Annotated in this window: 45 protein-coding genes and 1 riboswitch; of the genes, 19 read left to right on the top strand and 26 right to left on the bottom strand. The window is 68.2% G+C overall.

Annotated features, from left to right (window positions below; all coding sequences use genetic code 11):
• From ACTJLF_RS06450 to hppD, 5 genes are all read right to left on the bottom strand, one after another.
• The coding region (locus ACTJLF_RS06450) for an MBL fold metallo-hydrolase (RefSeq protein WP_440882706.1) at positions 1-906 on the bottom strand (906 nt) is incomplete at its 3' end.
• Between the two features lie 9 nt (positions 907-915).
• The gene (locus ACTJLF_RS06445) at positions 916-2,613 is read right to left on the bottom strand and encodes an AMP-binding protein (RefSeq protein ID WP_145761357.1); all 1,698 of its coding nucleotides are present in this window, start codon (positions 2,611-2,613) and stop codon (positions 916-918) included.
• 133 nt (positions 2,614-2,746) lie between these two features.
• On the bottom strand, positions 2,747-3,637 hold the full coding sequence (phhA, locus tag ACTJLF_RS06440; RefSeq protein WP_132753338.1) for a phenylalanine 4-monooxygenase: 891 nt from the start codon (positions 3,635-3,637) through the stop codon (positions 2,747-2,749).
• Between the two features lie 29 nt (positions 3,638-3,666).
• Positions 3,667-4,473 (bottom strand): transporter substrate-binding domain-containing protein, encoded by an 807-nt coding sequence (locus tag ACTJLF_RS06435; protein ID WP_440882705.1) that lies wholly within the window; start codon positions 4,471-4,473, stop codon positions 3,667-3,669.
• Positions 4,474-4,509: 36 nt separating this feature from the next.
• Positions 4,510-5,637 (bottom strand): 4-hydroxyphenylpyruvate dioxygenase, encoded by a 1,128-nt coding sequence (gene hppD / locus ACTJLF_RS06430; protein WP_019658473.1) that lies wholly within the window; start codon positions 5,635-5,637, stop codon positions 4,510-4,512.
• Positions 5,638-5,786: 149 nt separating this feature from the next.
• On the opposite strand from hppD, the gene ACTJLF_RS06425 reads away from it, so the two are divergent.
• The 4 genes from ACTJLF_RS06425 to lnt all read left to right on the top strand — a co-directional run bounded on the left by ACTJLF_RS06425 (position 5,787) and on the right by lnt (position 9,661).
• A complete protein-coding gene (locus ACTJLF_RS06425; protein WP_019658474.1) occupies positions 5,787-6,260 on the top strand; it encodes an Lrp/AsnC family transcriptional regulator in 474 nt (157 codons plus the stop codon).
• Between the two features lie 119 nt (positions 6,261-6,379).
• Positions 6,380-7,108, top strand: a complete 729-nt coding sequence (locus ACTJLF_RS06420; RefSeq protein WP_440882704.1) for an N-acetyltransferase family protein — start codon at positions 6,380-6,382, stop codon at positions 7,106-7,108.
• A gap of 109 nt (positions 7,109-7,217) precedes the next feature.
• Positions 7,218-8,096: an HlyC/CorC family transporter gene (locus ACTJLF_RS06415; RefSeq protein ID WP_019658476.1), complete on the top strand. Its 879-nt coding sequence runs from the start codon at positions 7,218-7,220 to the stop codon at positions 8,094-8,096.
• A complete protein-coding gene (lnt, locus tag ACTJLF_RS06410) occupies positions 8,096-9,661 on the top strand; it encodes an apolipoprotein N-acyltransferase (RefSeq protein ID WP_126186193.1) in 1,566 nt (521 codons plus the stop codon). The genes ACTJLF_RS06415 and lnt overlap by 1 nt, the downstream gene beginning before the upstream one ends.
• Positions 9,662-9,667: 6 nt before the next feature.
• On the opposite strand, the gene ACTJLF_RS06405 is transcribed toward lnt, so the two are convergent.
• The 7 genes from ACTJLF_RS06405 to ACTJLF_RS06375 form a co-directional block, all read right to left on the bottom strand.
• A complete protein-coding gene (locus tag ACTJLF_RS06405; protein WP_126186201.1) occupies positions 9,668-11,050 on the bottom strand; it encodes an FAD-binding oxidoreductase in 1,383 nt (460 codons plus the stop codon).
• A gap of 9 nt (positions 11,051-11,059) precedes the next feature.
• Entirely contained in the window at positions 11,060-11,869 is an 810-nt protein-coding gene (locus ACTJLF_RS06400) for an ABC transporter permease (RefSeq protein WP_019658479.1), read from the bottom strand.
• On the bottom strand, positions 11,866-12,702 hold the full coding sequence (locus ACTJLF_RS06395; RefSeq protein WP_019658480.1) for an ABC transporter ATP-binding protein: 837 nt from the start codon (positions 12,700-12,702) through the stop codon (positions 11,866-11,868). The genes ACTJLF_RS06400 and ACTJLF_RS06395 overlap by 4 nt, the downstream gene beginning before the upstream one ends.
• A gap of 64 nt (positions 12,703-12,766) precedes the next feature.
• Complete coding sequence (locus ACTJLF_RS06390; RefSeq protein WP_440882703.1) at positions 12,767-13,750, bottom strand: ABC transporter substrate-binding protein; 984 nt, start codon at positions 13,748-13,750, stop codon at positions 12,767-12,769.
• 88 nt (positions 13,751-13,838) lie between these two features.
• Positions 13,839-14,702: a creatininase family protein gene (locus tag ACTJLF_RS06385; RefSeq protein ID WP_019658482.1), complete on the bottom strand. Its 864-nt coding sequence runs from the start codon at positions 14,700-14,702 to the stop codon at positions 13,839-13,841.
• 24 nt (positions 14,703-14,726) lie between these two features.
• A complete protein-coding gene (locus ACTJLF_RS06380; protein WP_132753346.1) occupies positions 14,727-16,001 on the bottom strand; it encodes an amidohydrolase family protein in 1,275 nt (424 codons plus the stop codon).
• The gene (locus ACTJLF_RS06375; protein WP_126186190.1) at positions 15,998-16,585 is read right to left on the bottom strand and encodes an NAD(P)H-dependent oxidoreductase; all 588 of its coding nucleotides are present in this window, start codon (positions 16,583-16,585) and stop codon (positions 15,998-16,000) included. Before ACTJLF_RS06375 ends, ACTJLF_RS06380 begins: the two co-directional genes overlap by 4 nt.
• Positions 16,586-16,899: 314 nt before the next feature.
• Between ACTJLF_RS06375 and ACTJLF_RS06370 the strand changes: the two genes are divergently transcribed.
• From ACTJLF_RS06370 to ACTJLF_RS06345, 6 genes are all read left to right on the top strand, one after another.
• Entirely contained in the window at positions 16,900-17,403 is a 504-nt protein-coding gene (locus ACTJLF_RS06370) for a Csu type fimbrial protein (protein ID WP_019658485.1), read from the top strand.
• A gap of 14 nt (positions 17,404-17,417) precedes the next feature.
• Positions 17,418-18,149 carry a fimbrial biogenesis chaperone gene (locus tag ACTJLF_RS06365; RefSeq protein ID WP_132753350.1) on the top strand — a complete coding sequence of 244 codons (732 nt, stop codon included), beginning with the start codon at positions 17,418-17,420 and terminating at the stop codon, positions 18,147-18,149.
• Positions 18,100-20,511, top strand: a complete 2,412-nt coding sequence (locus tag ACTJLF_RS06360; protein WP_019658487.1) for a fimbria/pilus outer membrane usher protein — start codon at positions 18,100-18,102, stop codon at positions 20,509-20,511. Before ACTJLF_RS06365 ends, ACTJLF_RS06360 begins: the two co-directional genes overlap by 50 nt.
• Positions 20,508-21,539, top strand: coding sequence for a Csu type fimbrial protein (locus tag ACTJLF_RS06355; RefSeq protein ID WP_440882702.1), 1,032 nt, complete (start codon positions 20,508-20,510; stop codon positions 21,537-21,539). The genes ACTJLF_RS06360 and ACTJLF_RS06355 overlap by 4 nt, the downstream gene beginning before the upstream one ends.
• 186 nt (positions 21,540-21,725) lie before the next feature.
• On the top strand, positions 21,726-22,202 hold the full coding sequence (locus ACTJLF_RS06350; protein WP_440882701.1) for a hypothetical protein: 477 nt from the start codon (positions 21,726-21,728) through the stop codon (positions 22,200-22,202).
• Between the two features lie 148 nt (positions 22,203-22,350).
• Positions 22,351-22,665, top strand: coding sequence for a hypothetical protein (locus ACTJLF_RS06345; protein ID WP_145761364.1), 315 nt, complete (start codon positions 22,351-22,353; stop codon positions 22,663-22,665).
• A gap of 40 nt (positions 22,666-22,705) precedes the next feature.
• Here the strand turns inward: ACTJLF_RS06345 and ACTJLF_RS06340 are convergent, their stop codons facing one another.
• Together ACTJLF_RS06340 and ACTJLF_RS06335 are read right to left on the bottom strand one after the other, a co-directional pair.
• A complete protein-coding gene (locus tag ACTJLF_RS06340; RefSeq protein ID WP_440882700.1) occupies positions 22,706-24,319 on the bottom strand; it encodes a carboxypeptidase regulatory-like domain-containing protein in 1,614 nt (537 codons plus the stop codon).
• 181 nt (positions 24,320-24,500) lie between these two features.
• A complete protein-coding gene (locus ACTJLF_RS06335) occupies positions 24,501-25,178 on the bottom strand; it encodes a TetR family transcriptional regulator C-terminal domain-containing protein (protein WP_019658492.1) in 678 nt (225 codons plus the stop codon).
• A gap of 333 nt (positions 25,179-25,511) precedes the next feature.
• Here ACTJLF_RS06335 and ACTJLF_RS06330 point away from each other — a divergent pair, with 333 nt between their 5' ends.
• Entirely contained in the window at positions 25,512-26,582 is a 1,071-nt protein-coding gene (locus ACTJLF_RS06330; RefSeq protein ID WP_019658493.1) for an asparaginase, read from the top strand.
• A 29-nt stretch (positions 26,583-26,611) separates the two neighbouring features.
• Here the strand turns inward: ACTJLF_RS06330 and ACTJLF_RS06325 are convergent, their stop codons facing one another.
• From ACTJLF_RS06325 to ACTJLF_RS06315, 3 genes are read right to left on the bottom strand one after another with little or no spacing between them, the layout of a single operon-like run.
• On the bottom strand, positions 26,612-27,457 hold the full coding sequence (locus ACTJLF_RS06325; protein ID WP_020723440.1) for a phosphatase PAP2 family protein: 846 nt from the start codon (positions 27,455-27,457) through the stop codon (positions 26,612-26,614).
• 10 nt (positions 27,458-27,467) lie between these two features.
• The gene (locus ACTJLF_RS06320) at positions 27,468-28,289 is read right to left on the bottom strand and encodes a metallophosphoesterase family protein (RefSeq protein WP_126186182.1); all 822 of its coding nucleotides are present in this window, start codon (positions 28,287-28,289) and stop codon (positions 27,468-27,470) included.
• Positions 28,286-29,272: a diacylglycerol/lipid kinase family protein gene (locus ACTJLF_RS06315; protein WP_440882699.1), complete on the bottom strand. Its 987-nt coding sequence runs from the start codon at positions 29,270-29,272 to the stop codon at positions 28,286-28,288. Before ACTJLF_RS06315 ends, ACTJLF_RS06320 begins: the two co-directional genes overlap by 4 nt.
• A 230-nt stretch (positions 29,273-29,502) precedes the next feature.
• On the opposite strand from ACTJLF_RS06315, the gene glyQ reads away from it, so the two are divergent.
• From glyQ to ACTJLF_RS06290, 5 genes are read left to right on the top strand one after another with little or no spacing between them, the layout of a single operon-like run.
• Positions 29,503-30,411 carry a glycine--tRNA ligase subunit alpha gene (gene glyQ, locus ACTJLF_RS06310; RefSeq protein WP_126186199.1) on the top strand — a complete coding sequence of 303 codons (909 nt, stop codon included), beginning with the start codon at positions 29,503-29,505 and terminating at the stop codon, positions 30,409-30,411.
• Between the two features lie 15 nt (positions 30,412-30,426).
• Positions 30,427-32,559 (top strand): glycine--tRNA ligase subunit beta, encoded by a 2,133-nt coding sequence (glyS, locus tag ACTJLF_RS06305; protein ID WP_440882698.1) that lies wholly within the window; start codon positions 30,427-30,429, stop codon positions 32,557-32,559.
• 25 nt (positions 32,560-32,584) lie between these two features.
• Positions 32,585-33,178, top strand: a complete 594-nt coding sequence (gene gmhB, locus ACTJLF_RS06300; RefSeq protein WP_019658499.1) for a D-glycero-beta-D-manno-heptose 1,7-bisphosphate 7-phosphatase — start codon at positions 32,585-32,587, stop codon at positions 33,176-33,178.
• Positions 33,178-33,951: a lysophospholipid acyltransferase family protein gene (locus ACTJLF_RS06295; RefSeq protein ID WP_019658500.1), complete on the top strand. Its 774-nt coding sequence runs from the start codon at positions 33,178-33,180 to the stop codon at positions 33,949-33,951. Before gmhB ends, ACTJLF_RS06295 begins: the two co-directional genes overlap by 1 nt.
• 44 nt (positions 33,952-33,995) lie before the next feature.
• Positions 33,996-34,970 (top strand): M48 family metallopeptidase, encoded by a 975-nt coding sequence (locus tag ACTJLF_RS06290; protein WP_440882697.1) that lies wholly within the window; start codon positions 33,996-33,998, stop codon positions 34,968-34,970.
• Between the two features lie 37 nt (positions 34,971-35,007).
• On the opposite strand, the gene thiC is transcribed toward ACTJLF_RS06290, so the two are convergent.
• The 9 genes from thiC to ACTJLF_RS06245 all read right to left on the bottom strand — a co-directional run bounded on the left by thiC (position 35,008) and on the right by ACTJLF_RS06245 (position 45,520).
• Positions 35,008-36,891: a phosphomethylpyrimidine synthase ThiC gene (gene thiC, locus ACTJLF_RS06285; RefSeq protein ID WP_019658502.1), complete on the bottom strand. Its 1,884-nt coding sequence runs from the start codon at positions 36,889-36,891 to the stop codon at positions 35,008-35,010.
• A gap of 89 nt (positions 36,892-36,980) precedes the next feature.
• Positions 36,981-37,086, bottom strand: a riboswitch (TPP riboswitch).
• Between the two features lie 41 nt (positions 37,087-37,127).
• Positions 37,128-37,547 carry a YchJ family protein gene (locus ACTJLF_RS06280; RefSeq protein WP_440882696.1) on the bottom strand — a complete coding sequence of 140 codons (420 nt, stop codon included), beginning with the start codon at positions 37,545-37,547 and terminating at the stop codon, positions 37,128-37,130.
• Positions 37,548-37,683: 136 nt separating this feature from the next.
• Positions 37,684-38,523, bottom strand: coding sequence for a metallophosphoesterase (locus tag ACTJLF_RS06275; protein ID WP_440882695.1), 840 nt, complete (start codon positions 38,521-38,523; stop codon positions 37,684-37,686).
• Between the two features lies 1 nt (position 38,524).
• The gene (locus tag ACTJLF_RS06270; RefSeq protein WP_132753360.1) at positions 38,525-39,655 is read right to left on the bottom strand and encodes an acyl-CoA dehydrogenase family protein; all 1,131 of its coding nucleotides are present in this window, start codon (positions 39,653-39,655) and stop codon (positions 38,525-38,527) included.
• Positions 39,656-39,773: 118 nt separating this feature from the next.
• Positions 39,774-41,021, bottom strand: coding sequence for a glutamate carboxypeptidase (locus tag ACTJLF_RS06265; protein ID WP_126186177.1), 1,248 nt, complete (start codon positions 41,019-41,021; stop codon positions 39,774-39,776).
• Between the two features lie 91 nt (positions 41,022-41,112).
• Complete coding sequence (locus tag ACTJLF_RS06260) at positions 41,113-42,297, bottom strand: acetyl-CoA C-acyltransferase (protein ID WP_132753362.1); 1,185 nt, start codon at positions 42,295-42,297, stop codon at positions 41,113-41,115.
• A gap of 158 nt (positions 42,298-42,455) precedes the next feature.
• Positions 42,456-44,276 (bottom strand): bifunctional isocitrate dehydrogenase kinase/phosphatase, encoded by a 1,821-nt coding sequence (gene aceK / locus ACTJLF_RS06255; RefSeq protein ID WP_126186175.1) that lies wholly within the window; start codon positions 44,274-44,276, stop codon positions 42,456-42,458.
• 42 nt (positions 44,277-44,318) lie between these two features.
• On the bottom strand, positions 44,319-45,059 hold the full coding sequence (gene can / locus ACTJLF_RS06250; protein WP_126186174.1) for a carbonate dehydratase: 741 nt from the start codon (positions 45,057-45,059) through the stop codon (positions 44,319-44,321).
• A 26-nt stretch (positions 45,060-45,085) separates the two neighbouring features.
• The gene (locus ACTJLF_RS06245; protein WP_019658511.1) at positions 45,086-45,520 is read right to left on the bottom strand and encodes a MerR family transcriptional regulator; all 435 of its coding nucleotides are present in this window, start codon (positions 45,518-45,520) and stop codon (positions 45,086-45,088) included.
• 119 nt (positions 45,521-45,639) lie between these two features.
• Between ACTJLF_RS06245 and ACTJLF_RS06240 the strand changes: the two genes are divergently transcribed.
• Genes ACTJLF_RS06240 through ACTJLF_RS06230 form a run of 3 tightly spaced genes read left to right on the top strand, consistent with a single transcriptional unit; the run spans position 45,640 to position 48,950 of the window.
• Positions 45,640-46,710: an MBL fold metallo-hydrolase gene (locus ACTJLF_RS06240; protein WP_019658512.1), complete on the top strand. Its 1,071-nt coding sequence runs from the start codon at positions 45,640-45,642 to the stop codon at positions 46,708-46,710.
• 9 nt (positions 46,711-46,719) lie between these two features.
• Positions 46,720-48,033, top strand: a complete 1,314-nt coding sequence (locus tag ACTJLF_RS06235) for a leucine-rich repeat-containing protein kinase family protein (RefSeq protein WP_440882694.1) — start codon at positions 46,720-46,722, stop codon at positions 48,031-48,033.
• On the top strand, positions 48,030-48,950 hold the full coding sequence (locus ACTJLF_RS06230; RefSeq protein ID WP_184606983.1) for a pseudouridine synthase: 921 nt from the start codon (positions 48,030-48,032) through the stop codon (positions 48,948-48,950). The genes ACTJLF_RS06235 and ACTJLF_RS06230 overlap by 4 nt, the downstream gene beginning before the upstream one ends.
• Positions 48,951-48,985 lie beyond the last annotated feature (35 nt).

The following is a 48,985-nucleotide window of genomic DNA, read 5'->3' as shown; positions in this document are numbered from 1 at the left end:
CACTTCGGCACCTCCCGCAGCTACCAACTCCTCCAACATATCTCGGGCTAGCTGACCCAATTCGGATCCTCTGAAAAAACGACTCCGGATCAACTCAAGGTACGGCGTCGAAGCCAGCCAGGTCTTCCAAGCCGTCAGCGAAATCGACTGCACTTCCAGCAGCTTGAACTTCATCAAGACTTTGATGGCGTGCCGCGCATGCTTGACCGGGTCTCTGCTCAATCCATCAAGCCGTCGACGTGCAATGTCCAAGGCCCTTGCCACGTCGTCGAATACGGCCCCATGCCCCGGAATCACCCGCCGCGGCGCGAGCCCCGCGATCAGATCCAAGGTCGCGCCTATTTCTCCGAACGACGGCTCGCCCGCCAACTCGGGAAACGCGATGCCGAATCCGTTCTCCCAGAGCGCATCCGCTGAGATCAAAGTCCGAGACGTTTCCTCGAACAGAATGACCGAGTGAGGGTCGTGACCCGGCGCCGCATGCACCTGCCACGGCCTGTCACCGAGGACGCATTCGGAACCTGGAAGCAGCAGTGCCGTGAATCGAAATCGTGGACAGATCTGCCCCGTGGCCAGGAAGCTGAGCTTCTGCTCGTCCCAGCTCTCGACCAGCGCTGCCTCGCCCGGCGGAATCTCGGTGCGAACGGACGGATAGCGTCCTTGCAGCTCAGCATTTCCTCCGCAGTGGTCGCTATGCAGATGCGTGTTCAGGATGCGGTCGAGTGGCCGCTCTTGCAGCACTGACTCGACCAGCGCCAAGGTCTGCTCGGCGTGCGTCGCATAGCCTGTATCGACAAGCGCCGTCTCTGTGCTCCCCACGAACAACACATTGTTCGACGACAGCCATCCCCGCTCGAAGACGACGACGCCTGCCGGCAGCCCCGCACTCGCGGATGAATGGCTCATCTTCGCCGCTCAGGCGCCCGCACTCGTGCGGAGTTCGCGGCGCAGGATCTTCCCCACATTCGTCTTCGGCAGCGACTCCCGGAATTCGATGTGCTTCGGCCGCTTGTAGCCCGTGAGCTGCGAATGGCAATACTGCAGCACGGCCTCCTCGGTCAGCGTCGGATCCCTGCGGACCACGAACACCTTGATGGCCTCGCCCTGCTTCTCGTCGGGCACGCCCACCGCCGCGCACTCCACGACGCCGGGGCACAGCGAGATCACGTTCTCCAGTTCGTTCGGGAACACGTTGAAGCCGCTCACAAGGATCATGTCCTTCTTGCGGTCGACGATGCGGCTGTAGCCGTCTTCCTGCATCACCGCGATATCGCCGGTGCGCATGAAACCGTCGGCGGTGAAGGCCGCGGCAGTCTCGGCCGGCTGGTTGTAGTAACCCTTCATCACGTTCGGACCCTTGATGCAGAGCTCCCCCGCTTCGCCGACGGGCAACGAGTTTCCATCGTCATCCTTGATGGCGATCTCGATGCTGGGCAGCGGCAACCCGATCGTGCCGGTGAACTCGGTGTTCGACACCGGGTTGTTGGTGCCGATCGCGCATGTCTCGCTCATGCCCCAGCCTTCGATCATCGGACAGCCGGTGGCCTCGAACCACTTGCGCGCCGTGCCTTCCGAGGCGGCCATGCCGCCCGCCTGCGAGACGAAGAGCGTCGAGAAGTCGACCGACTTGAACTCCGGATGCATCAGTAGCGCATTGAACAGGGTGTTCACCGCGGGCAGCATGTGGAAGGGCCGCTTCTTCAGCACCGCGATGAACTTGTCGAAGTCGCGCGGGTTCGGAATCAGCGTCATGTGCGAGCCCTGGCGGATCACCAGCAGGCACAGTGTCAGCGCGAAGATGTGATAGAGCGGCAGCGCCGCGATGCTGTTGACCTTCGCGAGGTCGCCCGCCCGCGACAGCGCCGGCGTGAACCAGGCCTCGGCCTGCAGCGTGGCCGCGACGATGTTGCGATGGGTCAGCACCGCGCCCTTCGACAAACCGGTCGTGCCGCCGGTGTACTGCAGGAAGGCGATCGAATCGAGCGTGCTCCGGTCCGGGCCCAGCGTGCGACCGCGACCCTCGGCGATCGCCTGGCTGAAAGGGGTGACGCTGCGGCCGTCGCTCAGCGGCAGCTTGTAGGCCGGTACCAGCTTCGCGAGATGGCGCACGGCCATCGTGATCCAGGCACCGTACAAGCCTCCGAGCAGGTCGCCCATGGATGTCATGACCACATGCTTGACCGGCGTGCGCTCGATCACCTTCTCCAGCGTGGAGGCGAAGTTCTCGAGGATGACGATGGCCGTCGCTCCCGAATCCTTCAGCTGGTGCTCCAGCTCGCGCGCGGTGTACAGCGGATTGACGTTGACGCAGGTGTATCCCGCGCGCAGCACGCCGCACATCGTGACCGCGAACTGCGGAATGTTCGGCAGCATGATCGCAACCCGCGCCCCGGGCTCCAGCCCGCGCGACTGCAGCCAGGCGCCCAGCGCTTTCGACAGCGCGTCGAGCTCGCCGTACGACATCCAGCGCTCCATGCAGACCGAGAAGGGGCGGTCGGCATAACGGGCGAAGGCCTCGTCGAACATCTGGGGCAGTGAACGGTACTGCTCCGGATCGATCACGTGCGGCACGCCGGCCGGGTAGTTCTGTCGCGCGGATGATGTCGTCTGCATGCAAGCTCCTTTGGCGCGGATTGTGGAAGCCACTCTGCTTCCGCGACCAGCGGGCTTGTCCTAGGACAAGGGCGCGCGCTGTCGCGCGCGCGATAGCTGCGCACGACGACAGCTGCAAACAACCCTCGGGATCTCAGGCCTTGCCGGACTCGCCCGGCAGCAGCACCCCGGCCTCGATGTCCGGGGCCACCTTCAACGACTCGTAAAGCGGCGTGAAATCGGGTTCGGTGAGGTCGAACAGCTGCTTGAAGCTGTCGATCACGAAGTAGTTGGCCTGGTAGGTGTCGATCTTGTAGCGCGTGCGCATGGTGCGCAGCAGGTCCAGCGGCAGGCGGCGCGGCTCGTCGCTGAGCACCGCGTGCCTGAGCTCGCCCACCGAGCTGAGGATGCCGGCACCGTACGCGCGCAGGCCGTCCGGCTGGCGGATCAGGCCGAACTCCACCGTGTACCAGTAGAGGCGCGCGAGCTTTTCTCCGGCGCCGAGTTCGTGCGCCTTGATGCCGCCCTGGCCGTAGCGCTGCACGTAGTCGGCGAAGGTCGGGTCGAACAGCATCGGCACATGGCCGAAGAGGTCGTGGAACACGTCGGGCTCGACGATGTAGTCGAACTCCTCGGGCTTGCGGATCCAGTCGGTGACCGGAAACTTGCGGTTCGCGAGCAGCGTGAAGAAAGGCAGCTCCGGAATCAGCCCCGGCACGGCGACGATCTCCCAGCCCGTGGCGCGGTGCAGCCGCTCGTTGAGCTCGTCGAAGCGCGGGATGCGGTCCTTCACGCCCAGCGAGGGCAGCGCCTCGATGAAGGCGTCGCAGGCCAGCCCCGGCAGCTGCGCCACCTGCCGCTCGTAGAGGCGGCGGTAGGTGTCGTGGTCCGCCGGCGTGTAGCTGGCCCAGTCCTGCGGGCAGGTGTAGTCGGCCAGCACCGCGCCGCCGCGCGAGTAGTCGCCGCGGGGCGGGCGGTCGGAGGCGCCGTACACGGCTGGGGTGACGGCGGGGGTGACAACGGCGGCGGCTGCGGAGGAGTCCATGAAGAAGAGACCGGTCGTGAGTTGCTTGCTTACTTGAGCCAGCGGTCCATCGTCCGCTGGAAGTCGCCGCCGGCCTGCTGCAGGTGCAGCCACTGGTCGACGTACGACTTGAAGGCCACGTCGTCGCGCGGCAGCATCCAGGCCATTTCGCCGTATTGAAGCGGCTTGTCGGGGTTGACCGCGCACAGGCCCGGCTTGAGCTTCTGCTGCGTGATGGCCTCGGCCGCCTCGGTGACGAACACGTCGGCACGGTTGGCGAGGATCTCGTCGAAGATCGTCACGTTCTCGCCGTGCAGCGTGAGCTTGGCCTTCTTGAAGTTGGCACGGGCGAAGCGCTCGTTGCTGCCGCCCGGATTGAAGATGACGCGCACCGACGGCTGGTCGATGGCCGCCACGCTCTGGTACTTGGCCACGTCGGCGCAGCGCGCGATCGGCGTCTTGCCGTTGACCATGTAGGGCGCGCTGAAGAAGGCGCGCTTCTGCCGGTCGGTGGTGACCGACACGCCGCCCACGGCGATGTCGCACTTGCCGGCGGTCAGGTCGGGCAGCAGGTTGGCCCAGGTGGTCTTGATCCACTCGGGCTTCGCGCCGAGGCTGGCGCTGAAGCCGGCCATCAGGTCGACGTCGATGCCCTCGAAGGCGCCGTCGGGCTTCTGGAAGCTGAAGGGCTTGTAGTCGCCCGGCGTGCAGATGCGCAGCACCGCGGCCTTCTGCACGCTATCGAGGTGCGAGGCGCCGACCGCCGGCGCGGCCGCGGGCGCCATCGCGCAACCCGAAAGAAGGGCGGCAGCCGCCGCGATGAAAGTCAGACCGATCGAAGGCGTACAGCTGCGCATGCGTGCTCCAGAAGCAGGTAGATAAGGGAAGGGCCCTTATTTTGCGGCGCTAAGCACGCCGCGGCGCATCTGGTCGAGCTCGATGCTCTCGAACAGCGCCTTGAAGTTGCCGTTGCCGAAGCCGTCGTCACCCTTGCGCTGGATGAACTCGAAGAAGATCGGGCCGAGCTGGTTCTCGCTGAAGATCTGCAGCAGCAGAGCGTCCTTCTTGCCGTCGATCAGGATCTTGCGCTTGTGCAGCTCCTCGACGCTTTCGCCGTGGCCGGGAATGCGCTTGTCGACCAGCTCGTAGTAGGTGTCGATGGTGTCCAGCAGCTTCACGCCATTGGCGCGCAGCGCGTCGACCGTTTGGTACAGGTCGTCCGAGCCCATCGCGATGTGCTGGATGCCTTCGCCGTTGTACATGTCCAGGTACTCCTGGATCTGGCCGGCCTGCTCCTTGCCCTCTTCGTTGATCGGGATGCGGATCTTGCCGCAGGGGCTGGTCATGGCCTTGCTCTTCACGCCGGTGACCTGGCCTTCGATGTCGAAGTACTTCACCTCGCGGAAGTTGAACAGGCGCTCGTAGAACTCGGCCCATTCGTTCATGCGGCCACGGTGCACGTTGTGGGTGAGGTGGTCGATGTAGGTCAGGCCGTTGCCCACGGGCGCCAGCGCCTCTTCGGCGGACAGGCCCGGCAGCGCCTCGAAGTCCACGTCGAAGAAGCCGATGTTGCCGATGTCGCCCGGCTTCGCGCCGTTCTTGCCGCGCCAGCGGTCGACCAGGTAGATCAGGCTGTCGCCGATGCCCTTGATGGCCGGGATGTTCAGCTCGCCCGGGCCGGCCTTGTCGGCGAAGCCCCAGGCGCCCAGCGAGATGGCGCGTTCGTAGGCGAACTTGGCGTCCTGCACGCGGAACGCGATGGCGCACACGCTGGGGCCGTGCAGGCGCGCGAAGCGCTGCGCGAACGAATCGGGCTCGGCGTTGATGATGAAGTTGATCGTGCCCTGGCGATAGAGCAACACGTTCTTGTGGCGGTGCTTGGCCACGGCCTTGAAGCCCATTCGCTCGAACACCTTGCCCATGGCGACCGGATCGGGTGCCGCGTACTCGATGAATTCGAAGCCATCGGTGCCCATGGGGTTCTCCCAGGGCGTGAAGGCTGGTGCGTCGGCAAGGCTCATGTGCGGTCTCCGGTGTGGGGATGGAATGAATGAATGAACGGGGCGCGAAATCGGCCGGTCATGCAATGTAGGGCGGATGCCTCTCAGGTTTACTGCGTTTCCGCGCGCCCCTGGTGGCCGTCACGCAGTAAAACTGCAAGAATGGCGAAATGGAAGCACTGGACAAGATCGATAGACTCATTCTGCGCACGCTTCAAGCAGACGGTCGCGCCACCTACGACCAGATCGCCGAGCAGGTGAGCCTGTCTCCCAGCGCCGTGCTGCGCAGGGTCAAGCGGCTGGAAGAACACCGCGTGATCGACCGCTACGTGGCGCTGGTTCAGCCTGAAGCCGTCGGCCTGGGGCTGACCGCCTATCTCAACGTGCGTCTCGAAAAGCACACCGAGACCCACAAGCGCAATCCCATGGACCTGTTCCGGGCCAGCGTGCAGACATGGCCGGAGGTGGTCGAGTGCGCCGCCCTCACCGGCGACATGGACTACCTGCTGCGCGTGGTGGTGGCCGACATGGCCCACTACAGCCGCTTCATCATGGACACCCTGCTCAAGCACCCCAGCGTGGAAGACTGCAAGACCAGCTTCGTGCTGGACCGTGTCAAAGCCACAACAGCTGTGCCCGTTTAGCCACATTTCGGTTGCTCGGGCGCTACACCGGTGGCTACAGCCAGGCACTGGGTCACAAATGTGTCGGGAGATTGACCTTGTAGACTTGTTGTTTAAGGGAAAACCCTTAAAGTTGAGCCATGCTTACCGCCAGGAACCTGCTCAAAGCGTCTCTCGGCATTGGCTCTTTCCTGAGGGCGCCGATGGTCGAGGCGCAACCACGCGCAGTCAGCGCGCCTCAACCGGTGATGGTGCCGATCCGCTCGATCGGCCCGCGCGAACGCGAGCGCATCGCGCGCCACCTGCTCGACCTCACCCCGCACGACCGCTACCTGCGTTTCGGCTACGCAGCGGCCGACGAGCAGGTCCAGCGCTACGTCGACAGCCTCGATTTCGAGCGCGACGAGCTTTTCGGCATCTACAACCGCCGCCTCGACCTGATCGCGATGGCCCACCTGGCATTCGCCCCCGGCGACCAGCACAGCGACTGCGCCGAGTTCGGCGTGTCGGTCTCGGCCCATGCCCGCGGCCGTGGCTACGGCGCCCGCCTGTTCGAGCGCGCCGTGGTCGTGGCCCGCAACGAGGGGGTGGGCATGCTCTTCATCCATGCGCTGAGCGAGAACGCCGCCATGCTGAAGATCGCCCGTAACGCCGGGGCCACCGTGGTGCGCAGCGGCGCCGAAGCCGAAGCCCATCTCGAGCTGCCCAGCGCCACCTTCGACAGCCGCATGAGCGAAATCGCCCTGGAGCACTACGCGGCCGTCGACTTCGCCCTCAAGAGCCGCGCCAAGCAGTTCTGGACCTTCCTGGCCAGCCTGCAGGAAGTGCGCAGCGGCATGCGCGACGCCCGCAGGAAGTCGGCGCCCTGAGCCCTGCGGCCCATGGCGGCCGCCCGGGCCCGGCCCCTTGAAAGGGGCCGGTAGAGGGTGTCACACGCAATCCGGTATCCTTGTCCCTCCTCAACTCCGCCCTCCCGCAGTGGCCGAACCTCACCCTGAACGCGCTCCCGTCGAACGGGAAGACAAGCGCAGCTTTCTCCAGAAACTCGCCGAATTCATCCATCCCGGCCCTGATTCGCGCGACGAGCTGATCGAAACCCTGGCAGACGCCGAGGACAACGAGGTGATCGGCGCGGAGTCGCGCGTGATGCTCGAAGGCGTGCTGCGCATGGCCGACATGACCGCCGGCGACGTGATGGTCGCTGCGCCGCGCATGGACCTGGTGAACATCGACGCACCGTTCGACGCGCTTCTGCACCTGGTCATCGACACCGCGCACTCGCGCTTTCCGGTGTACGAGGGCGAGAAGGAGAACATCATCGGCATCCTGCTCGCGAAGGACCTGCTCAAGCTGCAGCGCGCGCCGGACCTGAACATCCGTGCGCTGCTGCGCCCGGCGACCTTCGTTCCGGAGAGCAAGGGCCTGAACGACCTGCTGCGCGAATTCCGCGGCAACCGCAACCATCTGGCCATCGTCATCGACGAATTCGGCCGCGTGGCCGGCCTCATCACCATCGAGGACGTGCTCGAGCAGATCGTCGGCGAGATCGAGGACGAGTTCGATATCGCCGAGGACGAGGGCGACATCTTCGGCCTGGCCGACCACACCTACCGCGTCTCGGGCGATACGCCCATCGAGCGCGTCGCAGAGGCCTTCGGCATCGTGTTCGACGAAGAGCAGCTCAGCGAAGACTTCGACACCATCGGCGGGCTGATCGCGCACGAGATGGGCCACGTGCCCAAGCGCGGCGAGCACCATGCGATCGGCGGTTTCGATTTCGTGGTGCTGCACACCAAGGGCGGCGCGGTGCGCTGGTTCAAGGTGTCCCCGGCACGCGGCGGCGACGCGGCCGACTGATGGTTCGCGCGCCGGCTTCCTCCTTCGCCTCCTTACTCCGTCCGCTCGGCTTCGTCGCCGCCGGGCTCGCGCAGGCGCTCTCGATGGCCTCGCCGGTCGGCGGCAAGCCGCTGTGGTGGCTGCAGCTGCTGTCGCTGGGTGCCCTGGTGTGGCTGCTCGACGGGCTGCGTTCGCAGGGCGCGGGCTGGCGCCGCGCGGGGTTGCACGGCTGGTTGTTCTCCACCGCCTGGCTCACCGGCAGCTTCTGGTGGCTCTTCATCTCGATGCACACCTACGGCGGCCTGCCGGCGCCGCTGGCGGCCATCGCCGTGCTCGCGCTGGCTGCCGCGCTGGGCCTGTACTACGCGGTCGCGGCTGCATGGTTCGTGGTGAAGGGGCCGCAGGGGCGGGTGGCGGGCGCACTGGTCTTCGCGGCGCTCTGGACGCTGGCCGAGCTGGTGCGAGGCAGCTGGTTCACCGGCTTCCCGTGGGGTGCGGGCGGCTACGCGCACGTGGAAGGCCCGCTCGCCGCGCTTGCGCCATGGGTGGGCGTGTACGGCATCGGCGCCGCGGCGGCGCTGGCCGTTGCGCTGGTCGCGCTGCATCGTCCGCTGCGCATGGCGCAGGCCGCGCAAGGCATCGTGCTGATCGCGCTCGTGTTCGCCGTGCCGAATCTCGTGCCGGCGCTTGGCGACGATGTGCGGGGCGACAAGGGCGCTGCGGGCAGTCTGAGCATCGCGCTCCTGCAGGGCAACATCCCGCAGGACGAGAAGTTCATTCCCGGCGGCGGCATCGAGACCGCGCTGAGCTGGTACGGCGAGCAGCTGCGCGATGCGAAGGCTTCGCTCGTCGTCACGCCCGAGACCGCGCTGCCGCTGTTGCCCGTGCAGCTGCCGCCCGGCTATCTCGAAGCGATCCAGGCGCGCTACAGCCAGGGCACGCAGGCAGCCATCGTCGGCCTGCCCATGGGCGGACAGGGCACCTACAGCAACTCGGTGCTCGGCTTCCGTCCCGGCGAAGCGCGGCCGTACGTCTACAGCAAGCACCACCTGGTGCCCTTCGGCGAATTCATTCCGCCGGGCTTTCGCTGGTTCATCCAGATGATGAACATCCCGCTGGGCGACTTCGCGCGCGGCGGGCTCGCCCAGGCGCCCTTCGTCTGGCAGGGCCAGCGCATCGCGCCGAACATCTGCTACGAGGACTTGTTCGGCGACGAGATTGGTGCGAACTTCCGCGACGAGGCCATGGCGCCCACCATCCTGCTCAACGTGAGCAACATCGCCTGGTTCGGCGACACGGTGGCCATCGACGAGCACCTGTCGATCTCGCGCATGCGCGCGCTCGAGTTCGCGCGGCCGATGGTGCGTTCCACCAACACCGGCGCGACCGTGGTGATCGACGCCCAGGGCCGCGTGACGCACGAGCTGCCGCGCCTCACGCGCGGCGTGCTTGAGGCGAACGTGGAAGGCCGTCGCGGCCTCACGCCCTTCGCGCGCTGGGTGGCGCCCTTCGGCCTCTGGCCGCTGTGGTTGCTGGCCATGGCCATCGTTGCCGCGGCCTGGGTGCAGGGCCGCCGCAGGAACTGAAACCGGTCAGGCTGCCGCAGCAGCCGCCTTCACAGGCCAGTCGCGCAGCTTGCCCGGGTTCAGCAGCCCCAGCGGGTCGAAGCGCTTCTTCACCTCGATGACTTCCGGCGGCAGCGGCCCGCCGGCCTTGCCGTCTTCCACGATGTTCACGTGCGGGTTGTTGATGTGCACGCCGTGCTCGCGGTGGATGCGCATGATCTCCTGCAGCCGTTCCTCGGTGCTGAAGCGCACCAGCTGCAGCCCGCTGCAGGTCATGAGGCCGGCCACGTTGCGCAGGAACTCGATGTGCATCATCACCTCGCCCTGCTCGCCGCCCAGCAGCTTCTCCATCTCGATGACCTGCTCGACGTGCCTGCCCGGGACGAAGCCGCTCTGCAGGTAGGTCAGGTTCGGATCGATCTTCAGGGCGTGCAGCGTCGTGTGGTTCCAGGTGAATTCCATCAGCGTGCGGTTGCTCTTCTGCACCTCGGCGGCGGTCTTGCGGTAGCTGACCGTGCCGCCGTGCGCTTCCACCAGCTGCAGCATCGCGGGCTCGCACGATTCGGCCACCAGCGACAGCACCGTGTGGCAGCCCTTGGGCAGGTGCGTGGCGAGCTGCGCGAGATGGTCGGAGATCGGCGCCGCGAAGAAGGTGACGCCGCGCTTCACGATGCCCGGCGCGTGCGCGAGCTTGTCGGCGAAGTGCAGCGCGCTTTCGAAGTCGCCGAAGGTCACCAGCGTCTCGAGCCAGGGATGCGCGGGCGCCAGGGCGATCTCCAGCTCCAGCACGAGGCCGTTGGTGCCCCACAGGTGGTGCATGCGCATCGCGTCGGCGCCGCGCAGCTCGACGACCTGCGGCTCGGCCTCGATGGTCATCGCGCGGATGCCGATCACGTTGCCAGGCGCGCCCAGCGGCCCGTAGTTGATGGAGCCCACGCCGCCGAAGCCGCCGCCGAAGAGGCCGCCCAGCGTCGCGCTGCGGTAGGTGGACGGAACACAGCGCAGCTCCTGCCCCGTGGGCTTGGTCTGCTTCTCGAGTTCACCCAGGCGGATGCCGGCCTGCGCGCGCGCCACGCCGGGGCGCACCCACAGGCAGCCGTTGTAGCCCGTCATGTCGAGCACCACGCCGCCGGCCAGCGGCGTGGTCTGGCCGTAGTTGCCGGTGCCGCTGCCGCGGATGGTGATGGGCACGCAGCGGCGCGCGCAGGCGCCGACCACGGCGCGGATCTCTTCCTCGGTGCGCGGCCGCACGACCGCGTCGGCGCGCTTGTCCTTGAGCTGGCGCACCAGCACGGGGCTGAACCAGGAGAAGTCGGAGGACAGCCGCGTGACGCGGCTCTCGTCGGTGATCCAGTCGAGGTCGGGCAGTTCGAGCAGCAGCTGCTCGATGGCGGAAACAGGGGCGTTCATGGTCAAGGTTCAATCCTGGGAAAGTTCGCTCGCATGCCACGAGCCCAGCGCCAGCTTGGTGAGCCAGGCCATCAGCACGAAGAGCGCGACACCGGTGAGGGAAATGAGCAGCAGCGCCGCGAACATGCGCGGAATGTTCAGTTGGAAGCCCGCCTGCAGGATCTGGTAGGCCAGGCCCGCGCCCGAGCCGCCGGTGCCCGCGACGAACTCCGCCACCACCGCGCCGATCAGCGCGAGGCCGCTGGAGATGCGCAGGCCGCCGAAGAAGTACGGCAGCGCGCTCGGGATGCGCAGCCGCACCAGCTGCTGCCAGCGCGTCGCGCGGTTGAGCTTGAAGTAGCTCTGCAGGTCGGGGTCGATGCTGCGCAGGCCCAGCGTGGTGTTGCTGATGATCGGGAACAGCGCCACCAGCGCGGCGCACACCGTCATCGCCGCCACCGGGTTCTTCACCCAGATGATGATGAGCGGCGCCACCGCGACGATGGGCGTGACCTGCAACAGCACCGCGTAGGGGAAGAGCGCGGTCTCGATGCGCTTGCTCTGCACGAACAGGAACGAGATCAGCACGCCCGCCACCGTGGCCAGCAGGAACGACAGCACCGTGATCTTCAGCGTGACCAGCAGCGCGTTGCCCAGCGGCGCCCAGTCGGTCACCAGCGTCTGCATCATCAGGTAGGGCGAAGGCACCAGGTAGGGCGGCAGCTCCATCGCCACCACCAGCCACTGCCACAGGGCGATCAGCACCACGCCGATCAGCACCGGGTAGAGCACGCGCTGCACGCGCGGCTGGCCCAGCAGGGGAACGGTCTTCGCAGTCATCGCGCGGCCTCCTCGTCAGTGCTGCTGGCGCGCAGCAGGCTGTCCTGCAGCTGCTTGGCGTAGCGCGCGAATTCGGGCGTGACCATGAAGTCGGCGCTGCGCGGATAGGGCTCGTCGATGCGGAACTCCTCCACCACGCGGCCGGGCCGCGCGGCCATCATCACCACGCGGCTCGACAGGAACACCGCCTCGTGGATCGAATGCGTCACGAAGATCACCGTGAGCTTCTTCTTGCGCCACAGCTCCAGCAGGTCGGCGTCGAGCTTGTGGCGCGTGATCTCGTCGAGCGCGCCGAAGGGCTCGTCCATCAGCAGCAGGTCGGGCTGCGTGACGAGGCCGCGCGCGATCGACACGCGCATCTGCATGCCGCCCGAAAGCGCACGCGGCAGCGCGTCGGCGAACTTCTGCAGGCCCACGAGCTCGAGCGATTCCATCACCCGCGCATCGGCCTCCTTGCGCGGCACGCCCGCCAGGTCCAGCGGCAGCCGCACGTTGGTGCGCACGCTGGCCCACGGCATCAGCGTGGGCGACTGGAACACGAACGACATCTTGTGCGAGCTCTCGTGCAGCTGCGCCACCGGCCGGCGCCACACCAGCAGGCGGCCGTCGCTGGGCTCGAGCATGCCCGCCACCATCTTCAGCAGCGTGCTCTTGCCGCAGCCCGAGGGGCCGAGCAGGGTGACGAACTCGCCTTCGGCGATGGACAGGTCCACGGGCAGCAGCGCCTGCGTGCCGTTGGGATACGTCTTCTCGGCCGAGAGCACTTCCACCGCCGGGACGGCAGGTGCGAAATCGGGCGGGGGCGCCAGCGTGTGGGGGTCGATGCGATTCATTCGTGAGGCCTTTCGAGAACGGCCGCGCTGCGTGGCCGCGTGGTTTCAGGGCAGTGCCCGAGCGTCAGGGAATGACCTTGGCGTCCTTGACGAACTCGGTCGTGTAGGTCTTGGCCAGCTCGACCTTGGCGGGGTCGAGCAGCTTCGCGCTCACCAGGAAGTCGTAGCTCGCCTTGGCGCGTGCATCCGTCATCACGCCGATGCCGAGCTTGGCCGCGTCGCCGCCGGTGACCATGCCCATCTCCTTGAGCTTGGCGACGCTGTAGGCCAGCTGGTCGTCGGTCATGTTGGGGTTGTCCTTCTTGATGAGGGCGTTGGCGGGCGCGGGGTCCGCGAGGTAGCTCTTCCAGCCTTCGGCCGAGGCCTTCACGAAGGCGGCGACCTGCTTGCTGCGGTCCTTCACCGTCTTCTCCATGCACGACACGGTGGTCGCGTAGGCCGGGAAGCCGTGGTCGCTGAACATCAGCACGGTGCTCTTCACGCCGGCCTTCTGGATGGCGTAGGGCTCCGAGGTCAGGTAGCCCTGCTGCGCGGCGTTCTTGTCGGCGACGAAGGGCTGGATGTTGAAGGTGTAGGGACGGGTCTGCTCGTCGGTGAAGCCGAACTTGGCCTTCACCCACGGCCAGTAGCCGCGCTGGGCCTGCGCGCCGATCAGCAGCGTCTTGCCCTTGAGGTCCTCGAACTTCTTCACGTCGTCGTGCGCGATCAGCACCTGCGGGTCCTTCTGGAAGAAGGCCGCCACGTTGACCACCGGCACGCCGCCTTCGCGCACCTGCATCATTTGGATGTCGCTCGAGCCCATGATGCAGTCGGCCTGGCCGGCGGCCATCATCTGCGTGATGTTGACCTGCGGGCCGCCCATCTTGATGGTGACGTCGAGGCCGTACTTCTTGTAGATGCCCTGCGCCACGGCCTGGTAGAAGCCGCCGTGCTCGGCCTGCGCATACCAGTTGGTCATGTAGGTGAACTTGTCCTCGGCCTGGGCGGGCGCGGCGGCGAGGAAGGCGATGGCGGCTGCGCCGGCGATGGACAGTGCGAAGGAGCGCATGGGAGTGGACCTCTCGTAGGCTGGGGAGTTGAAGAAGAAAGAAGAAAAAGGTGAAGCGGCCGTTGCAAGAAGCGGGCTCAAACCCCTGTCAGGCCGGCTGGAAGCTCTGCTGGATGAAGCCCTGCTGGTGCCCGCGCTCCCAGGTGGCCTCTTCGCGCACCACCCAGCGCAGCGCGTGCAGCTCGGTCAGCGCCTGCACCCAGCTGTCGGAGAGGGTGTCGAGGATGGCTTCGCCCTGCTCGCGCGTGGCGGTGGTCGGGTCGCCGATCACGCCGCTCGGGCCGAAGTCGCGCGAGGTCCATGCGCAGGCCGGGCGGCCGTCGGCAGACAGCAGCTTGATCGGGAAGGGCGGCGGAAAGTTGGCGACCGCGTGCTCCATGTGCACCGTCTCGGGCGCGAGCGCGAGCATCAGCGCGGTCTCGGAATGGCCCGCGTGCATCGCGAGCTTCTTCTCCTGCTCGCTGACCTGCTTGCTGGCCGCGCTCGGCAGGCGCGACACGCCGTGCGGCACCACCACGAAGTCGCCGTGGCGCAGGCGCAGCTCGCGCGCCGCCATCTCCAGCACCTGTGGCTGGCCGCCGTGGCCGTTGGCGAACAGCAGCTTGCGAAAGCCCGAGCGGTAGACCGACTCGCCGATCTCGATCACGGTCGACAGCAGCGTGGTGCCGGTCAGCGTCATCGTGCCGGGGAAGTGCAGGTGCTCTTCCGACTTGCCATACGTGATGGTCGGCAGCGCGAAGGCGCGCACCTCGGCGGGGAGCTTCTCGAGTGCCTTGCCCATCACGCCCGAGCAGATCACGCTGTCGACCGAGCAGGGCAGGTGCGGGCCGTGCTGCTCGATCGCGCCGCAGGGCAGCACGATGACGGTGTTCTCGCGATCGGGCAGCGCCGCGATCTCGGTCCAGCTCAGGTAGGGCAGGAAGCGGTGGGGCGGGATGTAGCCGTGGAGCATGGGAGGGTCTTTCTGGAGGAGTCGTTATCGGGGGAGGAACGGCGCAGGGTCGCCCTGCGTGATGCGGCCTTCCCGCAGCACCACGCGGCCTGCGGTGCGCGAGGGCCAGCCGTGGCGGTCGGCCTGTGTGAACAGCACCAGGTCGGCGCCCTGGCCCACCAGCGTGGGTTGGGCGGCCGGGGCTTCGCGCCGCAGCCAGTCGCTGCGGCATAGCGCCTGCGACCAGTCGTCGAAAGGCTCGTCGAGCTGCGCCACCAGCGCGGCCGTGCCCAGCGCCTCGACCGGGTCGAAGCTGCCGACGCGGCAGAAAGGGTCCTGCACGTTGTCGCTCGCGAACAGCAGCGGAATGCCGCGCTCGCGTGCTTCCTTCACCAGCGTGATGCCGCGCAGGCGCGGCGTGCGGCCGGTGACGGCGTCCTGCAGCAGCAGGTTGGTGGCGGGCAGCGACACCACGGTGATCGGCGCACGCGCCACCGCGTCGAGCGTGGCGAGGGCCTGCGCCTCGGGCTGGGCCGCGAGCGCGCAGATGTGGCCGCAGACCACGCGGCCTTCGTAGCCGATCTCGGCCAGGATGCGCGCGGTGGTCTGCAGGCCGACGGCAGAGGCGTTGAGCTCCTCGTCGACATGCAGGTCGATGTCGAGATCGCAGGCCTGCGCCGACACCAGCAGGTTGCGCAGCGCGTTCTCGCTCCAGTTGGTGGAGTGCACGAAGCCGCCGAGCAGCGCGTGCGGCCCCGTGGCCTTCACCTGCTTGGCGAGGCGCATGGCCTGCGCGGCGTCTTCGAAGAGCGGCAGCTTGATGAGGCTCACCTGCTCCAGCCGAACCCGGCCGGCCCACTCCTGCGCCAGCTCGGCCATCACCGGCCAGGCCATGGGCACCGATTCGGGCTCCCACCAGTCGACGTGCGTGCGCAGGTGCGCGGTGCCGCATTCCCAGGCCCACTGCAGGCCGCGCGAGGCGCGCTCGCGCACGTCGGCGGGTGTCCAGTGCACGCGGTCGGCGAGCATCGCGTCGATGGCGCCGAGCAGGCCGGGCTGCACCTGTTTCATGCGCGGCAGGGTGAAGGCCTTGTCCAGGTGCGTATGGGCGTCCACGAAGCAGGGCAGGGCCAGGGCACCGGCGAGGTCCCAGGCGTCGGGCGGCGGCGGCACGGCGGCGACGGCCGGCTCGACCGATCGCACGCGGCCCGCCTCGATCGCGATGCGCGCGAGCTCCGGCACGCCGTCGCGCTGCGGCCAGCCTGCAGGCAGCAGCCAGCGCGGCAGCCGCACGTTGGAAAGGATCGACGGCGCGCTCATGCGAAACGCGCCATCGCCTGGCCCACGCGTGCCATGAAGCGCTTGAGCTGGGGCTCGGTCGCGACGTTCATGTGATAGTGGGCGTGGTAGTCCACCCTGGCGCGCTGGCCGGTCAGCCGCTTCATGTAGCGCGTGACGATCTTGCGCGGCGGGTCGCCCATGTACATGGCCATCCAGCGCGGCCGCCCGTAGGTGACGACGGCGCTGATGCGCTTGATGTGCGTGAGCATCGGCTTGACGTTGGCCGGGTCGCTGATGTCGAAGGCCACGCCCGGCATGAAGAGCCGGTCGAAGTAGCCCTTGAGCATCGCCGGCAGGCCGAAGCACCAGGTCGGGAAGCAGAACACGATCCCCTCGGCCCACTGCAGCCGCTCCACGTAGGGCTTCAGCGGCAGCTGGTTGGAAGGCACGTCGTGGTAGCCCAGGCGCTCCTCGCGCGAGAGCACGGGGTTGAAGCCTTCGGCGTAGAGGTCGCAGTCGTCCACCTCGTGCCCGGCCGCGCGCAGGTTCTTCAGAACCTCCTGATGCAGGGCGGCGTGGAAGCTGGTTTCGACCGGATGGCAGTAGACGACGAGCACGCGCATGGTGTGTTTGACCGCTTAATCAGAGCAAGTGGTCAGGTTATGCAAGCGACGTGCCAGTGCCGCCGCACCGCCTTGGGGCGGCGTGGTGAGGGCGCGACGGAAGTGTCGAGAAGGTGCGGGGAGGGTGGCCGAATTCCGTAACAAAAGTCACGCAAGGCCGGAAAACGAGTGCGCAGACGGCCGGATTTCGGTCGCCTCGTAACAACAATTCACTCTTTCTTCCAATTGTTAACTAAAATTCACAGTCCAAATCTGTGAACTTTGGGCCTCATTTCTCTCTTCATCAACCGTTCGATACCCGAGAGTCCGTCCTCATGAAAAAACCTTCCCTCATCGTTGCTGCTGTTCTTGCAGTCACCACCAGCGCAGTTTTGGCAGCCACGAGCCCGGCCACTGCCACGTTCCAGGTTCTGATCACCGTTGCCAAGGCTTGCTCGGTGACGGCGGGCTCGGGCTCCAACATCAACTTCAACACGGTCGATTCCTCCGCCACCAACCTGAGCGCCAGCAGCAATATCAGCGTGACCTGCTCCAAGTCGACGCCCTACAACATCGGCCTGCTGCCCTCGAACAACAGCTCCACCGGCGCCGGCGCCATGGGCAATACGGGCACTGACACCATCCCCTACCAGCTGCGCTCGGTGAGCGCCACCGGTGCGATCTGGGGCAGCACGGCCACTTCCACCTCGGTTGGCAACGGCGTGGCCGGCACCGGCACCGGTTCGGCCCAGTCGATCCCGGTGTGGGCTACGGTCGCGAGCGTCAACGTGACGCCTGGCTCCTACTCCGACACCGTGACCGTCCAGGTCAACTACTGATCGATCGCCTGACCGTGCACCGCCTGCTGCGCCACACCCTTGCCCTCGCGTTCGCCCTGCTGGCGCACGCGGCCGCTTCGGCCAGCGGGCTGCAGGTCTCGCCGGTCACGCTGACGCTGCAGGCCACGCAGAACGCCGACGGCCTGTGGCTCAGCAACACCGGCGACGACGTGGTGCACGCGCAGGTGCGGGTCTATCAATGGTCGCAGGAAGACGGCAACGAAAAGCTCACGCCGTCGCGCGAGCTCCTCGTGAGTCCGCCGATGGTGCAGCTGGCGCCTTCCTCGCGGCAACTGATCCGCGTCATCCGCACGGGCGTTCCGCCCGGCGCGGTCGAGAATTCCTACCGGGTCATCATCGACGAGCTGCCCGTCGAGATGAAGGAGAAGAAGGGCCTGCAGCTGGTGCTGCGCTACTCGGTTCCCATCTTCATCGCGCCCGCCGGCGCACAGTCGGCCGCGCCCCAGCTGAGCTGGTCGCTGCGCCGCGAAGGCAGCCAGGCGATGCTGGAAGTCGCCAACGGCGGCGGCATGCACGCCCAGCTTGCCGATCTGGATTTTGTCGATGCCGCCGGCAAGCGCACCCCGGTGCACGGCGGCCTGATGGGCTACGTGCTGCCGGGCGCGAGCATGCGTTGGCCCCTGAAGACACCCGCGGAAGCCTTTGCCTCCGGCGGCGTCCTGGAAACGAAGATCAATGGCAACGCGACGCAGGAAAAGATCCCGCCACTTCCACGCGTCCGCTGAGCGTCTGCTTCCACTGCTGCTTCTGTCGGGTCTGGCGTCATTCGGCGCTCAGGCCGAGAAGGCTGCAGCCGAACAGGGGCCCTGGCTGGTCGCATCCGCGGCCGAAGGCGACATCTCAGGCCCTGGCGGCAGCGACCTCTACCTGGAACTGAGCCTCAACGGCAACCCGCAGGGGCTGGTGCATTTCGGCCTGCGCGGCCGCGAACTCTGGGCCAGCGCCTCCACGCTGCGGCAGCTGGGTTTCATCCTGCCGCCGGGCGTGTCCGACCCGGTGAGGCTCGACGGCCTTCCCGGCGTGAAGATCGCCTTCGACGCCGCGCGCCAGAGCCTGGCCATCAACGCTTCCGCCGAGGCGCTGCGCCTGCCCACGACAGTGGTCGACACCTCGACCATCGCCACGCCCAAGGCCAGCGCCTCGCCCGGCCTGCTGCTGAACTACGACCTCTACGGCACGCAGGGCCGGGGCAACAGCACCAGCCTCAACGCGCTCGCCGAAGTGCGCGCCTTCAGCGGCAGCAGCGTGTTCACCAGCACGATGATGTCGCGCGCCTACCGCTCCGACAACGAGGACTGGAAGCACGACTCGGTGCGCCTGGACACCACCTGGAGCCAGTCCTTCCCCGACGACATGCTCACGCTGCGCGTGGGCGACACCACCACCGCGTCGCTGCCGTGGTCGCGCTCCACGCGCATCGGCGGCATCCAGCTCTCGCGCAACTTCTCGCTGCAGCCCTATCGCACGACGACGCCGCTGCCGGCGTTCCTGGGGGCGGCCGCGCTGCCGTCGCAGGTGGAGCTCTACATCAACGGCCTGCGCCAGTACACCGGCCAGGTCCCGGCCGGGCCCTTCCAGCTGAACACCGTGCCGAGCATCAACGGCGCAGGCAACGCGCAGGTGGTGCTCACCGACGCCTTCGGCCGCGCCACCACGCTCGACTTCTCGCTGTACGACACCCAGCGCCTGCTGCAGGAGGGCCTGTCCGACTGGTCCGTCGACCTCGGCATGGTGCGCAGGAGCTACGGCCTGCGCTCGAACGACTACGGCAGCGACCCCGCCGCCACCGGCACCTGGCGCTACGGCGTGAGCAACAGCTTCACGCTGGAGGCCCATGGAGAGACCACCAAGGGGCTGGTCAAGGGCGGCGTCGGCGGTGCGTGGCTCCTCGGGCAGAGCGGCGTGTTCACCGGCGCCGTGGCGCACAGCAGCTATCGCGGCGAGCAGGGCTCGCTGCTCAACCTGGGCTACAGCTGGCGCGACAACCAGTTCAACTTCGCGGTCGAGGGCACGCGCACGCGCGGCGAGTACCGCGACGTCGCGTCCCTGTATGGCAGTGCGCCGCCGCGCGGCTCGGGCCGCGCGTCGATCGGCTACAGTACCAAGGACTTCGGCAGCTTCGGCCTGAGCTATCTCTACCTGCGTTATCCGGCGCAGGAGGCGACGCGCCTGGCCAGCGTCTACTGGTTCCGCGCCATCGGGAAGAGCGCCTCGATGAACGTGAGCCTCAACCAGAACCTGGACAACCGCCGAGAGCGCAGCCTCTTCGTCGGATTCACCTGGGCGCTGGACGGCAACATCACGGCCAGCGTCGGCGTCCAGCGCGACCGCGACCAGACCGTCTACACCGCCGACGCGCAGAGCTCGGCACCGGGCGACGGCGGCATCGGCTGGCGCGCGGGCCTGCGCCAGGGCGGCGGCCAGAACGGCGGGCAGGCCGAGATCGACTACCTCGGGCGCTACGGCCGCGCCATGGCCGGCATCAGCGTGCTCGGCGAAAGCCGCTTCGCCTACGCCGGCGCCACCGGCTCGATCGCGTTCATGGGCGGCCAGCCCTTCGCGTCCCGGCGCATCGACGACGGCTTCGCGGTGGTCTCCACCGACGGCATCGCCGGCGTGCCCGTGAAGCTGGAGAACCGCGACATCGGCACCACCGACGACAGGGGCATGCTGCTGGTGGCGCCGCTGCGCTCCTACCAGAACAACCAGCTGTCCATCGACCCGATGCAGCTGCCGCCCGACGTGAGGATCGAGCGCGTGCGGACCCTGGCGACGCCGAGCGACCGCGCCGGCACGCTGGTGCGCTTCGGCATCACGCCGATCAGCGCCGCCGCGCTGCTGCTGGTGGACGAGGCGGGCAAGCCGCTGCCGCTGGGCAGCCGCGTGCGCGCCAACGGCCAGGGCGGCGAGCCGGCGCTGGTCGGTTTCGACGGCGCCGTGTACCTGGAATCGCTGCAGCCCCACAACACGCTCGACGTGCAGACGCCAGGCGGCGCCTGCCGCAGCAGCTTCGACTATCGCAAGGAAGGCGCGGCGATCCCGCAGATCGGGCCGCTGCGCTGCGCCAGGGAGGCCAAGACACCATGACCACCATGACGAGTCATCCGAACCGCATCCTGCGGGCCCTGCGCCTGCCCGTGCTCTGTGCGCTTCTATGGCTGCTCTCGGCCGGCAGCGCCCACGCATCGATCAACTGCACCGCGTCGATGACGGCTGTGGCCTTCGGCACGGTCGACCTGGTGGCCGGCACCGCCACGCCCGCCAACGCCACGCTGACCTACACCTGCACCAAGAGCGGCAACAACAACACCACGGAGTACGCCAGGGTCTGCTTCAACATCGGCGACGGCAACGAGGGCCTGACGAACTTCAACCCGCGCGTGATGAAGAACGGCGCCGGAGACAGCCTGAAGTTCCAGCTCTTCCAGGGGACGAGCAACACGATCTGGGGCTCGAACGGCAACGCGGCGGTGCCCAATCCGTACACCATCAACATCAGCATCCCCGCCCGGTCCACCACCGTCTCGGGGTCCGCCACCATGCGCGGGGAACTGCTCGCGGGCCAGTCCACGGCGCCTCCGGGCTCTTACCAGGACAACTTCTCCGGCATCCATACCTCGATCACGCTGACCTCGAGCACCAACGCCCCGCCGACCAACTGCGGCGGCTCGACGCTGTCGGACCAGTTCGCCTTCATCGTGAGCGCGACCATCTCGAAGAGCTGCGTCGTCACGGCCGATCCGCTGAACTTCGGCACCGTCTCGGGCCTGCCGGGCGGGGGCAACGTCGACCAGGTCGGCACAATCTACGTCACCTGCACGACGCCCACCGGCTACACGGTGGCGCTCACGCCGTCCAACAACGTGTCCAACGGGGCCGGGGCGATGACGCCGACGGGGGGCGTGCCCGGCAACACCGACACCGTGCCCTACCAGCTCTACCGCAACTCCAACCGCACGCTCGTCTGGGGCAGCGTCACGGGCACCAACACCTTCGCGGGCACGGGCAGCGGCCTGGTCCAGGCGCTGCCGCTCTACGGCCGCGTCCTCGGCGCCAGCACCAACGTGCGGCCGGACAGCTACATGGACGTGGTCACGGTCGCCGTGACCTACTGAGCCCGGGCCGCGCCCTGCGGCCGAACGCGACGCGACGACGAGATGGGACGGGACGCCCTCTGACAAAGAAATGCGGACGGTGCGTGAAGAATGACCCGGACAGGCTTCATTTTTCCGCAACTTTGCCGATAAGCCTGGCTGGGCATCGACCCGATGCCTCCCCAGGTTGCGACGAGAGGAGTTCCCATGCCCGGAAACTGGCGAACTGCGAGGGCGGCCGCGCTGCGGTCGCCGCGAACGGCATCCCCGCGGGGGGCCGCGAGCACGCTGCTGCTCCTGCTGTTGCCCTTGCAGCTGCAGCTCAGTTCCGCCGAGCCCGTGCGCGACGCCCAGAGAGCCACGGGCCGCTTCGACATCTCCATCAGCGTCCTTCCGACCTTCGAGGTGCGCGAGATCAGGCCGGTCCAAGGCGGGCACGAGTACCGCGTCTGGACCAACATGGCGTCGGTGACCATCAAGGGCCGCGAATACCGGTTCGACAAGGTCGGAGAGGCGACCATCATGGTGCCCGGCGCAGCAGCCGACGGCCGAGAGAGCCTCGGTGCCGGCTGGCAGCGCGCGGTCGGCGCGATGGCGCCGGCCCCGGGCGACACGTCGCCGCAGGCATCGAGCACGCCTGCCGGCGACGGTAGCAACGCGACGCGGGTCACGGTCACCTACTAGGACCGGTCGGGCTCCGATTGGGCGAGGCGCCGGCCCCGCCCCTGCTCCCCAACCCTGAATTTCCTGCCGTTCCCGCCGATATCCGGAGACCGGGCGCCGATTGCGCGCCCCATCTCACGTCCCTGCGACGGACAACGGAAAAGGCTTCATGAAGGGACATCGGCTTCGACCGGCGCGCGCCGCCATGGCCGCAGCGATGGTGCTCGCGCCGCTGGCGTGTGCGGCGGAGAGCAGCGCCGGCACGAGCGCCGCGACGGCACGGGTGCGCCTTGTGGTGGTCGTGCCGCCGGTGTTCCAGGTACTGCGAGCCACGCAGACCGCTGGGGGGATCGACTACCTGGTCTGGACCAACATGAGGTCCATCACCATCGGCGGCCGCGAGCATCGCTTCGCCCGGCCCGGCGAGAACACCGTGCACGTACCCGCGGTGCCCGCGGGTGCTTGGGTGGTGCACGGTCTCTAGGCGGCGCGCATCGCTTGCCCGCGCCGCCGCGGCGCACGGGTCAGTTGCAGTACTGCGCGTTGCCGCTGGTCTCGAGCGGCGCCGGAGGATCGGCCAGGAACTGCTGGACCGGAACCACCGACGCGTTGCAGGCTTCGTCGGTGCGGATGTCGAAGACATGCCAGAAGTCCGTGCTGCCGCTTTCGCCTGCGGGCGGCGAGAAGACCGTCTGTGCGCCGCGGTTGCTCACCTCGACCCGGGCGGGCGAACCGGTCTGCCCCGGATCGAAGGTGCCCGAGTAGTTGCGGACATAGAAGCGGTAGGTGCGGTTCTTGGCCAGCTTGGCAAAGGTCGTGACTTCGGGGCCGAAGCTGTCCACGTCGTCCACGTCGAGCGCGATGAACGGCGCCGCAGCGAGGCTGCCCTTGCTGCTGTAGTAGACGTGCTCGTCAGCGTTTGCGCCCAGCGTGTGCGAATCGAGGTCGCGCGGGCGCTCGCCCCAGGTCAGCTTGATCGACAGCGCCGAGCGCGTGAGCTGGAGACAGTCGCCCAGCGAGATGTCCTGGTCCCCGGCTTCGACCGTCGGGGAATTGGAGATCTCGCTCGCGGTGGTGGCGACCACGAAGGCCGAGCTCGAACGCTTCACGGCGACCGAGAACTCGCCGTTTGCATTCGTCAGCGTCGATGCCAGGCCGGTGTACGACTTGCCTTCGGACGCCACCAGCGCACCTGCGACCCGTGCGCCCGCCGCGTCCTGCACGCAGCCATTGATGCGCACGGTGTTGTAGATCTGGTCGGCGTTCCAGGTGGTGAAGTGCGTCACCGTGCCTTCGTAGTACTGGTCGGGCGCCGTGCCCTGCAGCGTGGCGGAGCCCTCCTGCACCCACAGGCCCGTGGTCGTGTTGTAGAAGAACAGCGGCACCGACGCAGGCAGCGTGCCGCTGCGTGAGGACGGTGCGATGCGCACCGTCGCGCTGGTGCCCGCGCCCAGGTTCAGCGGCGTGCCGTCGGCGTCCGTGAAGCTGGCGTCGAGCGCGCCGAAGCTCTCCATCGGCGCGCTGCCGCCCTCCGCCGCGGCCAGATAGTTGCCGGGCATCACATTGACGTCGTTGGCCGGTGCGATGGGCGTCACACGCGCGGTCACCAGTCCACCGGGCGCGCTGCCATCGGGGCGGCGAAGCGAGTTGGCGCTCAGGCGAACCATCGCGGTCGAGCCCGGAACGACCACGTCGTGCGCCGATTGCCCGTCGAAGGTCTCCGTCACTGCCACGGGAAGCATCGGCACGTTGACCACCGTCGATGCACCCGATCCGGCGAGCGCGGCCGTGGCCCGGCTCTGCGGCACCATGCCGCTCTTCGAGAAGCTCAGCAGCACCGACGCATTCGGCGGAATTTCGGTCAGCGAGTAGCCGCCATCGGCGTCCGTCACGGCGGAGACGCCCGCGGCAGTGACCGTGACCTGCGCGACCCCCCGGCCGTCGAGGGCATTCGTCACGCGGCCGCTGACCTTCGCGTTGCTCTGCTGCGGCGGTGGCGGCGGGGGAGGAGGCGGTGGCGGCGGCTCGTTCTGCTGGGGCGGGGGCAGGGCGACGAAGCCTGGGCCTCCGTCACCTCCGCCGCAAGCTGCCAGGGCCGCAACCGTCGTGATCGCGGCAAGGAAAAATCTGATCTTCATGGTCCCTCTTCTCCTGTGTATTCGTGATTCGCCGTCATGAGACAACCTGGACAGCGAAGCGTGCGAAGGTAGGCGCGCGGGCTCGCCGAACACAGTGCACAAAGTCACTGCGTGGCAGGAGGCCGCAGGAAGACCCGCAGAGGGTTAAGAAGAAAGGATTGGCTGCGCGCGCAGCCGGCGCTCAGGCCTCGATGCCGCAGCCGTGCAGCACGAAGGCCACCAGCTCGCGCCCTATGGGCTCGCGGTCGAAGGGCGCGTCGGGCGGCAGGCCGAGCATCACGCGGGTCTGGATCGCGTAGTCGGCGTAGCTCTGCGTCATGGCCCAGATGTGCATCAGCAGGAAGCGCGCGTCGAGCGGGCGCATCTGGCCGCGCGCGATCCAGCCGTTGATGACGTCGATCTTCTTCTGCGTCCAGGCCCTGGCGTTGGGCCAGTAGCGGTCGAGGTTGCGCCCGCCGTCGAGGATCTCGCGGGTGAAGATGCGCGAGATCTCGGGGCTGTCGATGGCGTGGTCGAGCTTCTTGCGGATGTAGTCGCCCAGCACCGTGGCCGGGTCGCTCGCGTCCTCGAAGGAGAACACCACCTTCCAGGCATGCAGCACCTGCATCAGCAGCTCCTCGTAGAGCTCTTCCTTGCCGGCGATGTAGTAGTGCAGCTGGGGCTTGGTGAGGCCGGCGCGCGCCGCGATGGCCTGGGTCGAGGTGCCCTTGAGGCCGTGCAGGCTGAACTCGGTGACGGCCGCGGTGCGGATCGCGGCCATGATGCGTTCGCGCCCGGGCCTGGCGCGCGACAGGGGCCCGTCGGGCGCGGGCATTTCCTGGGCGGTCGAGACGGGGAGGGCGGCGGGGTCGGCGTTCATGGTGGCGGGTGGGGCACGGCCTGGTGCGTTCGTGCGCGCGGTCGATGGTAATACCACTGGTGCCCCGCGCATGACCGCATGCCATGCCGGCATGATCGGGCAGGGCATGCGGGCACGGTTCCTGTATCTTCCTCGCCGCCCCAGGGTGAATCGACATTCAAACGCGGCCGCGTTGGTCCGCCTTGCACCCGGATGCGCGGAGGGCGGCGCAGGCCAGAGTCATCTCTGGTCAAGCCGACCGACAAAGCAGGCGGGTGCAAGGCGGGCCAACCCGCAGGGAAGGACGAATGTCGATTCACCCTGGAAAGATTCACCTCAACACAGGAGTTCTCCATGTACCTTTCTCCCCGTTTCCGTGCCTTCGCGGCCGGGGCTGCTCTGCTGGCCGCCAGCGTGATCGCGCAGGCCCAGCAGGCGCTGCCCAACGTGGTGATCCTCGCCACCGGCGGCACCATCGCCGGGGCCGGCGCCTCGGCCGTCAACAGCGCCACCTACGCGGCCGCCAAGGTCGGCGTCGAGAAGCTGATCGCCGGGCTGCCCGAGCTCTCCAAGGTCGCCAACGTGCGCGGCGAGCAGGTGTTCCAGGTCGCATCGGAAAGCCTGACCAACGACAACCTGCTGACGCTGGCCAAGCGCGTGTCGGCGCTGTCGAAGCAGTCGGACGTGGACGGCATCGTCATCACCCACGGCACCGACACGCTGGAAGAAACCGCCTACTTCCTCACGCTGACCGTGCACACCAACAAGCCGATCGTGGTGGTCGGCTCGATGCGCCCGGGCACCGCGCTGTCGGCCGACGGCGCGCTCAACCTGTACAACGCCGTGAACGTGGCCGGCAGCAAGGACGCGATGGGCAAGGGCGTGCTCGTGACGATGAACGACAACATCGACACCGGCCGCGACGTGAGCAAGAACGTCAACATCAAGACCAACGCCTTTTCCAGCCAGTGGGGCCCGCTGGGCATGATCGTCGAGGGCCGCAACTACTGGTTCCGCGCGCCGGTGAAGCGCCACACCATGAACTCGGAGTTCGACATCGACAGCATCACCGCGCTGCCGCCGGTGGAGATCGCGATGGGCTACGAAGGCGTGAGCTCGGTGGCCATCGACGCCATCGCCAAGAGCGGCGCCAAGGCGCTGATCCACGGCGGCACCGGCAACGGCTCGGTGGCTGACCGCATCGTTCCGAACCTGCAGAAGGCCCGCGCCGACGGCGTGATCGTGATCCGCAGCGCCCGCGTGCCCGACGGCTTCGTGATCCGCAACGCCGAGCAGCCCGACGACAAGTACGACTGGGTGGTGGCGCACGACCTGCGCCCGCAGAAGGCGCGCATCCTCGCGATGGTCGCCCTGACCAAGACGAACAACACCAAGGAACTGCAGCGCATCTTCTGGGAGTACTGATCTCCCCCGGCCTGCTCGCCTCGTGGTGTTCAGGCCAGCGCGCGCCGCAGCCGGCGGTGGCGCGCGTATTCCAGGCCGCCCACGCACACGAGCAGCCAGGCCAGGCCGGTGAGCAGACCGGCCACCACGTCGCTTGCGAAGTGCACCTGCAGGAAGATCCGGCTGCAGGCGATGGTGACGATGGCGCCCGCGGCCGCCATCGCACCCGGCACATGCCAGCGCACCGGCAGGGTGCGCAGCAGCAGGTACAGCAGCATCCCGTAGCTCACGATCGCGCCCGCGCTGTGGCCGCTCGGGAAGCTGTAGCTCGTCTCCAGCGCCAGGCCGTGGTCGTGGATCGGGCGGGCCCGCGCGAAGATCTGCTTGAGCGCCGGGTTCAGCAGCACGATGCCGACCAGCGCGAGCACCCAGCCCAGCGCCAGTCCGCGATGCCGGTGCCGCCACAGCACGGCGGCCACCAGCACGCACACCGGCCCGAGGAAGGCCGCGTCTCCCAGGTGCGTGACCCAGCTGAACACCACCAGCGCGGCCCGCGGCAGGTTCGCGGCGATGGCGTCGGTCAGGGCGTGGTCAGCCTGGCCGAGCACATGGCCGTCGGCAATGTTCGAGGCGATCCACGCGAACAGGCTCGACGCCAGCAGGATCAGCACGAAGCCCGAGGCGAAGGCGAGCGCGATGCGCGGCTCGCTGGGCTCTTCGGCATCCTGCAGCCTGAAGTGGCGCTTCTGCAGCAGGTGGCAGGCCAGGCCTGCACCGAGCACCGAGGCCGCGAGCAGCGAGAGGAACCAGGGCAGCGCATGCGCACCGAGATTTCCGGCGAAAACGACAAGAGGCGCGAGGGAAGGGACGGAAGAAAGGGAGGCTTCGAGCGGCATGCGGCGCACCCTAAGGCCGCGCTGCCCGGCTGGCAAGGGAAAGGCCGAATACTTCGGCGCAGCCGAAGGCCTTGTCGCGCGCCACGTAGTCCCACCGTTCCACGCGGCAGGCGCGGGGGCCTTCGGCGATGTCCGAGCGCACCACGTTGATCGAGTTGGGGTGTCCCGCGCGCACCCGCCGCGACACGGCAGTACCCGCCTGAATCGCCCACGCCGTGCGCGCGCAGCCCGCGAAGGCGTCGTGCAGCGGCCGCACGAAGGGCAGGTGGATGTGTCCGCCCAGGATCATGTCGGCCCCCGCCGCGCACCAGCGCGCCACGGCTTCCTCGCGCCCGTGCAGGCGGTTGCCCAGGTCGCGCGTGCGCGTGACCATCACCGGCTGGTGCGTCACCACCACCCGCAGCTGCGTAGGCGAGGCCGCCTCGAGCAGCCGCGCCACGCGTTCGACCTGCGCGGGCGAGACCGCGCCGTCTTCGTGCCGGTACCAGCGCGTGGTGTTGACCGCGGCCACCAGCCATCGGGGCGAGTCGAACACCGGCTCGAGATCGTCGCCGAAGGCCCGGCGGTAGCGCGCATACGGCGCGAACACGCGCGCCGCCAGCTGGAACAGCGGAATGTCGTGGTTGCCCGGAATGGCCAGCACCGGTGCGCCCAGCCGGTCGGCGAAGGCCCGCGCCGCCGCGAACTGCGCCACGGTCGCGCGCTGGGTGATGTCGCCCGAGAGCACCACCAGCTCGGGCGCCAGCGCATGCGCCAGCCGCTCGAGCGCCTGCAGCACCTCGGGCTGCTCGGTGCCGAAGTGGGGGTCGGAGATCTGCAGCAGGCAGCTCATTCGCGCGCTGCCTCGAGTTCGGGCGCCGTCTCCTCCGGCCGCACCAGCCACAGCCGCTCGGGCGACACGCGGAACAGCAGCGGCATGTCGACCCAGCCGATCTCGCCGTCGGTCGCCACCTTCACGCGGCGCGGGCCGCGCTGCGCGAATGTCCGGCTCGCCTTGACGGTCAGCGACTCGAACGGAAAGGTCAGCACCTCGTCGGCGTCGCCCAGCCGCCCGAGCGCGCCGCGCACCAGCAGGCCCGGCATCGCCAGCGGTCCCACCGGCTTGAGCACGATGGCCGCCAGCTGTCCTTGCTCGGGCGCGTCGGCCTCGGGAATGCCGACCTGGTGCAGCTGCAACGGGTTGTTGCCGACGAACAGCGTCGGCGTGCGGATGTCGCGCTCCTTGCCGCGCCAGGCCATGCGCAGGTTCCAGTGCCGGTGGCCGCGCAGCATCGTCAGCAGTCCGGCGCCGAAGGCGATCCAGCGGCTGCGGCCGAAGCGCGACTTGTAGGTCTCGCGCTCCTCCAGCAAGTCGGCGTACAGGCCCATGCTGGCATTGACCAGGAACACGCGGTCGTTCACCAGCCCCACCTGCACCGGCCGCGGCCGCTCGGTCAGCAGGATCTGCAGCGCCTGCGCGGTGTCGCGCGGGATGCCGTGGGTGCGGCTGAAGTAGTTGAAGGTGCCCTGTGGCAGCACGCCGAAGGCGCAGCCGCTGCCCAGCGCGGCCTGCGCCACCGCGTTGATGGTGCCGTCGCCGCCCGCGGCCGCCACCACGCCGCCGGCCGCGCGCGCCCGCTCGACCGCCTCGCGCGCCAGCGCCTGCAGCCGGCCGGGTTCGTCGACCACGAAGATGCGCAGCCGCCGGCCGGCCGCGGCGCAGCCTTCCTCGATGACCCGGCGGGCCTCGGCCGCGTCCTCGCTGCCGGAGCCGGCGTTGAGCACGACGAAAAGGGGCGCGTCGGAAGAGGTCTCGGGCGTCTCGGGCACGGGCATGTCCAGGGATCTCGGGAAAACGGGTCGAAGGAAGGGGAGGATGGGCGCGCTCGGGCGGCGGTGCCGCCGCGCTCGGCGGGTGGGCAGTTGTCGCACCTCCCGCCCCGCGCCGCCAGCAGGCAACTTCCCGCCCCGCTGTGGGAGAGTTGCCCTCCGAACGTAAAATCGCCCGCTTTCGCGGCACGTCGCCGCGCTACCGTCCAATGTCCGGCCCCCTGCCGGCCAGCTTCATGTTGACCTTCCAGCAAATCATTCTCAAATTGCAGTCGTACTGGGCCGACAAGGGCTGCGCGCTGCTGCAACCGTACGACATGGAGGTCGGCGCGGGCACTTCCCATACCGCCACCTTCCTGCGCGCACTGGGCCCCGAGCCCTGGAAAGCGGCCTACGTGCAGCCCAGCCGCCGCCCCAAGGACGGCCGCTACGGTGAGAACCCCAACCGCCTGCAGCACTACTACCAGTACCAGGTCGTGCTGAAGCCGGCGCCCTCGAACATCCTCGAGCTCTACCTCGGCAGCCTCGAGGCCCTGGGCTTCGACCTCAAGAAGAACGACATCCGCTTCGTCGAAGACGACTGGGAGAACCCCACGCTCGGCGCCTGGGGCCTGGGCTGGGAGGTGTGGCTCAACGGCATGGAGGTGACGCAGTTCACCTACTTCCAGCAGGTCGGCGGCATCGACTGCAAGCCCATCACCGGCGAGATCACCTATGGCCTGGAGCGCCTGGCCATGTACCTGCAGGGCGTGGACAACGTCTACAACCTCACCTGGACCGACGGCCTGAGCTACGGCGATGTCTACAAGCAGAACGAGGTCGAGCAGTCGACCTACAACTTCGAGCACAGCGACGCCGAGTTCCTGTTCACCGCCTTCAACGCGCACGAGAAGCAGGCCAAGCACCTCATGGACGCCCAGCTCGCGCTGCCTGCCTACGAGCAGGTGCTGAAGGCCGCGCACAGCTTCAACCTGCTGGACGCGCGCGGCGCGATCAGCGTGACCGAGCGCGCCGCCTACATCGGCCGCATCCGCAACCTCGCGCGCAGCGTCGCGCAGAGCTACTACGACAGCCGCGAGCGCCTGGGCTTCCCGATGGCGCCGCGCGAGTGGGTCGCGCAGATCCCCCCGAAGAAGGCCGCCTGAGCGATGACGACCCCCATGAACAAGAACTCCCTCCTGGTCGAACTGTTTGTCGAAGAGCTGCCGCCGAAGGCATTGAAGAAGCTCGGCGACGCCTTTGCGGGCGTGCTGCGCGACCAGCTCGTGGCCCAGGGCCTGGCCGAGGCCGGCTCTGTGCTGACCTCCTACGCCTCGCCGCGCCGCCTCGCAGCGCACATCACGCACGTGGCCGACCGTGCCGCCGACAAGGCTGTGTCGCAGAAGCTCATGCCCGTGGCCGTGGGCCTCGACGCCTCGGGCCAGCCCACGCCCGCGCTGCTCAAGCGCCTGGGCGCGCTCGGCGCCGACGCCTCCGCCGTGCCTGGCCTCAAGCGCGCCATGGACGGCAAGGCCGAAGCCCTGTTCTACGAAAGCACCGCCAAGGGCGCCACGCTGGCCGAGGGCCTGCAGAAGGCGCTGGCCGAGGCGATCGCCAAGCTGCCCATTCCGAAGGTCATGAGCTACCAGCTCGAAACCGGCTGCGAGCTGCCGGGCTGGACCAGCGTGAGCTTCGTGCGCCCCGCGCACGGCCTCGTGGCGCTGCACGGCGACGCCGTGGTGCCGGTCGAGGCGCTGGGCCTGAAGGCCGGCCGCGAAACGCACGGCCACCGCTTCGAGGCGGCGGTCGATCCGGTCGTGCTGCGCGACGCCAACAGCTACGCGCTGCAGATGCAGGAAGACGGCGCCGTCATCGCCAGCTTCGAGGCGCGCCGCGCGGAGATCGCGCGCCAGCTCGCAGCGGCCGCGGTGACGGTCGGCGGCGGCTCGGTCCCGATCCAGGACGAAGCCCTGCTCGACGAAGTGACCGCGCTGGTCGAGCGCCCGAACGTGCTGGTCTGCAGCTTCGAGCGCGAGTTCCTCGAAGTGCCGCAGGAGTGCCTCATCCTCACGATGAAGGCCAACCAGAAGTACTTCCCGCTGCTCGACGCCTCGGGCAGGCTCACCAACAGGTTCCTCGTCGTCAGCAACATCAGCCCCGACGATGCGAGCGCGGTCATCGGCGGCAACGAGCGCGTGGTGCGCCCGCGCCTGGCCGACGCCAAGTTCTTCTTCGACCAGGACCGCAAGAAGTCGCTGGCCTCGCGCGTCGAGTCGCTGGGCAAGGTGGTCTATCACAACAAGCTGGGCACGCAGGGCGAGCGCGTGGAGCGCGTGATGCGCATCGCCCGCGGCATTGCGGACAAGCTCGGCGGTGCGAGCCTCGCGGCGCACGCCACGCAGGCCGCCCAGCTGGCCAAGGCCGACCTCGTGACCGACATGGTCGGCGAGTTCCCCGAGCTGCAGGGCATCATGGGCCGCTACTACGCCCAGCACGACGGCCTCGACGCTTCGGTGGCCGACGCCATCGAGGACCACTACAAGCCGCGCTTCGCCGGCGACGAGCTGCCGCGCAACAGCGTGGGCCTCGTTGTTGCGCTGGCCGACAAGCTCGAGACGCTGGTCGGCATGTTCGGCATCGGCAACCTGCCCACCGGCGACCGTGACCCGTTCGCGCTGCGCCGCCATGCGCTGGGCGTGATCCGCATGCTGATCGAGAAGGACCTTCCGCTGGGGCTCGACTCGCTGCTGCAGGAAACCGCCGCGCAGTTCGGCGGCATCGCCGGCTTCGAGAGCAGCCGCGCCACCGGCGAGCTGCAGGATTTCATCCTCGACCGCCTTGCCGGCAGCCTGCGCGAGCAGGGCGCCAGCGCGCAGGAAGTCGAGGCCGTGCTGGCCCCGCGCCCGCAACGCCTGGGCGAGGTGCCCAAGCTGCTGGCCGCCGTGCGCGCCTTCGCCGCCCTGCCGGCCGCAGCCGCACTGGCCGCCGCCAACAAGCGCATCGGCAACATCCTCAAGAAGGCCCCCGAGGCCGACGCGCACGTCAGCGAACTGCTGCTGCAGGAGCCCGCCGAGAAGGCGCTGCACGCGGCCATGGCACAGGTCGTGCCCGCCGCCAATGCGCAGTTCGAAGCCGGCGACTACACCGCTTCGCTGCAGACGCTGGCCGCGCTGCGCGAGCCGGTCGACGCCTTCTTCGACGGGGTGATGGTCAACGCCGAGCAGGCCGACCTGCGCCTGAACCGCCTGGGCCTGCTGATGTCGCTGCACGCCGCGATGAACCGCGTGGCGCAGCTAGAGCGGCTGGCCGTCTGAGCATTCTTCGTCCGGCAACACCACCATGGGCGGCACCGCCATGAAACTCGTCATCCTCGACCGCAACGGCACGATCAACGTGCACCGCGAAGACTTCGTGAAGAGCGACATCGAGTGGACGCCGCTGCCCGGTGCGCTGGAGGCCGTCGCGCGGCTCAACCATGCGGGGTGGCACGTGGTGATCGCGTCGAACCAGTCGGGCCTGGGCCGCGGGCTGTTCGACATGGCCTCGCTCAATGCGATGCACGCCAAGATGCACAAGATGCTCGCGGCCGTGGGCGGCAAGGTCGATGCGGTGTTCTACTGCCCGCACAGTCCCGACGAGAACTGCGACTGCCGCAAGCCCAAGCCGGGCCTGTTCCTGCAGATCGGCGACCGCTACGGCATCGATCTCCAGGGCGTGCCCACGTGCGGCGACAGCCTGCGCGACCTGCAGGCCGGCGCGGCCGCCGGCTGCGAGCCGCACCTGCTGCTCACGGGCATGGGCGCGGCCTGCCGCGGCGTCGATCCGCTTCCTCCCGAATACCCGGCGAACACGATGGTCCACGACGACCTCGCCGCCTTTGTCGATTTTCTGCTCGCGCGCGAAGCGCGGGATGCAATGCAGGTGGCTGTCTGATGGCGTTGTTCCGTTCCGTTCTCCACGCACTGTGGATGCTCGTCACCGTGGTGCCCTGGGGCATCATCATGTGCGTCAGCTCGCTCTGGAAGCGCGGCGTGCCGCTCTACTGGATGGCCGTGCGCTGGCTCGGCTGGGCCATCGGCGGCGCGCGCGTGCTGCTGGGCATCAGGACGCGCGTGAGCGGCATGGAGAACCTGCCGACCGACAAGCTCGCCGGCGCGGTCCTGCTGGTGAAGCACCAGTCCACGCTCGAGACCTTCCTGATGCCCACGCTGATGCCGCATCCGCTGGCCTACGTGTTCAAGAAGGAGCTGCTCTACATCCCCTTCTTCGGCTGGGCGATGGCGCGGCTGGACATGATCCACATCGACCGCAGCCAGCGCGCGCAGGCCTTCAACAAGGTGGTGAACCAGGGCCGCAAGCTGCTCGCGCAGGGCATCTGGATCATCATGTTCCCCGAGGGCACGCGCATCCCGCGCGGGCAGAAGGGCACCTACAAGAGCGGCGGCACGCGGCTGGCCTGCGAGACCGGCGTGCCGGTGATTCCCATCGCCGTGACCTCGGCCAAGGTGTGGCCGCGCAAGGCCTTCATCAAGCGTCCGGGCGTGGTCGACGTGTCCATCGGGCCGGCCATTTCCAGCGTGGGCCGCAAGCCCGACGAGCTGATGCGCGAGGTCGAGGAATGGATCGAGGCCGAGATGCGCCGCCTCGACCCCGAGGCCTACGTGAACAGCCCGCCCCAGCCCGCGCGGCAGGAAGCGGTGAGCTGAGCCCGGGCCGCCGCAAGAGAAGCACAGACGCCAGGAAGCCCGCCATGGGGGGACTGCTCCGGTTCACGATGGACCTGTTCGAAGGGCTGGGGAGCGAGTTCGCGCCCCCGGCGCCTGCGCCGGCACGTCCGCGCCGGACCAGGAAGCCCAAGCCGGCGGTTCCGCCCTCGGTGCTGCCCGACGCGGCCGTCCTGCCCCCTGAGCCCGTCGACCCGAGTGCGCCGCCCGCGGTGCCCCTGGCCGACACGCTGACGCTCGCGACCTTCGCGCATCCCCAGGCCACGCGTGAAGTGGTGCTGGGCTCGGCTCGCGTGGCCTACGAGTTCAAGCGCGGCAAGCGCAAGACCATCGGCTTCCTGGTGGGCGCGGAGGGGCTGTCGGTTCGCGCGCCGCGCTGGGTGGCGCTGCGCGACGTCGATGCGGCCATCCACGAGAAGTCGGACTGGATCCTGCGCAAGCTCAACGAGACGCGCCAGCGCCTCGCGCGGGTGGAAGCCACGCGCATCGAATGGAAGGACGGCGCGGCCTTTCCGTTCCTGGGTGAGCCGGTGGTGATGCGGCTCGATCCGAAGCACGGCTTCGCCAGCGTGGGCGGCACGCTGGATGCGGCCACCGATGAAGGCGCGCCGCGCGTCCTGCGGCTGGCCGTCTCGCAGAACGCCGAGCCCTCGCAGATACGCGACGCTGCGCAGGCCTGGTTGATGCGCCAGGCGCGCAAGCTCTTCATCGAGCGGCTGGACCATTTCGCGCCGCTGCTGGGCGTGCAGTGGCAGAAGCTGTCGCTCTCCAATGCCGCCACGCGCTGGGGCAGCGCCAGCGCCGACGGGTCGATCCGGCTCAACTGGCGGCTGATCCACTTCCGGCTGCCGGTGATCGACTACGTCGTCGCGCACGAGCTGGCCCACCTGCGGGTGATGGACCACTCGCACCGCTTCTGGGAAACGGTGGAGAGCGTGCTGCCCGACTACGACGCGCTGCGCAAGCAGCTCAAGGACGAGGCGGTTCCGCGCTGGAACTGAGGCTGAGGCCGGGGCTCCCCTGCCTCGGATCAAGGCTTCAGGGCACGGCCTTGATGGGGATGTACATCTCGCCCCCGCCGGCCATGAACTCCTTCGACTTCTCCTCCATGCCTTCGCTCATGGCCTGATCCTCGGCCACGCCCTTCTTCGCGGCGTACTCGCGCACCTCCTGCGTGATCTTCATCGAGCAGAACTTGGGGCCGCACATCGAGCAGAAGTGCGCCACCTTGCTCGAATCCTTCGGCAGCGTCTCGTCGTGGAATTCGCGCGCGGTGTCGGGGTCCAGGCCCAGGTTGAACTGGTCCTGCCAGCGGAACTCGAAGCGCGCCTTGCTCAGCGCGTCGTCGCGCGAGCGAGCACCCGGATGGCCCTTGGCCACGTCCGCCGCGTGCGCGGCGATCTTGTACGCGATGATCCCCTGCTTCACGTCGTCGCGGTCGGGCAGGCCCAGGTGCTCCTTCGGCGTCACGTAGCAGAGCATCGCGGTGCCGGCCCAGCCGATCATGGCCGCGCCGATGGCGCTGGCGATGTGGTCGTAGCCCGGCGCGATGTCGATGGTCAGCGGGCCCAGCGTGTAGAACGGCGCCTCGTGGCAGTGCTTCAACTGCTCGTCCATGTTCGACTGGATCATGTGCATCGGCACGTGGCCGGGCCCTTCGATCATGGTCTGCACGTCGTGCTTCCACGCGACCTGCGTGAGCTCTCCCAGCGTGCGCAGCTCGGCGAACTGCGCCTCGTCGTTGGCGTCGGCGCCCGAGCCCGGGCGCAGGCCGTCGCCGAGCGAGAAGCTCACGTCGTAGGCCTTCATGATGTCGCAGATGTCCTCGAAGTGCGTGTAGAGGAAGCTCTCCTTGTGGTGCGCGATGCACCACTTGGCCATGATCGATCCGCCGCGCGACACGATGCCCGTCATGCGGTTGGCCGTCAGGTGGATGAAGGGCAGGCGCAGGCCGGCGTGGATGGTGAAGTAGTCGACGCCCTGTTCCGCCTGCTCGATGAGCGTGTCGCGGTAGATCTCCCAGGTGAGGTCCTCGGCCACGCCGCCCACCTTCTCGAGCGCCTGGTAGATGGGCACGGTGCCGATCGGCACCGGGCTGTTGCGCACGATCCAGTCGCGCGTGGTGTGGATGTTCTTGCCGGTGGAAAGGTCCATCACGTTGTCCGCGCCCCAGCGGATGGCCCACACCAGCTTCTCCACTTCCTCCTCGATGCTCGAGGTGACGGCCGAGTTGCCGATGTTGGCGTTGATCTTCACCTTGAAGTTGCGGCCGATGGCCATCGGCTCGACTTCGGGGTGGTTGATGTTGGCCGGGATGATCGCGCGGCCGCGCGCCACCTCGTCGCGCACGAACTCGGGGGTGATGATGCGCGGGATGCTCGCGCCCATCGGGTTGCCCGCCACGCGCTTCGCGCGTTCCTCGTTGGCGAGGTATTCGGCCATCCACTCGCGCTTGCCGTTCTCGCGCAGGGCCACGTATTCCATCTCGGGCGTGACGATGCCGCGGCGCGCGTAGTGCATCTGCGTGACGTTGGAGCCCGACTTCGCGCGGCGCGGCGTGCGCTGCAGCGCCGAGGCGCCGGCGCGCAGTTCGGCCAGGCGCTGGGCGTCGCGGTCCTCGTTCTTCGCGCCATCGTCCAGCGCGTGGTGCACGCGGCCTTCGTAGCTCTCGGTGTCGCCTCGTTCGGCGATCCACGGTCCGCGCACGTCGGGCAGGCCGCGGCGCACGTCGATCTCGACCTTCGGGTCGGTGTAGGGGCCGGAGGTGTCGTAGAGCGAGACGGTCTCGCCGTTGGTCAGCTGCACGTCGCGCACGGGCACGAACAGGTCGGGCCGGCTGCCCGGGATCACGCACTTGTGCGACGCGGGAAAGGGCTCGCGCGTGAGCGTGAGCAGCGAGGTGAACTTGTCGGGGGCATTCATCGGAGGCACTCCTTGTGGACAGAAAGGGTGCTCCGCAATCGCTCGGTGGCCTTCGGCAGAAGCCCGTCACGGAAGGTGGACGGACCGAAGTCAGGGAGTGCAGCTCTTCTTACGCCGGTATGACCCGGATCAAGTTCGCGGGTCGGCAGCTTTGCCATCTCAGCACGCCACATGCGTGCACCCCGGAGCGGGGCCGATTGTGCGAGCCTCGGCCGGGCGCGTCAACCCGCGGGTTGTTACCGCAGGTCGCCGTCGACGTAGTACCAGCGCCCGTCCTCGCGCACGAAGCGGCTGCGCTCGTGCAGGCGCGTGGCGGTGCCCGAGGGGCCGCGCTGGCGCGCGACGAACTCGACCTCGGCGTGGTCCGCGTCGAGCACCGAGCGCGCGCGGACGTCCAGTCCCAGCCACTTGACGCCCGGCTCGAACTCGACGGAAGCGGGGCGTTTCGATTCGTGCCAGGTGGCGAGCAGGTATTCGCCTCTCTCCAGCACGAAGGCCGAATAGCGCGAGCGCATCAGCGATTCGGCATCGGGCGCGGGCGTGCGGTCGAAGTCGTCGAGATAGCGGCCGCAGCAAAGGGAAAAGGCGATGGGTTTGTCGCGGCGGTCGGTCCGGCCGCAAGGGCAGGGCCTGGATTGGGGATCGGGTGCACTCATGAAGACCTGCATTGGAACACCTTGCGGCCCTTGTGCCGAGAGGGCAAGCCCGCGGATGGGCCATGGAGGCCCGCTCGCGGCGATGGCCTCGAAGACGCCGCCATGCCGCAGCGCCTCGCAGCGAATGGCGGCACCCCTACCGGAACATCACCCACTCGGGCCGCATGTTGAAGCGCACCGGCAGGATGCTGACGCCCAGCCCGCTCGTGACGTACATGCGCCTGTCCTTGTGCGTGATCCATCCGTAGGCCCACTCGCGAGGGGCCGCGCCCGGCACGATCAGCGCCCCGTAGCCCGGCACGCTCACCTGTCCGCCGTGCGTGTGCGCGGCCACCACCAGCCCGTGCGTGCGCGGCATGGTCGCGAAGCTGAAGGGGTCGTGCATCATGACCAGCGTCGCTGCATCGGCCGGCACGCCGGCCAGCGCGCGCATCGGCTCCGAATGGCCGGTCGAATGGTCGCCGATGCCGACCACCCAGATGTCGTGGCCGGGCAGGCGCGCCGAGGCGTTCTCCAGCACGCGGATGCCCTGCTCGGCCAGCGCCTTGGCGATGCGCTGTCCGCCGTGCCACCAGTCGTGGTTGCCGAGCACCGCGTACACGCCCTGCGGCGCCTTGAGTCTGCCGAGCACGGCTGCCATATCCTCGACGGGCAGGGGCTCGTCGTCCTCGCCCGTGCCCGCGAGGAAGTCGCCCGGCAGCAGCACCACGTCGGGCTGCGCGGCGTTGATCTCGTCGACGATGCGTGCGGCGCGCTCCACGCCGGTGACGCGCCATGCGGAGCGCGACGTGAGATGCCAGTCGCTCGCCACCGCGACCTTCAGGCCGGCGGGAGTCTGCCATTGCTCGGAGCTCAGCGGCTCGACGCGCGCAGCCACCCAGCGCGGTTCGATGACGAAGCCCCAGACGGCCAGCGTCGCGAGCACGATGGCCGCGGCGTACAGCCAAGCCGGGCGCCGCCCGCGACCTTCGCTCACGTCACGCCAGCGCGCGCTGGATCAGCAGCTTCTGGATGTCCGACGTGCCTTCGTAGATCTGGCAGACCCGCACGTCGCGGTAGATGCGCTCCAGCGGAAAGTCGTTCACGTAGCCGTAGCCGCCCAGCGTCTGGATGGCCGCGCTGCACACGCGCTCGGCCATCTCGCTCGCGAAGAGCTTGGCCATGGCGGCCTCCTTCAGGCAGGGCAGGCCGGCGTCGCGCAGGCTCGCGGCGTGCCAGATCAGCTGGCGCGCGGCCTCGATCTGCGTCGCGCATTCGGCGAGGCGGAAGCCCACGGCCTGCTGATCGAAGATGGAGCCGCCGAAGGCCTGGCGCTCCTTGGCGTAGGCCAGCGCGGCATCGAAGGCGCTGCGCGCCATGCCCACGCTCTGCGCGGCGATGCCGATGCGCCCGCCTTCCAGCGCGCCGAGCGCGATCTTGTAGCCCTCGCCCTCCGCGCCGATGAGGTTCTCGCGCGGAATGCGGCAGCCGTCGAAGTTGATCTGCGCGGTGTCGCTGCTGTGCTGGCCGAGCTTGTCCTCCAGCCGTGCGACGTTGTAGCCGGGCGTGTCGGTGGGCACGATGAACGCGCTCATGCCGCGCTTGCCGGCGCCCTTGTCGGTCACCGCGATGACGATGGCCACCTGGCCGTTCTTGCCGCTGGTGATGAACTGCTTCACGCCGTCGATCACGTAGCCGTCGCCGTCCTTGCGCGCGGTGGTGCGCAGGCTCGATGCATCGCTGCCGGCCTGCGGCTCGGTCAGGCAGAAGGCGCCGAGCATCCGGCCCTGCGCCAGCGGCTCGAGCCACTGCTTCTTCTGCTGCGCGTTGCCGTAGCGCATGAGGATGGCGTTGACGGGGCAGTTGGTCACGCTGATCGCGGTGCTGGTGCCGCCGTCGCCGGCCGCGATTTCCTCCAGCACCAGCGCGAGCGTGAGGTAGTCGAGGCCGGCGCCGCCATGCTCCTCGGGCACGCAGATGCCGTAGGCGCCCAGCGCCGCGAGGCCCTGGTGGGCCTCCTTGGGAAAGCTGTGCTCGCGGTCCCACTTCGCGGCGTTGGGCCAGAGTTCGGCTTGCGAGAAGTCGCGCACCGCGTCGCGGATGGCTTCCTGGTCTGCTGTCAACAACATGGCAGTTCCTTCTATGTGACGAGGCGGTCGCCGCCGGGCCGCCCCAAGGCGGACCGCGCCTCCCCCTCGGGGGGTGGAGTTACACGAGCAACGCGAGTGAAAAGCCGGGGGGCAGCATTCACTTGCCGGCGCCCAGATCCATGATCAGGCGCGCAGCCATGTACAGGCGGCGCGGAATCGCGCTGATGTCCACATACTCGGCCTTGTCACTGTGGTAGCCGAAACCGGGCAGGCCCAGGCTTTCGATCACTGGCTTGCCTGAGAGCGCAGCGTAGGCCGCGTCGGTGCCGCCGCCGGTGCGCTCTTCCACGCCCAGCGTGCCGCCGGCTTCCTTGTAGTAGGCCACCGCCTTGTCGACCAGCTTCTTGCCGCCTTCGCCGGCATTGAAGGCCGGGCGGCCGCGCGTGACGATCACCTTCACGTCGGCCTCGGGCAGCTTCTTCTGCTGCGCGCGCTCTTCCAGCGTCTTCATGGCGGCGTCGAAGTCCTCGTTGCGCGCGTAGCGCACGTCGGCGTTCAGCGTGGCGCTGGCGGGGATGATGTTCGAGACGTTGCCGGCCTTGGCGATGGTCCAGTTGAAGCGCAGGTTCTTCGCCTTGTCGTCGATGTTCATCGTGCGCAGCACCAGGTCGGAGGCCTCGACCAGCGCGTTCACGCCCAGCTCGGGCGCGGCGCCGGCATGCGAGGCCTTGCCGGTGATGTTGACCTGCACGTAGGCGATGCCCGAGGTGCCCAGCGAGAGTTTTTCGTCGCCTGCGCTGGTGGGCTCGAAGGAGAGCACGTAGTCGGCCAGCTTGGCTTCTTCCTGGATCAGGTCGCGCGAGCCGAAGGAACCCTTTTCCTCGTCGGTGTTGAACAGCACGGTGATGGTGCCGTAGTCGCGCACGCCGTATTCCTTCAGCAGCTTGAGCGTGTGCAGGATGACCGCGTTGCCGCCCTTGTCGTCGGCTATGCCCGGGCCGTAGGCCTTGTCGCCTTCGACGCGGAACGGGGCCTTCGCGAGAATGCCCTTGAGGTAGACGGTGTCCATGTGCGACATCAGCAGCAGGTTCTTGCCGCCGCGGCCCTTGATCTTGCCCACGATGTTGTCGCCCACCACCAGGCCGGCCGACTTGCTGCGCGTGACGGTGAAGCCCAGGTTCTTGAGCTCGGCCTCGAGGAAGTTGCCCGCGGCGGCGATGCCCTCGGCGTCACCGGTGCCGGTCTCGATGTTGACCAGCTTCTCCAGCGTCTTGATCACGGCCGGCTGCTCGTCGGTGGCGGCCTGGAACAGCACGTTGTCGCGCTTCTGGGCCAGGGCGGTGCCCGCCACGAAGGCGGTGGCCAGCACGGCGGCAATGGCTGTGCGGTGGATGGATGGGCGCATGGAATCTCCTGCTCTACGCATTGTTCGTTCGGGTTGTCGGAATGAAAAAAGCTGGTGGACGCCTGTTGTCGGGCGTCCCCAGCCATGGTTCTTATAGCAATTCGAGTGCCACTGCGGTGCCTTCGCCCCCACCGATGCACAGCGTCGCCACGCCGCGCGTCTTGCCGCGCGCCTTCAGCGCGTGAATCAGCGTGACCATGATGCGCGCGCCGCTGGCGCCGATCGGGTGGCCCAGTGCGCAGGCGCCGCCGTGAACGTTGACGATGTCGTGCGACACGTCGAGTTCGTGCATCAGCGCCATCGGCACCACGGCGAAGGCCTCGTTCACTTCCCAGAGGTCGACGTCGCGCGCCTTCCAGCCGGTCTTGGCGAAGAGCTTCTGCACGGCGCCGACGGGCGCGGTCGAGAACCACTCGGGCTGCTGCGCGTGCGTGGCATGGCCGACGATGCGCGCGATGGGCTTCGCGCCGATCTTCTTCGCGTGCGACTCGGTCATCATCACCAGCGCGGCCGCGCCGTCGTTGATCGACGAGCTGGATGCGGCGGTGATGGTGCCGCCGTCCTTCTTGAACGCGGGCTTGAGCGTGGGGATCTTGTCGAGCTTGACCTTGCCCGGGCCCTCGTCGACCGAGATCACGGTTTCGCCGCTGCGGCCCTTGACGGTGACGGGCGCGATCTCGTCCTTGAAGAGGCCGGTGTCGGTGGCCTTCTTGGCGCGCTCGACGCTGGCGATGGCGAAGGCGTCCTGCTGCTCGCGCGTGAACTTGTACTTGGCGGCGCAGTCCTCGCCGAAGGTGCCCATGCTGCGGCCCGGCTGGTAGGCGTCTTCGAGGCCGTCGAGCATCATGTGGTCGAAGATGCGGTCGTGGCCCATGCGGTAGCCGCCGCGGCCCTTGAGCATGAGGTAGGGAGCGTTGGTCATGCTTTCCATGCCGCCGGCCACCATCACCTCGTGCGTGCCCGCCAGCAGCAGGTCGTGCGCAAGCATCGCGGCCTTCATGGCCGAGCCGCACATCTTGCTGAGCGTGACCGCGCCCGCGCTGTCGGGCAGGCCGCCCTTGTAGGCCGCCTGGCGCGCCGGGGCCTGGCCCTGGCCGGCCATCAGGCAGTTGCCGAACAGCACCTCGCCCACGGTGTCGGGCGCGATGCCCGCGCGCTCGACGGCGGCCTTGATGGCCACGCCGCCGAGGTCGTGCGCGGAGAGGGAGGCGAAGTCGCCCTGGAAGCCGCCCATGGGGGTGCGGGCGGCGCCGACGATAACGATGGATTCGGACATTGCGGGTCTCCTTTGGATATGTTGAAAAAATCGGGTGTCCGGATACAGAGGGCGCCGAGGTTTCGCGAAGGTCGCGGAAGAAGACCACTAAAGGATCTGCCGTTTCCTTTTGCGCTCCTTGCGCGATCTTCACGTCGTCTGCGTCCGGCTGTCGGTTTCTAGAAGTGTGTCGCGTGCCCCTCGTGTCTGAAGCGCTGCGACTCTTCGTACGGGAACACGTCCAGCATCTGCCCGGCCTGGATGCGTTCCTTGTGGTGCTGCCAGAAGGCGGCGTCGAGCAGGTCGGCGTGGTGTGCCATGAAGGCCTCGCGCACGTCCTTGTTGCCCAGCAGGAAGGGCTCGAAGGTCTCGGGAAAGACGTCCTTCGGGCCCACCGAGTACCAGACCTCGCCGCTCATCTCGTCCTCCTCGTTGCGCGGCGCAGGCACCTTGCGGAACTGGCAGTCGGTGACGTATTCGATCTCGTCGTAGTCGTAGAACACGACCTTGCCGCCGCGCGTGAGGCCGAAGTTCTTCCAGAGCATGTCGCCGGGGAAGATGTTGGCGGCCACCATGTCCTTGATCGCATTGCCGTATTCGACCACTGCATGCGCGAGCTGCTCCTTCGCGCGCTTCGCATGCGCCGGGCTCTCGGGGTTGGCCAGCGCGTCGAAGGCCTCCTGCAGGTAGATGTTCAGCGGGATCATGCGCCGTTCGATGTAGACGTGCTTCACCACGAGCTCCATCTCGCCGTTGCCGTCGCGGTCGCCGATCTCCAGCTGGCTGGGAGCGAACCTGCGGATCTCCTCGATCAGCTCGGGCTCGAAGCGGTCCAGCGGAAAGCCCACGTCGCTGTACTCCAGCGTGTCGGCCATGCGGCCCACGCGGTCGTGATGCTTCACGAGCATGTACTTGCCCTTGATCTGCTCGCGCGTGGTGTCCTTCTGCGGCGGGTAGAAGTCCTTGATGACCTTGAACACGAACGGGAACGAAGGCAGGTCGAACACCAGCATCACCATGCCCTTGATGCCGGGCGCGATGCGGAAGCGGTCGCTCGAGTAGTTCAGGTGCGAGAGGAAGTCGCGGTAGAAGAGCGTCTTGCCCTGCTTCGCGAGGCCCAGCGCGTTGTAGATCTCGGCGCGCGGCTTGCGCGGCATCAGCGAACGCAGGAACTGCACCCAGGCAGAGGGCACTTCCATGTCGACCATGAAGTAGGCCCGCGCGAAGCTGAAGAGCATCTGCAGGTCGTCTTCGCCGAAGAGGGCCGCGTCGATGTAGAACCGGCCGCGGCTGTCGTGCAGTATGGGCAGCGAGAACGGCAGCTCGGTGAAGCCATTCATGATCTTGCCGACCACGTACGCGCCCTTGTTGCGGAAGAACAGCCCCGACAGCACCTGCAGCTGGAAGTTGGCGCGCAGCTTGACCTGGTGGAAGCGGCCCAGGATGGCGCTCGCCACGCGTTCCGCGTCGCGCCGCTTGTCGGCGAAGCTGCCGATCAGCGCGAAGTCGTCGAGCATCTGCTCGATGGTGTCGGCCAGCGTTTCGGGCCGGGGGTAGTAGGGGCGGTAGGTCGGTGCGCCGCGCGGCTCGATGTACTCGGTGCTGATGGCCGGTCGAACGAAGATGAAGTCGTTCTGAAAGTAGGCCCGGTGCAGGATCTTCGTGGTCACCGAGTTGAAGAAGGTCTCGGCCAGCTCGGGCTGGTGATGGTCCACCAGCAGGCCGATGTAGTGCAGCTTGGTCTGGTGCCACACGTCCATCGGCTGCTCGCCCGCCTTGAACTCCTTCTCGAGCCGGGCCACGGCCTCGCTCACGCGCAGGTCGTAGAACTCGATGCGCTCGCGCTGCGCGCGCTGCTGGCCGTGCCAGTCGGCGGTCTCGAAGCGGTGCTTGGCACGCGCCGACTCGGCCCTGAACAACCGGTAGTGCCGGTTGAAGCCGTCCATCATCGCCTTCGCGATGTCGTAGGCCAGCGGCGAATCGAGGCGCTGCGGGAACATGACGGGCGAAGCAGAGGCTGGAAGGCGGCGGGCCGCTCGGCGTCAGGACTGGCCGGAGCTCTCGGCCTTGGGCTGCACGCTCTGCGCCCCCACCGATCTCACCAACTCGCCGGGCTTGCTCCACTTGTGGCGGATGCGCTGCACGGTGGCCTTGTAGGCGGCATCCATCGGCTGGGTGCCGTCCACGCTCAGGCCCAGGTCCTGCAGCAGGCCGTCGTGCACGCCGAAGGTCCAGCCGTGGATCGTGACCTTCTGGCCTCGCGCCCAGGCATCGACCATCACGGTGCTCACCGCCACGTTCACCACCTGCTCGGCCACGTTGAGCTCGCACAGCGCATCGACGCGCGCTTCCTCGTCGGGCAGGCTGTCCAGCATCACGTGATGGCGGTCGCGCACGTCCTGGATGTGGCGGATCCAGTTGTCGGCCAGGCCGATCCGCGCGCCGCTGAGCGCGGCCTTCACGCCAGCGCAGCCGTAGTGGCCCACCACCATGATGTGCTCGACCTTCAGGTGCTCCACTGCGAACTGGATCGCCGAGAGCGCGTTGAGGTCGGAGTGCACCACGATGTTGGCGACGTTGCGGTGCACGAACACCTCGCCCGGTTCCAGGCCGGTGATCTGGTTGGCGGGCACGCGGCTGTCGGAGCAGCCGATCCACATGTAGCGCGGCGTCTGCTGCTTCACCAGGCTGGTGAAGAAGCCGGGCCGGTCGCGTTCCATCTGGGCGGACCAGGCACGGTTGTGAGCGAAGAGATCGTCGAGGGTCTGGGATTTGTCTGGCATGGTCGATATTGTCGGTGAGACGTGCTTCAGGCCTTGGCTTCGGCCTGTCCGTTGGCCTTGCCGGCCTTCTGTGCCTTGCTTTTCTGCGCCTTGGCGAGCGTTGCCCGCCCTTTCTTCTCGTGTTCCTTCACTTCCGCGAGGTTGGCCTGCAGTTCGGCGAGCTGCGCTTCCAGCTGGGCGCGGTGGGCGCCCAGCACGCCGAGGAAGCGCTCCAGCTGCGGCACGGTGTCGCGGGGGCTGTCGTACATGTCGAGGATGTCCTTGGCCTCCGTCAGGCTCAGGCCGAGGCGCTTGGCGCGCAGGGTGAGCGTGAGCCGCGCCCGGTCGCGCGCGCTGTAGATGCGCTGCAGGCCGGCGCGCTCGGGCGAGAGCAGGCCCATGTCCTCGTAGAAGCGGATCGCCCGCGTGGTGAGGTCGAATTCCTTCGCGAGCTGGCTGATGGTGAAGGTCTGCGCGGGCATGAAGACAGTGGCGGAAGGAGGGCCTTGTTGGGGGCGTTACGGGCGCGACAGCAGGTTTGCGCCGCGATCCCTACAATGGTGCCCTTGACTCATGACGTTTACGTAAACGTCAATCTTACATGAACCTCCTCGAACGCGAACTCCACTACCCCCTCGGCGACACGCTGCCCGAACCCGGCCAGGCCCTGGAGGTGGCTCCCGGCGTGCGCTGGATCCGCATGCGGCTGCCCTTCGCGCTCGACCACATCAACCTCTGGCTGCTGCGCGACAGCATCGACGGCGTCGAGGGCTGGACGGTGGTGGACTGCTGCATCGCCCGCGACGAGGCGCGCGCGCAGTGGGAGCAGGTGTTCGAGACACAGCTGCAGGGCATGCCGATCCTGCGCGTCATCGTCACCCACATGCACCCCGACCACATCGGCCTGGCCGACTGGCTGTGCAAGCGCTGGAACGTGCCGCTGTGGATCAGCTCCACCGACTACCACGTGGCCCGCGTGCTCAGCACCGCCGGCGACACCCTCGCCGGCGGCGAGCAGGCGGCGCGCTTCTTCGCCTCGCACGGCCTGACCGACCCCGAGGCGGTCGCCAAGATCCGCGCGCGCACCAACTACTACGCGAACATGGTGCCCTCGGTGCCCGACAGCTTCGTGCGCATGCTCGACGGCGACGTCGTCGACATCGGCGGCCACGCCTGGCGCTGCATCAGCGGCTACGGCCATGCGCCCGAGCACATCTCCCTGTACTGCGACGAGCTCAAGCTGCTGCTGGGCGGCGACATGATGCTGCCGCGCATCTCGACCAACGTGAGCGTGCACGCGGGCGAGCCCGAGGCGAACTCGCTGCGCCTCTTTCTCGACAGCATCGAGAAGTTCAAGGCGCTGCCGGCCGACACGCTGGGCCTGCCCGCGCACGGCAAGCCGTTCCGGGGCATCCATCGCCGCGTCGAGCAGCTGCAGGAGCACCACCGCGACCGGCTGGCCGAGCTGCTCGAAGCCTGCACGGCGCGCGGGCTCACGGCCGCGGAGGGCCTGCCGATCCTGTTCAAGCGCGAACTCGACCTGCACCAGATGACCTTCGCGATGGGCGAGACCGTCGCGCACCTGCACCTGCTGTGGTTCGCGGGCCAGGTGCGACGCGAGCTGGGCAAGGACGGCGTCTACCGCTTCGGTCCCAAGGCCGCGGCGGCTTAGACTCGCCGGATGGACGACATGCTGGCTCAGCTGCGCGCGGGCCGGCTGGCAGGCGCGACACGAATCGATCTCTCCTGCGGGCTCACCGAGTTTCCGCGGGAGGTGTTCGATCTCGCCGATTCGCTCGAGGTGCTGAACCTCTCGGGCAATGCGCTCGACACCCTGCCCGACGACCTGCACCGCCTTCACAGGCTGCGCGTTCTGTTCTGCTCCGACAACCGTTTCACCGCGCTGCCCGAATCCATCGGCCGCTGTCGGAGCCTCGACATCGTGGGCTTCAAGGCCAACCGCATCCGCAGCGTTCCGGCCGGCGCGCTGCCTGCGTCGCTGCGATGGCTGATCCTGACCGACAACGAGATCGAGGCGCTGCCCGATTCGCTGGGCGACTGCGCCCGGATGCAGAAGCTGATGCTCGCGGGCAACCGGCTGCGCACGCTGCCCGACTCGATGGCGAAGCTCGGGCGGCTCGAGCTGCTGCGCATCTCGGCCAACCGCTTCGAGGCGCTGCCCGGGTGGCTGCCGGCGCTGCCGCGCCTTTCGTGGCTCGCCTGCGCTGGCAACCCCTTCGACACGCAGGCCGAAGACGCCGCCATCGCCGCCCGATCGGTGCCGCACGTCGATTGGCGCGAGATCGTACTCGGCGAGAAGCTCGGCGAAGGCGCGTCGGGCGTGATCCATCGCGCGACCCTGGGTGCCGATTCCCAACCGGTGGCCGTCAAGCTCTTCAAGGGCGCGGTCACCAGCGACGGCTGGCCGCACAGCGAGATGGCCGCCAGCATCGCGGCCGGCGCGCATCCCACGCTGATCGCCGCGCGCAGCCGCATCGACGGGCATCCCGAAGGCACCGAAGGTCTCGTGATGGCGCTGGTCGATCCGGCATTCGCGACCCTCGCGGGGCCGCCCAGCCTCGCTTCGTGCACGCGCGACGTCTATGCCGAGGAAGCGAAGTGGAGCACCGCCGTGGCGCTGCGCATCGCCTGCGACATCGCCTCGGCCGCGCAGCATCTGCATGCGCGGGGGATCGTCCATGGCGATCTCTACGCGCACAACATCCTGTGGCATGCCCAAGGGGGCGGCCGGCTCGGCGACTTCGGCGCCGCGTGGCTCACCGGTGCGCTCGATGCGAAGCAGGCGCGGGCATTCCAGTCCCTGGAGGTGCGCGCCTTCGGCTGCCTGCTGGAAGAGCTTCTGCAGCGCTGCACCGACACGCCGCCGCAGGAGACGGTCGCTCTGAAGGAGCGCTGCCTCGGCGCCGACGCGGCGGCACGCCCCACCTTCGCCGAAGTCCTGTCCGTGCTGCAGAGGCACGCGCCTCGCCCATGACCCGCCGCCGGCCGCCACGGATGCCGCTGCCCACGCGCGAGGGCGTGGGCCCGAGCTGCATCGGCCTGCCGCACGGTACATGGCCGACCATCGCCGAGTTCCTGATCGAGCGCTTTCCCGTCATCACGCCCCAAGCCTGGATGGAGCGCATCGAAGCGGGAGAGGTCGTCGACGAGCACTGCGTGCCCGTGACCGCCACGCGCCGCTACCAGTCGCCGCTGCGCGTGTACTACTACCGCACGCTCGACGGCGAGGCGAGCATTCCCTTCGAGGAGGAGGTCGTCTTCCAGGACGACCAGCTGCTGGTCGTCGACAAGCCGCCCTTCGTGCCCGTGACGCCCAAGGGCAAGTACCTCAAGGAAAGCCTGCTGGTGCGCCTCAAGCGCAAGCTGGGGCTCGACGACCTCGTGCCGCTGCACCGCATCGACCGCAGTACCTCGGGGCTGGTGCTGTTCTCGGTGAAGCCCGCCACGCGCGGCGCCTACCAGTCGCTGTTTCCCGAGCGCCGCATCGCCAAGCACTACGAGGCCGTGGTGCCGTGGCATGAGGGCGTGTCGTCGGTGCCGGAGGTCTACCGCAGCCGCCTCGTGGACGACGACCACTTCATGCGCGTGCGCGAAGAACCCGGAGAGCCCAACTCCGAGACCCGCATCGAAGTGCTGAACGTGCAGGACGGCCTTGCGCTGCTGCGGCTGTCGCCCATCACCGGCCGCAGGCACCAGCTGCGCGTGCACTGCCTGGCGCTGGGGATGCCGATCGTGAACGACCCGATCTACCCCGTGCTGCTGCCCGAGGGCGCCGACGACTTCGCCCGGCCCATGCAGCTGCTCGCGCGTTCGCTTTCGTTCGCCGACCCCGTGACGGGGGAGCAGCGCAGCTTCGCCAGCCGCCGCAGCCTGCTGCTGACACCGAAGTGACGCGCGTGGGGAGGCGTGGGTAACGAGGCGTGTTT

It is taken from the genome of Variovorax sp. 22077, assembly GCF_052044195.1.
Lineage (GTDB): Bacteria > Pseudomonadota > Gammaproteobacteria > Burkholderiales > Burkholderiaceae_C > Variovorax > Variovorax atrisoli.
This window is presented reverse-complemented; position numbering and strand designations above follow the sequence as displayed.

What these genes read in the sequence shown, in the direction of transcription:
- ACTJLF_RS06445 (WP_145761357.1), bottom strand. Translation starts at nt 2,613, where the DNA reads ATGCAGACGACATCATCCGCGCGACAGAACTACCCGGCCGGCGTGCCG.
- phhA (WP_132753338.1), bottom strand. Translation starts at nt 3,637, where the DNA reads ATGGACTCCTCCGCAGCCGCCGCCGTTGTCACCCCCGCCGTCACCCCA.
- ACTJLF_RS06435 (WP_440882705.1), bottom strand. Translation starts at nt 4,473, where the DNA reads ATGCGCAGCTGTACGCCTTCGATCGGTCTGACTTTCATCGCGGCGGCT.
- hppD (WP_019658473.1), bottom strand. Translation starts at nt 5,637, where the DNA reads ATGAGCCTTGCCGACGCACCAGCCTTCACGCCCTGGGAGAACCCCATG.
- ACTJLF_RS06425 (WP_019658474.1), top strand. Translation starts at nt 5,787, where the DNA reads ATGGAAGCACTGGACAAGATCGATAGACTCATTCTGCGCACGCTTCAA.
- ACTJLF_RS06420 (WP_440882704.1), top strand. Translation starts at nt 6,380, where the DNA reads ATGCTTACCGCCAGGAACCTGCTCAAAGCGTCTCTCGGCATTGGCTCT.
- lnt (WP_126186193.1), top strand. Translation starts at nt 8,096, where the DNA reads ATGGTTCGCGCGCCGGCTTCCTCCTTCGCCTCCTTACTCCGTCCGCTC.
- ACTJLF_RS06405 (WP_126186201.1), bottom strand. Translation starts at nt 11,050, where the DNA reads ATGAACGCCCCTGTTTCCGCCATCGAGCAGCTGCTGCTCGAACTGCCC.
- ACTJLF_RS06400 (WP_019658479.1), bottom strand. Translation starts at nt 11,869, where the DNA reads ATGACTGCGAAGACCGTTCCCCTGCTGGGCCAGCCGCGCGTGCAGCGC.
- ACTJLF_RS06395 (WP_019658480.1), bottom strand. Translation starts at nt 12,702, where the DNA reads ATGAATCGCATCGACCCCCACACGCTGGCGCCCCCGCCCGATTTCGCA.
- ACTJLF_RS06390 (WP_440882703.1), bottom strand. Translation starts at nt 13,750, where the DNA reads ATGCGCTCCTTCGCACTGTCCATCGCCGGCGCAGCCGCCATCGCCTTC.
- ACTJLF_RS06385 (WP_019658482.1), bottom strand. Translation starts at nt 14,702, where the DNA reads ATGCTCCACGGCTACATCCCGCCCCACCGCTTCCTGCCCTACCTGAGC.
- ACTJLF_RS06380 (WP_132753346.1), bottom strand. Translation starts at nt 16,001, where the DNA reads ATGAGCGCGCCGTCGATCCTTTCCAACGTGCGGCTGCCGCGCTGGCTG.
- ACTJLF_RS06375 (WP_126186190.1), bottom strand. Translation starts at nt 16,585, where the DNA reads ATGCGCGTGCTCGTCGTCTACTGCCATCCGGTCGAAACCAGCTTCCAC.
- ACTJLF_RS06370 (WP_019658485.1), top strand. Translation starts at nt 16,900, where the DNA reads ATGAAAAAACCTTCCCTCATCGTTGCTGCTGTTCTTGCAGTCACCACC.
- ACTJLF_RS06360 (WP_019658487.1), top strand. Translation starts at nt 18,100, where the DNA reads ATGGCAACGCGACGCAGGAAAAGATCCCGCCACTTCCACGCGTCCGCT.
- ACTJLF_RS06355 (WP_440882702.1), top strand. Translation starts at nt 20,508, where the DNA reads ATGACCACCATGACGAGTCATCCGAACCGCATCCTGCGGGCCCTGCGC.
- ACTJLF_RS06350 (WP_440882701.1), top strand. Translation starts at nt 21,726, where the DNA reads ATGCCCGGAAACTGGCGAACTGCGAGGGCGGCCGCGCTGCGGTCGCCG.
- ACTJLF_RS06345 (WP_145761364.1), top strand. Translation starts at nt 22,351, where the DNA reads ATGAAGGGACATCGGCTTCGACCGGCGCGCGCCGCCATGGCCGCAGCG.
- ACTJLF_RS06340 (WP_440882700.1), bottom strand. Translation starts at nt 24,319, where the DNA reads ATGAAGATCAGATTTTTCCTTGCCGCGATCACGACGGTTGCGGCCCTG.
- ACTJLF_RS06335 (WP_019658492.1), bottom strand. Translation starts at nt 25,178, where the DNA reads ATGAACGCCGACCCCGCCGCCCTCCCCGTCTCGACCGCCCAGGAAATG.
- ACTJLF_RS06330 (WP_019658493.1), top strand. Translation starts at nt 25,512, where the DNA reads ATGTACCTTTCTCCCCGTTTCCGTGCCTTCGCGGCCGGGGCTGCTCTG.
- ACTJLF_RS06325 (WP_020723440.1), bottom strand. Translation starts at nt 27,457, where the DNA reads ATGCCGCTCGAAGCCTCCCTTTCTTCCGTCCCTTCCCTCGCGCCTCTT.
- ACTJLF_RS06320 (WP_126186182.1), bottom strand. Translation starts at nt 28,289, where the DNA reads ATGAGCTGCCTGCTGCAGATCTCCGACCCCCACTTCGGCACCGAGCAG.
- ACTJLF_RS06315 (WP_440882699.1), bottom strand. Translation starts at nt 29,272, where the DNA reads ATGCCCGTGCCCGAGACGCCCGAGACCTCTTCCGACGCGCCCCTTTTC.
- glyQ (WP_126186199.1), top strand. Translation starts at nt 29,503, where the DNA reads ATGTTGACCTTCCAGCAAATCATTCTCAAATTGCAGTCGTACTGGGCC.
- glyS (WP_440882698.1), top strand. Translation starts at nt 30,427, where the DNA reads ATGAACAAGAACTCCCTCCTGGTCGAACTGTTTGTCGAAGAGCTGCCG.
- gmhB (WP_019658499.1), top strand. Translation starts at nt 32,585, where the DNA reads ATGGGCGGCACCGCCATGAAACTCGTCATCCTCGACCGCAACGGCACG.
- ACTJLF_RS06295 (WP_019658500.1), top strand. Translation starts at nt 33,178, where the DNA reads ATGGCGTTGTTCCGTTCCGTTCTCCACGCACTGTGGATGCTCGTCACC.
- ACTJLF_RS06290 (WP_440882697.1), top strand. Translation starts at nt 33,996, where the DNA reads ATGGGGGGACTGCTCCGGTTCACGATGGACCTGTTCGAAGGGCTGGGG.
- thiC (WP_019658502.1), bottom strand. Translation starts at nt 36,891, where the DNA reads ATGAATGCCCCCGACAAGTTCACCTCGCTGCTCACGCTCACGCGCGAG.
- ACTJLF_RS06280 (WP_440882696.1), bottom strand. Translation starts at nt 37,547, where the DNA reads ATGAGTGCACCCGATCCCCAATCCAGGCCCTGCCCTTGCGGCCGGACC.
- ACTJLF_RS06270 (WP_132753360.1), bottom strand. Translation starts at nt 39,655, where the DNA reads ATGTTGTTGACAGCAGACCAGGAAGCCATCCGCGACGCGGTGCGCGAC.
- ACTJLF_RS06265 (WP_126186177.1), bottom strand. Translation starts at nt 41,021, where the DNA reads ATGCGCCCATCCATCCACCGCACAGCCATTGCCGCCGTGCTGGCCACC.
- ACTJLF_RS06260 (WP_132753362.1), bottom strand. Translation starts at nt 42,297, where the DNA reads ATGTCCGAATCCATCGTTATCGTCGGCGCCGCCCGCACCCCCATGGGC.
- aceK (WP_126186175.1), bottom strand. Translation starts at nt 44,276, where the DNA reads ATGTTCCCGCAGCGCCTCGATTCGCCGCTGGCCTACGACATCGCGAAG.
- can (WP_126186174.1), bottom strand. Translation starts at nt 45,059, where the DNA reads ATGCCAGACAAATCCCAGACCCTCGACGATCTCTTCGCTCACAACCGT.
- ACTJLF_RS06245 (WP_019658511.1), bottom strand. Translation starts at nt 45,520, where the DNA reads ATGCCCGCGCAGACCTTCACCATCAGCCAGCTCGCGAAGGAATTCGAC.
- ACTJLF_RS06240 (WP_019658512.1), top strand. Translation starts at nt 45,640, where the DNA reads ATGAACCTCCTCGAACGCGAACTCCACTACCCCCTCGGCGACACGCTG.
- ACTJLF_RS06235 (WP_440882694.1), top strand. Translation starts at nt 46,720, where the DNA reads ATGGACGACATGCTGGCTCAGCTGCGCGCGGGCCGGCTGGCAGGCGCG.
- ACTJLF_RS06230 (WP_184606983.1), top strand. Translation starts at nt 48,030, where the DNA reads ATGACCCGCCGCCGGCCGCCACGGATGCCGCTGCCCACGCGCGAGGGC.